Origin of the sequence: Burkholderia sp. MSMB1588, from assembly GCF_001546925.1 — a bacterium.
In the GTDB taxonomy this organism is placed as follows: domain Bacteria; phylum Pseudomonadota; class Gammaproteobacteria; order Burkholderiales; family Burkholderiaceae; genus Burkholderia; species Burkholderia humptydooensis.
The window spans coordinates 1133880-1191426 of record NZ_LNJS01000001.1 but is presented as its reverse complement, the minus strand read 5'-3'; the positions used below and the strand labels follow the sequence as shown (position 1 = coordinate 1191426).

Annotated in this window: 50 protein-coding genes and 1 riboswitch (2 of these 51 only partly in view); of the genes, 28 read left to right on the top strand and 22 right to left on the bottom strand. The window is 68.8% G+C overall.

The genetic code is table 11. From position 1 onward, the window contains the following. The 5 genes from WS92_RS17150 to WS92_RS17130 form a co-directional block, all read left to right on the top strand. Positions 1-414, top strand: the 3' portion of a protein-coding gene (locus WS92_RS17150; protein WP_059929582.1) for a DUF2239 family protein. It extends 255 nt beyond the left edge of the window; only the last 414 of its 669 coding nucleotides appear in the window; its start codon lies off the left edge, out of view; the stop codon is at positions 412-414. 24 nt (positions 415-438) lie between these two features. Next, positions 439-1767 (top strand): carotenoid oxygenase family protein, encoded by a 1329-nt coding sequence (locus WS92_RS17145; protein ID WP_059929584.1) that lies wholly within the window; start codon positions 439-441, stop codon positions 1765-1767. 84 nt (positions 1768-1851) lie between these two features. Then, the gene (locus tag WS92_RS17140) at positions 1852-2505 is read left to right on the top strand and encodes an ArsR/SmtB family transcription factor (protein ID WP_059929586.1); all 654 of its coding nucleotides are present in this window, start codon (positions 1852-1854) and stop codon (positions 2503-2505) included. A 10-nt stretch (positions 2506-2515) separates the two neighbouring features. Further along, positions 2516-2863 carry a DsrE/DsrF/TusD sulfur relay family protein gene (locus WS92_RS17135; RefSeq protein ID WP_006026301.1) on the top strand — a complete coding sequence of 116 codons (348 nt, stop codon included), beginning with the start codon at positions 2516-2518 and terminating at the stop codon, positions 2861-2863. A 65-nt stretch (positions 2864-2928) separates the two neighbouring features. Continuing rightward, positions 2929-3543, top strand: a complete 615-nt coding sequence (locus tag WS92_RS17130) for a class I SAM-dependent methyltransferase (protein WP_059929588.1) — start codon at positions 2929-2931, stop codon at positions 3541-3543. A 23-nt stretch (positions 3544-3566) separates the two neighbouring features. Here WS92_RS17130 and glmS read toward each other — a convergent pair whose 3' ends face one another. Continuing rightward, positions 3567-5426: a glutamine--fructose-6-phosphate transaminase (isomerizing) gene (gene glmS, locus WS92_RS17125; protein WP_059929590.1), complete on the bottom strand. Its 1860-nt coding sequence runs from the start codon at positions 5424-5426 to the stop codon at positions 3567-3569. 119 nt (positions 5427-5545) lie between these two features. Between glmS and WS92_RS17120 the strand changes: the two genes are divergently transcribed. Continuing rightward, positions 5546-6082 (top strand): Lrp/AsnC family transcriptional regulator, encoded by a 537-nt coding sequence (locus tag WS92_RS17120; protein WP_061083869.1) that lies wholly within the window; start codon positions 5546-5548, stop codon positions 6080-6082. A gap of 146 nt (positions 6083-6228) precedes the next feature. Here the strand turns inward: WS92_RS17120 and WS92_RS17115 are convergent, their stop codons facing one another. Next, positions 6229-7770: a MocR-like pyridoxine biosynthesis transcription factor PdxR gene (locus WS92_RS17115; protein ID WP_059929594.1), complete on the bottom strand. Its 1542-nt coding sequence runs from the start codon at positions 7768-7770 to the stop codon at positions 6229-6231. A gap of 146 nt (positions 7771-7916) precedes the next feature. Here WS92_RS17115 and WS92_RS17110 point away from each other — a divergent pair, with 146 nt between their 5' ends. Both WS92_RS17110 and WS92_RS17105 read left to right on the top strand, forming a co-directional pair. Then, entirely contained in the window at positions 7917-8555 is a 639-nt protein-coding gene (locus tag WS92_RS17110; RefSeq protein WP_006026296.1) for an FMN-binding negative transcriptional regulator, read from the top strand. 65 nt (positions 8556-8620) lie between these two features. After that, the gene (locus WS92_RS17105; protein WP_059929596.1) at positions 8621-8872 is read left to right on the top strand and encodes a hypothetical protein; all 252 of its coding nucleotides are present in this window, start codon (positions 8621-8623) and stop codon (positions 8870-8872) included. A gap of 414 nt (positions 8873-9286) precedes the next feature. On the opposite strand, the gene WS92_RS32480 is transcribed toward WS92_RS17105, so the two are convergent. The 6 genes from WS92_RS32480 to WS92_RS17070 form a co-directional block, all read right to left on the bottom strand. Further along, positions 9287-10879, bottom strand: a complete 1593-nt coding sequence (locus tag WS92_RS32480) for a T6SS phospholipase effector Tle1-like catalytic domain-containing protein (RefSeq protein WP_082743527.1) — start codon at positions 10877-10879, stop codon at positions 9287-9289. Between the two features lie 22 nt (positions 10880-10901). Continuing rightward, a complete protein-coding gene (locus WS92_RS32475; RefSeq protein WP_082743528.1) occupies positions 10902-11387 on the bottom strand; it encodes a DUF3304 domain-containing protein in 486 nt (161 codons plus the stop codon). Positions 11388-11417: 30 nt separating this feature from the next. Continuing rightward, on the bottom strand, positions 11418-12272 hold the full coding sequence (locus WS92_RS17085; RefSeq protein WP_059929603.1) for a DUF4123 domain-containing protein: 855 nt from the start codon (positions 12270-12272) through the stop codon (positions 11418-11420). Continuing rightward, a complete protein-coding gene (locus WS92_RS17080) occupies positions 12272-14905 on the bottom strand; it encodes a type VI secretion system Vgr family protein (RefSeq protein WP_061083868.1) in 2634 nt (877 codons plus the stop codon). Before WS92_RS17080 ends, WS92_RS17085 begins: the two co-directional genes overlap by 1 nt. A 322-nt stretch (positions 14906-15227) precedes the next feature. Continuing rightward, a complete protein-coding gene (locus WS92_RS17075) occupies positions 15228-16022 on the bottom strand; it encodes a DUF2182 domain-containing protein (RefSeq protein WP_059932786.1) in 795 nt (264 codons plus the stop codon). A gap of 49 nt (positions 16023-16071) precedes the next feature. Further along, complete coding sequence (locus tag WS92_RS17070; protein WP_015601794.1) at positions 16072-16674, bottom strand: DUF1326 domain-containing protein; 603 nt, start codon at positions 16672-16674, stop codon at positions 16072-16074. Between the two features lie 463 nt (positions 16675-17137). Between WS92_RS17070 and WS92_RS17065 the strand changes: the two genes are divergently transcribed. After that, positions 17138-18538 (top strand): sensor domain-containing diguanylate cyclase, encoded by a 1401-nt coding sequence (locus WS92_RS17065; protein WP_006026287.1) that lies wholly within the window; start codon positions 17138-17140, stop codon positions 18536-18538. 863 nt (positions 18539-19401) lie between these two features. Here WS92_RS17065 and WS92_RS17060 read toward each other — a convergent pair. Further along, positions 19402-19587, bottom strand: a complete 186-nt coding sequence (locus WS92_RS17060) for a hypothetical protein (RefSeq protein WP_009911877.1) — start codon at positions 19585-19587, stop codon at positions 19402-19404. Positions 19588-19601: 14 nt separating this feature from the next. On the opposite strand from WS92_RS17060, the gene WS92_RS17055 reads away from it, so the two are divergent. From WS92_RS17055 to WS92_RS17045, 3 genes are all read left to right on the top strand, one after another. Continuing rightward, on the top strand, positions 19602-20636 hold the full coding sequence (locus WS92_RS17055; RefSeq protein WP_059932720.1) for a LacI family DNA-binding transcriptional regulator: 1035 nt from the start codon (positions 19602-19604) through the stop codon (positions 20634-20636). A gap of 65 nt (positions 20637-20701) precedes the next feature. After that, positions 20702-21763 (top strand): ABC transporter substrate-binding protein, encoded by a 1062-nt coding sequence (locus tag WS92_RS17050; RefSeq protein WP_059932722.1) that lies wholly within the window; start codon positions 20702-20704, stop codon positions 21761-21763. A 71-nt stretch (positions 21764-21834) separates the two neighbouring features. Beyond that, positions 21835-22659 carry an ABC transporter permease gene (locus WS92_RS17045; RefSeq protein WP_006026284.1) on the top strand — a complete coding sequence of 275 codons (825 nt, stop codon included), beginning with the start codon at positions 21835-21837 and terminating at the stop codon, positions 22657-22659. A 108-nt stretch (positions 22660-22767) separates the two neighbouring features. On the opposite strand, the gene WS92_RS35865 is transcribed toward WS92_RS17045, so the two are convergent. Next, positions 22768-22971, bottom strand: coding sequence for a hypothetical protein (locus tag WS92_RS35865; protein ID WP_043282537.1), 204 nt, complete (start codon positions 22969-22971; stop codon positions 22768-22770). A 269-nt stretch (positions 22972-23240) separates the two neighbouring features. Here WS92_RS35865 and WS92_RS35860 point away from each other — a divergent pair, with 269 nt between their 5' ends. The 4 genes from WS92_RS35860 (at position 23241) to WS92_RS17025 (ending at position 26348) form a co-directional block, all read left to right on the top strand. Beyond that, the gene (locus WS92_RS35860) at positions 23241-23396 is read left to right on the top strand and encodes a hypothetical protein (protein ID WP_156443006.1); all 156 of its coding nucleotides are present in this window, start codon (positions 23241-23243) and stop codon (positions 23394-23396) included. Next, on the top strand, positions 23393-24295 hold the full coding sequence (locus WS92_RS17035; RefSeq protein ID WP_059932724.1) for an ABC transporter permease: 903 nt from the start codon (positions 23393-23395) through the stop codon (positions 24293-24295). The genes WS92_RS35860 and WS92_RS17035 overlap by 4 nt, the downstream gene beginning before the upstream one ends. Before the next feature lie 100 nt (positions 24296-24395). Then, positions 24396-25424 (top strand): ABC transporter ATP-binding protein, encoded by a 1029-nt coding sequence (locus WS92_RS17030; RefSeq protein ID WP_059932726.1) that lies wholly within the window; start codon positions 24396-24398, stop codon positions 25422-25424. A 99-nt stretch (positions 25425-25523) separates the two neighbouring features. Continuing rightward, positions 25524-26348 carry a phosphodiesterase gene (locus WS92_RS17025; RefSeq protein ID WP_006026281.1) on the top strand — a complete coding sequence of 275 codons (825 nt, stop codon included), beginning with the start codon at positions 25524-25526 and terminating at the stop codon, positions 26346-26348. A 140-nt stretch (positions 26349-26488) separates the two neighbouring features. Here the strand turns inward: WS92_RS17025 and WS92_RS17020 are convergent, their stop codons facing one another. Beyond that, the gene (locus tag WS92_RS17020) at positions 26489-26899 is read right to left on the bottom strand and encodes a hypothetical protein (RefSeq protein WP_059932728.1); all 411 of its coding nucleotides are present in this window, start codon (positions 26897-26899) and stop codon (positions 26489-26491) included. Positions 26900-26980: 81 nt separating this feature from the next. After that, positions 26981-27739, bottom strand: a complete 759-nt coding sequence (locus tag WS92_RS17015; RefSeq protein ID WP_015600212.1) for a COG4705 family protein — start codon at positions 27737-27739, stop codon at positions 26981-26983. Positions 27740-28083: 344 nt separating this feature from the next. Between WS92_RS17015 and WS92_RS17010 the strand changes: the two genes are divergently transcribed. Continuing rightward, complete coding sequence (locus WS92_RS17010) at positions 28084-29280, top strand: MFS transporter (protein WP_059932730.1); 1197 nt, start codon at positions 28084-28086, stop codon at positions 29278-29280. 12 nt (positions 29281-29292) lie between these two features. Here the strand turns inward: WS92_RS17010 and WS92_RS17005 are convergent, their stop codons facing one another. From WS92_RS17005 to WS92_RS16980, 5 genes are all read right to left on the bottom strand, one after another. After that, a complete protein-coding gene (locus WS92_RS17005; RefSeq protein WP_059932731.1) occupies positions 29293-30228 on the bottom strand; it encodes an EamA family transporter in 936 nt (311 codons plus the stop codon). A gap of 350 nt (positions 30229-30578) precedes the next feature. Next, positions 30579-31370: a molybdopterin-dependent oxidoreductase gene (locus tag WS92_RS16995; RefSeq protein ID WP_059932736.1), complete on the bottom strand. Its 792-nt coding sequence runs from the start codon at positions 31368-31370 to the stop codon at positions 30579-30581. A 15-nt stretch (positions 31371-31385) separates the two neighbouring features. Further along, a complete protein-coding gene (locus WS92_RS16990) occupies positions 31386-32138 on the bottom strand; it encodes a cytochrome b/b6 domain-containing protein (protein WP_082743777.1) in 753 nt (250 codons plus the stop codon). Positions 32139-32179: 41 nt separating this feature from the next. Then, a complete protein-coding gene (locus tag WS92_RS16985) occupies positions 32180-33004 on the bottom strand; it encodes a DUF1223 domain-containing protein (RefSeq protein WP_059932740.1) in 825 nt (274 codons plus the stop codon). Positions 33005-33164: 160 nt separating this feature from the next. After that, on the bottom strand, positions 33165-33410 hold the full coding sequence (locus WS92_RS16980) for a pentapeptide MXKDX repeat protein (RefSeq protein WP_015601838.1): 246 nt from the start codon (positions 33408-33410) through the stop codon (positions 33165-33167). 263 nt (positions 33411-33673) lie between these two features. Next, a riboswitch (TPP riboswitch) is annotated at positions 33674-33791 on the top strand. 122 nt (positions 33792-33913) lie between these two features. On the opposite strand from WS92_RS16980, the gene thiC reads away from it, so the two are divergent. The 5 genes from thiC (at position 33914) to WS92_RS16955 (ending at position 39628) form a co-directional block, all read left to right on the top strand. Then, a complete protein-coding gene (thiC, locus tag WS92_RS16975) occupies positions 33914-35860 on the top strand; it encodes a phosphomethylpyrimidine synthase ThiC (RefSeq protein ID WP_006026269.1) in 1947 nt (648 codons plus the stop codon). Positions 35861-36083: 223 nt separating this feature from the next. Continuing rightward, a complete protein-coding gene (locus tag WS92_RS16970) occupies positions 36084-36296 on the top strand; it encodes a glycine zipper 2TM domain-containing protein (RefSeq protein WP_006026268.1) in 213 nt (70 codons plus the stop codon). A gap of 252 nt (positions 36297-36548) precedes the next feature. After that, entirely contained in the window at positions 36549-36773 is a 225-nt protein-coding gene (locus WS92_RS16965; protein ID WP_006026267.1) for a hypothetical protein, read from the top strand. Between the two features lie 144 nt (positions 36774-36917). After that, positions 36918-37850 carry a DMT family transporter gene (locus tag WS92_RS16960; RefSeq protein ID WP_006026266.1) on the top strand — a complete coding sequence of 311 codons (933 nt, stop codon included), beginning with the start codon at positions 36918-36920 and terminating at the stop codon, positions 37848-37850. A gap of 485 nt (positions 37851-38335) precedes the next feature. After that, positions 38336-39628: a sensor domain-containing phosphodiesterase gene (locus WS92_RS16955; protein WP_059932742.1), complete on the top strand. Its 1293-nt coding sequence runs from the start codon at positions 38336-38338 to the stop codon at positions 39626-39628. 277 nt (positions 39629-39905) lie between these two features. Here the strand turns inward: WS92_RS16955 and arfB are convergent, their stop codons facing one another. The 4 genes from arfB to recC are packed head-to-tail and all read right to left on the bottom strand — an operon-like array spanning position 39906 to position 50054. After that, positions 39906-40310 carry an alternative ribosome rescue aminoacyl-tRNA hydrolase ArfB gene (arfB, locus tag WS92_RS16950; RefSeq protein WP_006026263.1) on the bottom strand — a complete coding sequence of 135 codons (405 nt, stop codon included), beginning with the start codon at positions 40308-40310 and terminating at the stop codon, positions 39906-39908. Beyond that, complete coding sequence (locus WS92_RS16945) at positions 40307-42904, bottom strand: AAA family ATPase (RefSeq protein ID WP_059932744.1); 2598 nt, start codon at positions 42902-42904, stop codon at positions 40307-40309. The genes arfB and WS92_RS16945 overlap by 4 nt, the downstream gene beginning before the upstream one ends. After that, positions 42901-46713, bottom strand: coding sequence for an exodeoxyribonuclease V subunit beta (gene recB / locus WS92_RS16940; protein ID WP_059932746.1), 3813 nt, complete (start codon positions 46711-46713; stop codon positions 42901-42903). Before recB ends, WS92_RS16945 begins: the two co-directional genes overlap by 4 nt. Then, a complete protein-coding gene (recC, locus tag WS92_RS16935) occupies positions 46710-50054 on the bottom strand; it encodes an exodeoxyribonuclease V subunit gamma (RefSeq protein WP_059932748.1) in 3345 nt (1114 codons plus the stop codon). Before recC ends, recB begins: the two co-directional genes overlap by 4 nt. A 262-nt stretch (positions 50055-50316) precedes the next feature. On the opposite strand from recC, the gene WS92_RS16930 reads away from it, so the two are divergent. From WS92_RS16930 to WS92_RS16925, 3 genes are read left to right on the top strand one after another with little or no spacing between them, the layout of a single operon-like run. Next, a complete protein-coding gene (locus WS92_RS16930; RefSeq protein WP_015601584.1) occupies positions 50317-52593 on the top strand; it encodes an FUSC family protein in 2277 nt (758 codons plus the stop codon). After that, positions 52590-52781, top strand: a complete 192-nt coding sequence (locus WS92_RS32435) for a rod shape-determining protein MreB (protein ID WP_075644861.1) — start codon at positions 52590-52592, stop codon at positions 52779-52781. The genes WS92_RS16930 and WS92_RS32435 overlap by 4 nt, the downstream gene beginning before the upstream one ends. Then, positions 52778-54142, top strand: coding sequence for an amino acid permease (locus WS92_RS16925; RefSeq protein ID WP_059932750.1), 1365 nt, complete (start codon positions 52778-52780; stop codon positions 54140-54142). Before WS92_RS32435 ends, WS92_RS16925 begins: the two co-directional genes overlap by 4 nt. A 94-nt stretch (positions 54143-54236) precedes the next feature. Here WS92_RS16925 and WS92_RS16920 read toward each other — a convergent pair whose 3' ends face one another. After that, positions 54237-54413 (bottom strand): hypothetical protein, encoded by a 177-nt coding sequence (locus WS92_RS16920; RefSeq protein ID WP_006026257.1) that lies wholly within the window; start codon positions 54411-54413, stop codon positions 54237-54239. 273 nt (positions 54414-54686) lie between these two features. On the opposite strand from WS92_RS16920, the gene WS92_RS16915 reads away from it, so the two are divergent. The 3 genes in view from WS92_RS16915 to WS92_RS16905 are tightly spaced (at most 10 nt apart) and all read left to right on the top strand, a layout consistent with a single transcriptional unit that may run on beyond the window. Beyond that, positions 54687-55724, top strand: coding sequence for a Fe(3+) ABC transporter substrate-binding protein (locus WS92_RS16915; RefSeq protein WP_059932752.1), 1038 nt, complete (start codon positions 54687-54689; stop codon positions 55722-55724). Next, positions 55714-57390 (top strand): ABC transporter permease, encoded by a 1677-nt coding sequence (locus tag WS92_RS16910; protein WP_059932754.1) that lies wholly within the window; start codon positions 55714-55716, stop codon positions 57388-57390. The genes WS92_RS16915 and WS92_RS16910 overlap by 11 nt, the downstream gene beginning before the upstream one ends. Positions 57391-57400: 10 nt before the next feature. Continuing rightward, a protein-coding gene (locus WS92_RS16905) for an ABC transporter ATP-binding protein (RefSeq protein WP_059932788.1) crosses the window boundary here: on the top strand, positions 57401-57547 show its 5' portion. Its footprint extends 624 nt past the window's final position; only the first 147 of its 771 coding nucleotides appear in the window; it begins with the start codon at positions 57401-57403; its stop codon lies beyond the right edge, outside the window.

Here is a 57547-nt window from a genome sequence, read left to right as displayed (position 1 = left end):
GCATCCGACGCCGCCAGCACCGCCGGCGTCGACCCGCTCGCGAACGGACCGCGCGGCCGCGGCCGCCCGAAGCTCGGCGTCGTCGCGCGCGAAGTCACGCTGCTGCCGCGCCACTGGGAATGGCTCGCGACGCAGCGGGGCGGCGCATCGGTCGCGCTGCGCCGCCTCGTCGACGAAGCACGCCGCTCGCACGCGCACAAGGACCGAAGCTGCCGCGCGCAGGAGCGCGCGTACCACTTCATGTCGGCGATCGCGGGCGACATGCCCGGCTTCGAGGAAGCGTCGCGCGCGCTCTTCGCGAACGACGGCGCGCGGCTGCGCGAGCTGATCGCCGGATGGCCCGCCGACGTGCGCGATCACGCGCTCGCGCTCGCGTCGCCGGGCGATGACGCGCCATCGCCCGGCGCGCGCTGACCCACCCTGACACACCAGACGACGATGACCATCGATTTGAATGCGGGCGCCTTGGCGCCCGTGACCGACGAGGTCGACGCCGTCGACCTGCGCATGACCGGCGCGATTCCGCGCGACCTGAACGGCGTGCTCGTGCGCAACGGGCCCAATCCGCTGCGCGGCCGCTTCGACGGCGGCGGCGTGCTGTCGTGGTGGCCGGAAGACGCGATGCTGCATGCGATAACGTTCGGCGACGGCCGCGCGACGCGCTACCGCAACCGCTGGGCGCGCACGCAGCGCTGGGCGCGCGTGTACGATCCGGCGCGCGCGCCGTTGCTCGTCGACACGAATCCGAACGTCAGCGTGCTCGCCCACGCGGGCGAGATCCTCGCGCTCGCCGAAGGCGGCGCGCCGCTCGCGATCACGGCCGGGCTCGACAGCATCGGCGCGGCGCGGCGCCATCCGGGCCTCGCGCGCGGGATGGCCGCGCATCCGAAAGTCGATCCGCAAACGGGCGAGCTGATCGCCTTTCGCGCCGACTGGAACCAGCCGTGGCTGCGCTACGGCGTCGCGAACGCGGCCGGCGTGCAGACCGTCGACGCGGAGATCGCGTTGCCCGCGCCGTCGATGATGCACGACATCGCGATCACCGCGACGCACAGCATCGTGTTCGACCTGAACGTCGCGTATGACTTCTCGATGCTGTCGCGCGGCCACCGGATGCCGCTGCGCTGGCACGACGAGCGTCGCGCGCGCATCGGCGTCGTGCCGCGCCGCGGCGGCGACGTGCGCTGGTTCGACGTCGCGCCGTGCTTCATCCAGCACGTCGTCAACGCGTACGACATCGATTGCCCGGCGATCGTGCTCGACGTCGTCCGCTACCCGTGGTTCCTGCGCGTCGCGCGCGACGGCCGCGGGTTCGACGCCAATCCGGTCGGCGTGCTGTGGCGCTATACGATCGATCTCGTCGCGGGAACCGTCGCCGAGCAACCGCTCGACGACGCCGGCATCGAGCTGCCCCGGATCAACGAGAGCCGCACCGGCCGCCGCCACCGGTTCCTGTATGCGGCAGAACAGCCGACCCACGTCGAATTGCGCGGCGTCGTCCGCTATGACGTCGACGGCGGCTCGACGCAGCGCTACCGGGTGCCGCCCGGCGACCAGAACAGCGAGCCGGTGTTCGTCCCGCGCCCGGGCGCGATCGATGAGGACGACGGGTGGCTCCTCGCCTGCGTGTATCGCCATGCAACGGATACGAGCGACGTGGTGATCCTCGACGGCCGGTCGATCGACGACGGGCCGATCGCGACCGTGCACCTGCCGCGACGCATCCCGGCGGGTTTTCACGGCGCTTGGCTGCCGGGCAACGGCTGAGCGGGATCGATGCGGCGAACCCGCGCCGTTCGCCGCCAGCAATCTTCGCTTCACATTCATTCCAACAATTACTAGAATGTTGGCATGAGAGACGCCAAAGACCATCTGTACCTCCAGGTTTCGCGCATCGGCAAGGCGATGTCGAGCCCGAAGCGGCTCGAACTGATCGAGCTGCTGTGCCAGGGCGAAAAGACCGTCGAGATGCTCGCGTCGCAGGCCGACATCAGCGTGAAGCTCGCCAGCGCCCATTTGAAGGAGCTGCGTCAGGCGCGCATGGTGGACAGCCGCAAGGAAGGCAAATATGTGCTCTACCGCCTCGCCGGCGACAGCGTCGCGAACCTGTGGGTCGCGTTGCGCGCCGAGGCGGAAGAACGTCTCGTCGAGTTGCAAAGGGCGCTCGGCGCGATCGTCGAGCATCACGACGCACTGCACGGAATGAACCGGCGCGACATCCTGAAAAAGGCGGCGGCGGGCGAGATCGTCGTTCTCGACGTGCGCCCTTCGAGCGAGTACAGCGTGCGCCGCCTGCCTCACGCGCGCTCGCTTCCGCTCGCGGAGCTCAGGAAGCGGCTCGGCGAATTGCCGAAGGACGTGCCCGTCGTCGCGTACTGCCGGGGGCCGTTCTGCCTGATGGCCAAGGACGCGGTCGAACTGCTGCGCCGGCGCGGATACCAGGCGTTCCACTTGACCGACGGCGTCGCGGAATGGCGCGCCCGAGGCCTTCCCCTCGAAGAATGACGAGGATGCGATGAAGACCCTGCTGATTCTCAACGATGCCCCTTACGGCACCGAGCGCGCTTACAACGGCGTCCGGCTGGCGGGCGCGCTGTCGAGAGGCGGCCACGAAGTCAGGATCTTCCTCGTCGGCGACGCCGTCGCCGCCGCGCACAAAGGGCAAAAGGTGCCGGCGGGTTTCTACAACCTCGAAGTGATGCTGGGAGCCGTCATTCGAAGCGGCGGAGCCGTCGGCGTTTGCGGGACGTGCATGAATGCAAGGGGCCTGGCGGTCGACGACCTCGTCGCCGGAGCGCACCGAAGCTCGATGGACGAACTGGCCGAATGGTCCGTGTGGGCCGACAAGGCACTGGTGTTCTGAGCCTCGCGCGACGACGAAAACCGTCATCACCGAGCCCGGATCGCTCGGCCATCGTGATAACAGACATGGACAGCAAACAGCATTGGGAAGCGGTGTATCGCACGAAGGCGGCCGACGCGCTCAGTTGGTATCGCCCGCACCTGGACACCTCGCTCCGCTTGATCGACCGATTCGCCCCCGGCCTCGGCGCGAACATCATCGACGTGGGCGGCGGCGAGTCGACCCTGGTCGACGATCTGCTCGCGCGCGGCTACGAGCACGTGACGGTGGCCGACGTGTCGAGCGTCGCGCTCGACGTCACGCGACGCCGGCTCGGCGACGCCGCGTCGCGCGTCCAGTGGATGGACGCCGACATCACGCAGGCGGATCTGCCCGCGAACGAATACGACGTGTGGCACGACCGCGCCGTGTTCCACTTCCTCACCGAGCGCGCGCCGCGACGCGCATACGTCGAGCGGCTGTCGGCGTCGCTGAAATCCGGCGGCTGCGTCGTCATCGCCACGTTCGGGCCGGCGGGTCCCGCGCGCTGCAGCGGCCTCGACGTCGTCCGATACGGCCCGGACGAACTGTCGCGGGAATTGGGCGCCGGCTTCGCGTTGGTCGAAGCCTCGTACGAGACGCACCGCACGCCGGCCGACGCCGCCCAGCAGTTTCTCTATTGCGTGTTTCGCAAGGCCTGAAGACGGCCGCGCCGCCGGCATCGTCACTCGACCGTCACCGACTTCGCGAGATTGCGGGGCTTGTCGATGTCGGTCCCGCGCGCGAGCGCCGCATGAAACGCCAGCAGTTGCATCGGGATCGCATGCAGGATCGGCGACAGCGGACCGTAGTACTCGGTGAGGCGAATCACGTCGATGCCCGGCGCGCTCGCGAGCCCGCAGTCGACGTCGGCGAACACGAAGAGCCTGCCGTTGCGCGCGCTCACCTCGTGCATGTTCGAGCGCAGCTTCTCGAGCAGCCGGTCGTTCGGCGCAACCGCGATGACGGGCATCTCGTCGCTCACGAGCGCGAGCGGGCCGTGCTTCAACTCTCCCGCCGCGTACGCCTCCGCGTGGATGTACGAAATCTCCTTCATCTTCAGCGCGCCTTCGAGCGCGATCGGATAGTGCATCCCGCGGCCGAGGAACAGCATGTTCTCGCGCCGCGCGAGCCGCTCGGACCACGCGATGATCTGCGGCTCGAGCGCGAGCACCTTGCTCATCGCATCGGGCAGATGGCGCAGCGCATGCAGGTGCCGCTTCTCGTCCTCGTCGGGCAACCGTGCGCGCACCTGCGCGAGCGCGAGCGTCAGCAGGAACAGCGCGACCAACTGCGTCGTGAACGCCTTCGTCGACGCGACGCCGACCTCGATGCCCGCCCGCGTGATGAAGCTCGACGCGCATTCGCGCACGAGCGCGCTCGTCGGCACGTTGCAGATCGCGAGCGTGTTCAGCATGTCGAGCCGCTTCGCCGCGTGCACCGCGCCGAGCACGTCGGCCGTCTCGCCGCTTTGCGACACCGCGACGACGAGCGTCTGCGGATTCGGCACGCAGTCGCGATAGCGGAACTCGCTCGCGATCTCGACGTTCGCCGGCAAGCCGGCGATGCTCTCGATCCAGTATTTCGCGGTGAGCGCCGCGTGGTAGCTGCCGCCGCACGCGAGCAGCAGCACCGAATCCGCCGCGTTCAGCGCGCGCCACGCGCGGTCGCCGAACAGCTCGGGCATGATCGACGTGACGTCGAGCAGCGTGTCGGCAACCGCGCGCGGCTGCTCGAAAATCTCCTTTTGCATGTAGCAGCGATAGCCGCCGAGATCCGCCGCCCCGCCGTGCGCGGCGATCGTGTGCACCGCCCGCTCGACGCGCTGCCCGCTCGCGTCGACGATCCAGTGGCGATGCAACTGGATGTCGGCGACGTCGCCGTTCTCGAGATACGCGATCCGGTCGGTGACGTTCGACAGCGCGATCGCGTCGGACGCGAGAAAGTGCTCGCCGTCGCCGATGCCGACGACAAGCGGCATCCCGTCGCGCGCGCCGACGATCCGGTGCGGCTCGTCGCGGCACATCACCGCGATCGCATAGCTGCCGCGCAGCCGCGCAACCGCGCGCCGCACAGCGTCGAACAGGTCGCCGTCGTACAGATGATCGACGAGATGCGCGATCGCCTCGCTGTCGGTCTGGCTCGCGAACGCGTAGCCGTGTTGCTCGAGATCCGCGCGCAGCGCTTCGTAGTTCTCGATGATGCCGTTGTGCGACAGCGCGATCCGCGCACGGGTTTCGTCCGGCGCAGCGACGCCCGGCGCAGCGACGCCCGGCGAAAAATGCGGATGCGCGTTGGCGGTCACGGGCGCGCCGTGCGTCGCCCAGCGCGTGTGCGCGATGCCCGCATAGCCCGACAGCGCGCGGGCCGAGATCTCGCGCTGCAGCATCGCGACGCGATCGACGCTGCGCGCCCGGACGAGCCGCCGGTCCTGATAGACGACCACGCCGCACGAATCGTAGCCGCGATATTCGAGCCGCTTCAAACCGTCCACCAGGTTGGGCACGACGTCGCGCCGCGCCACCGCGCCGACAATTCCACACATATCGCTCTCCGTAAAACGATCCGCTCGGGGATCGATGAACGCGATGGTAGAATCGCCTGAATGGAATTTAATTTCAAAAATTTTAGTGTTTTGAAATTTATATGACATTTAACATCGATATGAAATTAAATTTCAAATCGACATCGCAGGAGAACCGCTTGGCCGACGCCCATCTCGACGAACTGGACCTTCGCATCCTCGCCGCGCTGCAGGCCGACGCCTCGATCTCGAACGTGGAGCTCGCCGAACGCGCGTTGTCGTCGCCGCCCACCTGCATGCGGCGCGTGCGCAAGCTGACGGAGGCCGGAATCATCGAGCGCCGGATCGCCGTCCTCGATCGCGGCAAGACCGGCGCGACCGTCACCGCGATCATCGAGGTCGGCCTCGATCGGCAGACGGCCGAGGACTACGACGCGTTCGAGACGTACGTCTGCGCGCAGCCCGAAGTGACGCAGTGCTATCGCGTGTCGCCCGGGCCCGACTTCGTCGTCGTCGCGGACCTCGCCGACATGCCCGCGTACGACGAATTCGCGCGCCGGCTGTTCACGCACGCGTCGAACGTCCGCAATGTGAGAACGTTCTTCTCGACGCATCGCGCGAAATTCGAGGCGAACGCGCCGGTGAGCGTCACGCTCGGCAAGCGGGCGGGCGGCTGACGGCGTCGATCGGACGGGGTCGCTCGCGCCGGCGGGCCGTCGCTCATCGACGATGCGGTTCTGCCGCGCGTCATCCCCGCCTTCGCCTTCAATCACGATCGCATCACAAACGGCCAGCCCCACGCGCCGAACGCATCGACGTCACGCTAACGGCGCCGCCCCGCCCGCGCGCGCGACGCCTCGCCGCCCGCCGCGGCGATCACCTCGGCAAGCCGCCGCGCCGCCGCATCCATCTGCTCGCGGCTGAATCCGCCGAAGCCGAGGACGAGGCCGGGGCGCGCCGTGCCCGGCGCGAACATCGGCGACACCGCGCGAACCGCGACGCCCGCCTGCGCGGCCATCGCCGCGACGCGCAGGTCGTCGACGCCCGCCGCGAGCCAGAGCACCGCATGCATGCCCTGATCGCCCGGCTGCAGCCACGCGAGATCGTCGGGCAGCAGCCTGCCGACCGTATCGATCAGTTGCGCGCGATGCTCCGCATACACGCCTCGCACGCGGCGGATGTGGCGATCGAAATGCCCGTCGGCGATGAAGGCCGCGAGCACGTGCTGGTCCGCGGTCGGCGCGTGGCGATCCATCAGCACGCGCGCGCCGCGAAACGCGTCGACCAGTTCGTCCGGCGCGACCAGATAACCGAGCCGCAACGACGGAAACAGGATCTTGCTGAACGTGCCGAGATAGACGACGCGGTCCGGATCGAGCCCCTGGAGCGACGGAAACGGATAGCCCCCGAAGCGCAGTTCGCTGTCGTAATCGTCCTCGATCAGCCATGCGCCGTCCGTGCGCGCCCACGCGAGCAGCGCGCTGCGCCGCGCCATGCTCATCGGCATGCCGAGCGGATACTGATGCGACGGCGTGACGAACGCGGCGCGCGCATCGCGCGCGAGCCGGATGCCCGCGTCGACGTCGATGCCCTCCGCGTCGACCGGCACGCGCACCATCGCATCGCGCCGCCCCGCGCATTCGAGAATCGCGGTGATGCCGCGATACGCGGGATTTTCGACCCACGCGCGATCGTGCGCGCCCAGCAGCACCTGGCACGCGAGAAAGAGCCCCTGCTGCGTGCCGCTCGTGACGATGATCTGATCGGGCTCGCAATGCACGGAGCGCGACTTGCGCACATAGTCGGCGATCGCTTCGCGCAGCGGCAGCACGCCCTGCGGCTCCGCATAGCCCATCGGCGCGGCGGCTCCCTTCGCCCGCAGGCGGTTGCCGAGGCGGCGCCACACGTCGTCGGGCGCCGTCGCGCCGACCGGCACCGAAATCGCGAACGGCACCGGCGGCAAGGGCTCGAACTCCCGCGCGACGCGCGCATACGCGGCAGCCGGCTGCGGCAGGGCCGAACGCGCCGCCGACGTCTCGCGGCGGCGCGCGGCGCGCGGCGCTTCGCGAGCGATTCGCGAATGCGGCGGCTCGGCGAGCGCATGCGCGACGCGGGTCCCGACGCCGCCTTGCGACTCCAGAAACCCTTCCGCGATCAACTGCTCGTAGGCGTCGACCACCGTGCCGCGCGCGATCCGCAGCGACGCGGCGAGAAACCGCGTGGACGGCAGCGCGTCGCCCGGCTCGACTTCGCCGTCGCGAACGGCGTCCCGCAGCGCTTGCGCCAACTGCCTGCTCAGGTTGCCGGCCGCTCGGTCGAGCGTGCCGAGCGACGGAATCTCGATGATGCGGGCGCGTCTCGCCATAATTCCGGTTCACCAGAAACTGTTCAAACTGGCTCTACAGAATAAACCAGTTCGAGACGACAATGGCCGCATCGTTCAACCCCGACTTCAACCCCCGACTTCAACCCCGATACGCTGCGCGAACGCAGCCCGACCGTGGAGCCGCCATGTACGTCCCCGCCCATTTCGACGAACGCCGCACCGACGTCCTGCACGCGCTGATCGCGCGACACCCGCTCGGCATCCTGATCACGCACGGCGCCGGCGGACTCGACGCGAATCACATTCCGTTCGAGCTCGCGCCGGGCGACGGACCGCTCGGCGCGCTGCGCGCGCACGTCGCGCGCGCGAACCCCGTCTGGCAACACGTGTCGAGCGGCGACGAGGTTCTCGTCGTGTTCCGCGCGGGCGACGCCTACATCTCGCCGAACTGGTATCCGAGCAAGCACGAATTCCACCGGCAGGTGCCGACGTGGAACTACGTTGTCGTCCATGCGCACGGACGGATCGCCGTTCGCGACGACGAGCCGTTCGTGCGCGGCGTGGTCGCGCGCCTCACGCGCACCCATGAGGCGACGCAGCCCGTGCCGTGGCAAATCGGCGACGCGCCGAAGGACTACATCGACACGATGCTGCAGTCGATTGTCGGCCTGCAGATCGACATCACGCGGCTCGTCGGCAAATGGAAGATCGGGCAGAACAAGGAGGCGCGCGACATCCGCGGCGCGGGCGAAGCGCTGAAGGCGTGCGGCAACGATACGATCGGCGACCTGATGCTCGCGAAGGCCGACGAGAATCCGGAATAGGCGCGACGACAGCGGCGACACCGGATTCGTTTCGTTCGGAATCCGGAACTCTGGCGTCGCGCGCGATGCCGGGATCGTCGTTTCCGGCAGACGAACCGCGCGCCGGCGATCCGGCGGCGCGCCGCGTCGATCGTCGGCAGCGGCTTCCCGAAATCGCAACAACGAGGGAACAGGTTCGAACGGGCATCGTAATCGACGCCCTCATGCTCGATCGGCGCCCACTCATCACCCACATCGCGATGCAAGTCGCTAATGACTGGTTCCATAACCTCGTATGGAACAATACTCCCGGTGCGATCCTGTATTTCATCGTTTGAATCGTAGGGACCACCCCAGACAAATACATATTCCTTGTCTTTGCCATCCCAAGGAGCTTGATTCGCAGTATCTTCGTAGCGATCGAAAAACCAACGCAGCATCGCCGCCTACTGCAGTTCCGGGGACGCGGAGGCAAACCACTCATCGCCTGGCTCGAAGTGACTTAGCTCAACGTTTTCGGCTTCCGGCGGGAGATCGAGATTTCGGTAGTCCATGTCCGTCTCATTCGTCCAGTCGGCCAGACTTACATTTCGTTGGAAATTAGTGTCCTCGATGGTAAGCATCGTGGTCTGTCCCATCGTGCTTCAAAAGGCTGGATATGCTTGTGATCGCGTGACCAAGTAACGGTCGCTCAACCTGATATCCACTCGATTGCACGACGAGGATCGGATAGAGGCGTGTACGCATCGCGTTCACGCGACGGCCACATCGCTTGGTCCAATGGGATCGTTCTCTGCCAGATACCGCGTCTGGTCGCAGTAAATCCCGCGCTGCTCGTAGAGCGCGCACGGCCACGACGTGAAAGCCGCGACCGAATCATGCACATATTCGGCCAACAGTTGATCGACAGCCGCCACCGGCGCGCCCGGCGCATCCCATGCCGAGAGGGTCATTTGCTCGTAGGGCGTCAAGGAGCGCGGCATCGGCGGATAGCTCTGGGGACCAGCGCGACGTTCAACCGGATGACGCAGGAATTCGATGTGCCGTATGAGTCGCTTCTGCTCGCGTAAAAGCTGCTTTGCTTGCTCTTCCGGGTCTTTCGGCACGTCGTAGACCCACTCGTTCGACTGGCAGGCGGGATGATCCGCGTCGGTTCCCGCTGGCACTGCCTTACAAAATGAATCGCTGAATTTCGCGTACCTATTCCCCAGCACGCGAGCATCCGCATTGTTATGAGCCAAGACGCCACGCCACCAAAAATTAAGGTAACGATGCGGCTGGATCAGCGCTTCGAGCGTGTCGCCGGATGCGGACGGCAGGGCGACCATATAGTCACTGTACAGCTTTACGACTCGCGCGTCGTCACGCAAATCGAAGTCCGCCCTGAAATCTACCTTCATCTGATCAAGAGGCGTCAAAGGCACTCCCGCGCGCAAGGCTTCGGCGAACATATGGCGCAGTGGAATCAACGACAGATCTTGGTGCCGCCCCTGCTCATCTGGTCCATATCCGCCTCCGACATCGGAATGCACGCCGGGGTACACGACCTCCTCGCAATTATCGGGGTAAGTCTTGTCGACGCGCACCGAATCGAGCGGAAACGCCTGCCGCACCTCGTGCGCGGCAACATAATGCACACAACGCTCGACCTCTACCGGAATCGCCAACTCCGACGCCCAGTCGAGATGCAAGGCCGGACCACCCACCGAAGCGACTGTATCGAATAGCCCGATAAAGTTGATGCGCAACGGCACACGCACGCCGCTCGGGGAGGTCCAATACAGCTTACCCCCGTCTTTCGTGCATTTTTCCTTGACGAATCGTCGAGCAAATGCACGCGCTTCTGTTGCTCCCCGAGAAAACCCAAAGACCGCCAAAGTGATTTCGCGCATGTGCGCCCATGATCCCGGTCCCCATATAACGTGCAATTGCCGAGAGAATTCCGCAAGCGCAAACTTGATGCGTAAATCACCGCCCACACCCAACCCTAGCCCAAGCGTTCCCCCGTCGTCATCTTTTAACTGGTCGGTATAGCCCACAACCTTGGGGAACCGGAACGGCGTTCCGACGCCCGGAATATAGACAGCAGCGGAATCTTGAGCCAAGGAGTTCTTTGTGACTTGAAAAAGCTTAACCACGTTCGTGTGCTTCTTGAGTGGAAGATCACGCTCCATGTTGTTGTTGGTGCCATCGAAGAAAAACGACAGCGCTGGATAAAGCCGGCATGCGATCGCGTCGTCACGATCGGCCGGACATTGCCGAACGGCGAGCCTCATGCCACCATCGATCGCCACACGTTTAAGCTCTTCGTTTGTAATAGGTGTAGCAGCTTGTCGAACCGACATGATTACTCCCCCTCAATTGACGTTACTTGGCAGCGCATGCTGGTGGGCTCGATGCAAATGCCAATATAACGGTATTGAGATCCCGCAGAATGACGCAGAGGTACGCATCGGTTTTGTACGGATCAGGATCTTGATGAGGCCCTCCAGATGGAAAGTGAATCTGAACACTATGTTTCTCCCGTTGCTGCGTGACGACCTTAGTCTTCGGGTCTTCTTCGGTTCCCCATTCCCAAGTCACAGTAACAGGTTTGCTCCAGTCTCCCCCACCCGGGAAACAGCAAACAGAATTCATCCCTCCCGAACGACTATCAACCACACCCGCCCAATATTTGTCAACAAATATATTTAATGCGTAGCGATCGGAATGATTGATCGGCACCATTGAAAGCGGCTGTCCTCGACCTGCAAACGGATCATCAGGCAAGAGGTTGGAACCAGCGCAGGCCGTTAGCGTAAAGACGGCGAAACCCGCAGCCAAAGCTGTGTGCCGAAACTTAGCAAAGGTCATCTTGTACGTCCCTGTCTACAAATGCCGTGATTATGCTTGCAGCCTATCGTTCGCGGCCGGCAACAACAACGTCAACAACGCAGCACCTTCAGACGTTGCGTCAAACGCTTCTCCATGCCGTGCGGCCAGTGCGCAGTATTCCATCCATGCGCCCGTTCCCTCAATGCCGCGCTGTCGAGCGCGATTGATCTGCCGACAGATAAACCCATATCGTTCACGCTCCGGCATGTCGGCAAGTACACTCGGCGCACGTTCTGCAAAATGCAGCAACACGCCGTCCGGCACACTCGCATCGATCAATGCATCCACCTGCCCCTGATCGAGCTTGAACGGCGGCCTGAGCGTCGCGGCGGAGGCCGGCATCCGATCCTGACGCCAGTCGATCTGACGCAGCGTGCCTTCGCGATCCCAATACGTCCACCTCAGGATCGGCGTGAGCCATGCCTGACGCTGCGCGTCGGACAGCACCGGCCCTTTCACGAACAGCGTCTCGTCGTCTTGCGAACCGACCAGCGTCGCGAGAATCGCCGGGTCCCAATACGCGAGCACGATCGGTTCGCCATCCGGCAAGCGCACGCGCAGAAACAACTTCAGATGCTCCGCGAGCGCCGCAAGCGGCAATGGCGATGCGAGCATCGTCGCGCACGGCGATGACGGTCCATGTCGTTCCAGCCATGCGCGCGCCGATTCAAAGTGACTTGGAGGGATATAGACGAGGTGCGGCGAAACGGCCTGCACGTCCGCTCCGCCGTCCATCAGGCACGCGACATGATCCGACCGGACCGACAATGCACCGGGCAGACTGCCGTTCTGCAACGGGTCGACGAGCACATATAGGTGCGCCCCTAACGAATCGGCCTCGCCGAACACGGTTTGCGTATCCATCAGCCCCCCGTCGACACGAACGCCGATCGCCCCGCCGCGCGCTTCATCATGCACGGCACGCACACCGCATCCGGCTGCGTCGGCATCGGATACGGCATGCTGGCCGGGCCCGAGAAGTTGTGCATGCTGCCCTTGATGTCGATCCTGCCCGGCGCATGGATCTGGATGTCCCCGTCCTTCAGCCGGATATACGCCTGCCCCGACGTGATCAGTATCTCCTTGTCCGCCGCGATCTCGATACGCTCCGTCGCCGACACGATTCGCACCGTCTTCTGGCCGATCAGATCGATCGTCTCGTGATGCGACTCGATCTGAACCGCGTCCTTCGCGAACAGCTTGATCCCGTCCTGCGCGAACACGCTCACCTTCTCGCCCGCGCTTGCCACGAACGACTTCCCCGTCGCGACGAACGCGCTTTGACCCGCGACGACGTTCACGTGCCGATCCGCCGACGCGTGCAGCGACTGAAACGTCGTCAGGCCCATGCCGCCCGCGCTGCCGAGCAGCATCGCCGGCACCTTGAAGCCGTTCGCGCTGCCCGTGCCGCCGCCCGACGTGCGCCCGCCGCTCAAGCCCGGCTCGACCGGCTGCCGCGTCGCGTCGGTCAGTTCCGTGAGCGCGTCGTGACCCGCTTTCAGACTCTCCGCGCGATGCTGCTCGCTCAGCGACGATTGCTGCGCGAGCACCTCGGCCGCGTCCTTCAGTTGATCGCGCGCCGCGTCCACCTCCAGTTGCTCGGCGTCATGGCGGGTCGAGTGCGTGCCGATGTACAGGCCGCGATTCGCGCGGACCGCGCCGTATTGGTCGGCATGCAGCGTGAAGCCCGAGCCGAGATAGCGGCCGCGCGTGTTGCCCTGCTGAACGATCCCGTAGCCGAGCGTCAGATGGCTGTAGTCGCCCCGCGTCTTGCTCAGCAGACGCGCACGCACCTGTCCGGTCGCATCGTCGAGCTGCATCTCGCTGTAACCGCCGCCGCCCCCGTATTCGCGCGACTGGAAGCCCGACAGCAGCCCGTCCGAATGCCACATCGGCGGCGTTGCCCCGCCCGGCGCGCGCGATACGATATACGGGCGGTCGCAGTCGCCGCCGACGAAATCGACATAGACGGTCTCGCCGCGACGCGGCACGTGTACGCCGCCATACTGCTGCCCGGTGTCCGACTGCGCGACCAGCAACGGCGGCGACGTCTCGAACGCGTCGGGCGGACTCTGCCTGTCCCAATGGAATCGCGCGCGCACGCGGTTCAGCGGATCGGTCCAGACCTCCTCGCCGTTCGGCGTGACCACCGTCGCCATCTCGACCGACATGGCCGGCTTGCGATGCTCGAACGGGCTGCGGTATTCGATGTCGGTTCGCTGCGCGTCCACTTCGATGACGTAGAGGCCCATCGCGCCGTCCTGCGGATGCGGCGCAACCGCGAACGCGGAGCCCTCACCCGAACGCGCCCGCTCGATGTCCGATTGCAGGCTGTACGGGAAATGCAGGCCCGAGCGGGCGATCGGCACGTTGTTCTCGATCGTCCAGCGGGCCGCGACGGCGACGAATTCCCGCTCCTTCGGATCGGCTTCGGCGTGCGCCGGATGATCGTTCAGCACGAACCGGCCGCCGACATCGACCCAGCGCGAGCCGCCGACACCGGCGTATCGCCTCGACCGCGACTCGTATTCCTCCGCTCGAATGCGCGCCCACGCAATGCCTCGATCCGAGTCCGGATACCGGTACGCGCCCGCGCTGTAGTCTTCGAGCGGCGGATACGGAATCGCCTTCTGCTCCTGCGTGCGCCAGTTCGTCCGCTCGACGTAGCGGGTCGTTTGCACCGACTGCCGGACCTCGAACGGCATCGCCGGCCGCTGGTAGTCGCCGGAACGCGAGGCGACGTGCACGCTGTTCAACTGGCGCAGCGTTGCCCATTGCGTGAACCCGTCGAACTCGTCGCCGGCATGGCCTCGATAGAAGTCGAGCGGCTTGGCGTCCGGCAGCGCCTCGACGCGATCGACGATCCGGAGCATCGTCTTCTGCTCGCGACCGTCGTGGGTCCAGTAGCCATAGAGCCCTTCGTCTTCCATGATCCGGTTGACGAAGTGCCAGTCGGTTTCGCTCTGCCGGCAATACGAACGCTTCGCGAGCGCCCCGCTCAGCGCGAACCGGAATGCGCCCTGAAGCGGCGGATAGCGATTGAATACGTCGGACAGGATGTCCTGCGCATCGCGGTCGAGCCAGAAATGCTCGTCGCGGCGATGCCGGAGAAAGTGCAGCGCCGACGAAAAGCCGATTTGCCACGACGTCAGGCCGCCGTCGGCCCCGAGCCGGCGCACGGTATGCACGTAGCCGTGGATCGGCCGGTAGTCGGCATTCAGGTCGAGCACGCCGCGCGGCTGCTGGAGCCACAGCGTCACGGGCTGCGCGATCAGCGCGTCGGGATTCAGGTCGTCGCGCGTGGTCGCGGCGTCGATTGTCCACGTGTAATCGCGGCCGAGCCTGGCGTCGCCGACCGCGCGCAACGGAATCAGCGTGTTCGCGCCGAGCGGCGTATCGAGCTTCAGCAGCCGCTCGCGCTGCAACAGCCCACGATGAATCGCCTCGAAGATCGGCGCATACGCCGCCTCCTGCGGCCCGCGTGGCCCCAACGTCATGGTTCAAGTCCTTTTTTTTTCTCAGGTTCGCCGGAATGGGGCGCGTCGCGCCCCTTGTTGTCAGGCGTTCGAGCGCGGTATCGGTACCGGCGAACCGCCATCTTTGGCGAATAAGGATACCAAATCCGCTGGGGAAAACTTGAAAGCAGCCAGCCTCCGGCGCGCCGGCCAAGTCTGGCTAACCAAAATGGACAGATATTTTGCGAATATTCCTCTACTTTTCACGCTGGAAAGATTGATACGTCAGGTCTTTCCGATTTCATTGTCCGCCGCGTCACCCGGCTGCCGGCTTTCTTGACCGGACGAGCCGGGGCGCCGTGTCTCACATTGCGCCCAATCCCGCCGCGGCGATCGACGCCGCCCACCCGAGCAGCGCGACGCCGAGCGGCGCGCTCAGCCGCCGGCCGTGCGGCAGGTTCTTCTCGGCCGACATCGCCGCGCCGATCACGAGCATCCAGCCGACGCTGCCCGCGCCCACCACAAACATCAGACACATCAGCATCCAGCAGCACCCGACGCAAAAGAGCCCGTGGCGCATGCCGAGCGCGAAGCTGTCCCGCCCCGGATGCCTGCCCCGCCACTGCTCGCTCACGAACATCAGCGGCGAGCGGCACTTGTCGAGGCAGCGATACTTGAGCGGGCTGAACTGATAGCCGCCCGCGAGCGTCAGCACGATCGCGCCGACGAGCCATCCATGCCACGCGAGCCACGGCGTGCGCCGCGCGAGCGCGTGCAGGCCGGCGTCGCCGGCATGGACGACGAGCCCGAACGCACTCCATGCCGCGAGATAGCCGAGCACGACGAGCAGCATCAGCCGGCTGCGGTCCGCCCGCGCGGCCGTCAGGCGCTCGAACGTTCGCAGCAGCGGCAGCACGGTCGGCAGCATCATCGCGACGATCATCAGCAGCCACGCGGCGACGTGCAGCACTGCCGGCACGATCGCACCCCCTGCCGGAATCAGCCGGCACAACCCGGCGAGATTCGTCGCGGACCAGTCGACAGGATGAAGAAAACGCGCATACGGGCTGCTGCCCCACATCCACAACGCGCCCCATGCCGCGACGATCGACGCGATCGCGAGCGGCACGAACACGCGGCGCGACGAAGTCGCGTTCATGACGATGCGCGCTTCGTGGATGCGCAACGGCGCTTCGCGCCGATACGCATTACGAATTGAACGTGAAGAAACCCTGGATCGCGTTCTGTCCGCTCAGGTCGAGATCGATGCCGAGCTTCTGTTCCTGCATGCGGAACGTGCCGGCCTTGCCGACGAACGCGGGCGATCCGGGGATCGTCGAGAAGATGCTCTCGACGAGCTTCGTCGGTTCGCCGGTCGGCCCCAGGTACGGTTCGAGCTCGGCGTAGGTGGTGTTGCCCACCTTCAGCGTGCCCCGACCGTCGCGCACGTCGAAATCGATCTGCGCGCGCTCGATCGCGACGATGTCGCCGAAGAGCTTCGAGAAATCGGCGAGCGGCCCGCCGCGTTCGCCGCGATAGACGCTGGCGAGCGCATCGAATTGCGCATCGGTCGCGCGTTCGTCGATGAAGATGATCACCCGCCAGTTGCCCTGCAGGATGTTGCCCGGCACGAACGCGGCAAACGCGACCGTCAGCCCCGACACGTCGACGTCGTCGATCCTGCCCTTGTCGTAGTGGTAGGCGACCGTCGCCCGGCACGTGCCGTTGTCGGGGTCCTCGCCGATCCAGCACGGGCAAAGCACCTTGCAATCGCACACTTCGAGTATGCGCCCCTCCAGGCTGTAGCTCATGATGACCTCCACCGCGACGAACATACCGGATTCGAGCCGGTCCATCGGTTAACTATATTCACGCCGCCCCGGCGTGGCGGCCCCTTCGCGACCCATGAAAACCCTAGGGTCTTTTACATACGAAACGCGGTTCGCCGCGTTTCCGTCGACGTGCGTCGAATGGTTGCGCGATCGAATGGCGCGCCGAAACGATGCGGCCGGCTGCTCGCGAATGTTTCATCACCAATTTCGCGGCCCGCCTGTGCTGCTCGCCGCTGCACAATCGGCCACGTCGGCTACCCGTCCGAGTGCATGAAACCGATCCGACCGTATTGTCAAACGAAAGGCGACGCCTATACTCACGTCAGACAACACACGACGCATAGCGAAACGAGGCGGCGCGAGACCCAACGCGCCAGACGGTTCACCGCCCGGCGCGCCGCCGATTTCCCACTTCGATCCAGACAGCGTTGCGGAGGCCACCGTGAGCACCGTCTATACAGCCCATGAATCGCCGCGTGCGATCGGCATAATCGCCCGGATCTACACCGCGTGCCTGCTGATCGGCTTCGCGCTCGTGCCCGCGTTCCTGATCGCCTACGTGCGATTCTTCGTCGATCCGCGGTTGATCTTCGAAAATCATCAGTTCCACGAACTGGCGATCGCCGCCGCGACGCTCGAGGGCCTGTTCGTCACCTACGTGACGTGGCGCTGCTATCTGTCGTCGGGCGAGCCGCTGCTGCGCTGGCTCACGCTCGGCTTCCTCGGCTTCGCGTTGATCTACTCGCTGCACGGCGCGTTCACCGGCATGGCGCACCGGAACATCTGGCTGTTCCTGCTGTACGGGCCCGCGTCGCGCCTCGTGATGTCGCTCCTGCTGCTCGTCGGGCAACTGTCGTACTTCCGGGACGCCGATCCGCCCGAGCAGCGCACGCGGTTCTCGACGTGGCTGCCGTGGATCGTCGGCTTCGTGCTCGTCTGCTTCGCGGTCGCCGCCATCTCGTATTCGCCGATCGCCGGCCATCCGTGGACGCGCACCTCGATGGAAGGCGGCGCGATGATCGTGTCGCTCATCAACGTCGCGCTGCTGCTCGCGCGGCGCATCCGCTCGCCGCTGATGCTCGTCTACGCCATCTCGGTGACGTCGTTCGCGCTGTCGTCGATCGCATTCATTCTCGGCAAGCCGTGGAATCATATGTGGTGGCTCGCGCATGCGATCTTCGCGGGCGGCTTCTTCATGCTGAGTTTCGGCGTCGTCCAGGCGCTGATGACGACTCGCTCGTTCGCGACCGTCTACAGCCAGCAGGATCTGATGGCGCGGCTCGCCGAATCGATGGCGCGCACCGAAGGCGCGCTGCAGGAGCTCAAGCGCACCAATCAGAAACTCGAGCACCTCGCGACCACCGATCCGCTGACGGGCGCGTCGAACCGGCGCAAGTTCATCGAGCAAATGCAGGCGGAAATCGCGCGCGCGAAGCGCGACGGCACCGCGTTCTCGCTGCTCGCGCTCGATCTCGACAACTTCAAGACGATCAACGACAACTACGGCCATCAGGTCGGCGACGTCGTGCTGCGCAATTTCGTGCGCCAATGCCTCGCGGCGATCCGCCCCTACGACCACATCGCGCGCGTCGGCGGCGAGGAGTTCATGGTGCTGCTGCCGCGCATGCTCGCCGACACGGCGAGCGGCATCGCGGAGCGCGTGCGGACCACGATCGCGAACGCGCCGTTCGGCATCGACGGCAAGCACACGCCCGTGACCGTGAGCATCGGCGTGTCGCAATACGGGCGCGACGGCGACACCGTCGACGAAATCCTGAGCGCCGCCGACAAGCTGCTCTATCGCGCGAAAAACGAGGGTCGCAATCGCGTGGTCTCGTCGTAGGCGGCAGGACGGACGCGAAGTACGCATCGTCGACGATTCGATCGGCAGCGTGCATGCCGACGCATCGCTCGCGCGCACCCGGCAACGCCGCGTGCGCACGTTCGAGTTCGTTTGAGCGGCGCGACAGCCGATTCCGGCCCAACTTCCGGGCGGCATCGCGCGCCGCCCACGTTGCGCACGCCACGCGGTTTGCGCGATTTTTTCATCGAACGAAGCACTCTATACGCCGAATCGTCGCGCCGCATTCCTGGAATGCCCGTCATGTTACAAACGAAGTCGCGCTCTGCGGCCTGCTCGACGCGAGCATCGCATACACGAACAACCAGTCGGGCAAGAACGCATGAGCAGCACGCGCTCTATCGCTGCGCAGCCGTCATCGGAAATCTCCCAAACCCCGCTTGCTTTTCCACTGGCGGCGCTTTCGTGTAATGCGGCTTCAGCGATGCGACCTTGATTTATCAAGGTTTTTGCGACCGGTCGGGAATTTCGAGGAATAGTTGATGGTACCGGGGACCGGACTCGAACCGGCAAGCCAGTTAAGGCGGCGGATTTTCGTCACACTGCTTCTTTCGAAGCCGGCGCCGCGCGGCGCCGTTCGTGCGCTGGACTATGCCTTCGCCATTGCGCGCGAGCCTTGCTGCCGCTCATGCGCGTTAGGCGCCCCCCGTCTAGTCTCTACACCTTCCCCGCCGCCGCGCTCTCGGCCGCTTCGGGGCTTGGCTCGGCGTTGCCTCGGCGCATCGCGCGCCAGGGGTTTCGCCGAATTTGAAGGGTTCTGCACCGGCCGTTTCCGGCCGGGCACTCAATCGTTTAAGTCCGCTATGTTTACCAATTTCATCACCCCGGCAAGGGCGGACGCGATTCTACCACTGCTCGCGCGCGCCCTTCCGATTTGCCCCTGAAAATGCAGCCCGAGCACGCTCGATCCGGCGTCGCCCGAAGCCGCCGCTCATTCTCCAGACATCGCCGCCGTCGACCGCCATCGCCGCCGTCATCAGTTCTTCATCGACGCCCCCGATAATCCCGTCGACGAAAACGTTTACACGCATCCGCCTCCCGCCTCATGACGCCGACCATCAAAGACGTCGCCGCGCTCGCCGGCTTTTCGATCGCAACCGTGTCGCGTGCGATCAACGCGCCGCACACGGTCCATCCCGCGACGCTCGAAAAGATTCACGCGGCAATCGGCGCGCTGCGCTTCCGCCCGAATCCGCTCGGCCGGCAACTGCGCAGCGACCGCACGCAATTGATCGGCGTCGTGCTGCCGACGCTCGCGAATCCAGTGTTCGCCGAATGCCTGCAAGGCGTCGACGAACTCGCGACGCAAGCCGGCTTCAAGCTGATCGTGATGTCGACCGAATACGACGCGATGCGAGAGCGTCATGCGATCGAGACGCTGCGCGCGCAGCGCGTCGAAGGGCTGATGCTGACCGTCGCCGACGCCGACGCGCACCCGCTCCTCGACGAGCTCGACCGCGACGGCCCGCTCTACGTGTTGATGCACAACGACACGCCGCATCGTCCGTCGGTCGCGGTCGACAACCGCCGCGCCGCGTACGACGGCGTGCGGATGCTGATCGAGCGCGGCCATCGGCGCGTGCTGATGCTCGCGGGCTCGCTCGACGCGTCGGACCGCGCGCGCCTGCGCGTGCGCGGCTATGCGCAGGCGCTCGGCGAGCACGGGCTCGAACCGCTGCCCGCGCTCGAGCTCGATTTCAACGCGCCGGCGCTGCCGCACGCGATGCTCGCGCATCTGACCACGCGCGCATCGCGGCCGACCGCGCTCTTCTGCAGCAACGACTGGCTCGCGATGGTCGTGATCCGCGGGCTGCGCGACGCGCGCCTCGCGGTACCCGACGACATGTCGGTGCTCGGCTTCGACGGCCTCGCGGTCGGCGAGCTGCTCGCGCCGCCGCTCGCGAGCGTCGCGACGCCGAATCGCGAGATCGGCCGCGCCGCATGGCGGCGTCTTGCCGAGCGCATCGCCGGCAAGCGCCATGCGCAACCCGCGCTGACCTTGCCGCACGCGGTGCGCGATGGCGCGACCGTCGCGCCGCCGCGCGATGCGCACAGTGCGCGCGCGTCGTGCATCGCGTGAAACCCGCTTTCGCCCGCTTTTGCCCTCTTCGCCCCTTTCGCTTCGCCCATCCAAGGAGACCTGTCGTGACCGTCCGCCGTTCACCTCTCCCGCGCTCGCCGTTCGCCGCCGCGCGCCGCGCGTGCGCCGCCGTGCTGCTCCCCGTCGCGTCGCTCGCGCTGTCGCTCGGCGCATCCGCCGCGCACGCGGAAGACACCGCGATCTGCTACAACTGCCCGCCCGAATGGGCCGACTGGGCCGCGCAGATCGCGGCGATCAAGCAGAAGACCGGCATTCGCGTGCCGTTCGACAACAAGAACTCCGGCCAGGCAATCGCGCAGTTGATCGCCGAGCAGAAGAGCCCCGTCGCGGACGTCGTCTATCTCGGCGTGTCGTCGGCGTTCCAGGCGAAGGACAAGGGCGTCGTCGCGCCGTACAAGCCCGCGCACTGGAACGACATCCCGGCGAACCTGAAGGATGCGCAGGGCTACTGGTTCGCGATCCACTCTGGCACGCTCGGCTTCTTCGTCAACAAGGACGCGCTCGACGGCAAGCCTGTGCCGCGCTCGTGGGCCGATCTGCTGAAACCCGAGTACAAGGGGATGGTCGGCTATCTCGATCCGTCCAGCGCGTTCGTCGGCTACGCGGGCGCCATCGCGGTGAACCAGGCGCTCGGCGGAAGCTTCGACAATTTCCAGCCGGCGCTCGACTGGTTCCGCAAGCTGAAGGCGAACCAGCCGATCGTGCCGAAGCAGACCGCGTACGCGCGCGTGCTGTCCGGCGAAATTCCGATCCTGCTCGACTACGACTTCGACGCGTATCGCGCGAAGTACAAGGACCATGCGAACGTCGAATTCGTGATTCCGAAGGAAGGCACGATCGCGGTGCCGTACGTGATGAGCCTCGTGAAGGGCGCGCCGCACGACGCGAACGGCAAGAAGGTGCTCGACTTCGTGCTGTCCGACGAAGGCCAGAAGCTGTGGGCGAACGCGTATCTGCGGCCGGTGCGCGCGCAGGCGCTTAGCGCCGACGTCGCCGCGAAGTTCCTGCCGGCGGGCGAATACGCGCGGGCGAAGAGCGTCGACTTCGGCAAGCTCGCGGCCGGCCAGCAGGCGTTCGGCAAGCAGTATCTGCAAGTGATGCAATAAGCCATGCGCCAGGCGGCGCGCGCTTCGCCGTTCGCCGCCCGTCATCCTCATCCGCACGAGTCGATCCCACGATGTCCGATCTCACGTTCCCGTCGCGCTGGCGCATCGCGCTCGTCGCGCCCGCGCTCGCCGTGTTCGTCGCATTCTGGCTGCTGCCGATGGTCTCGCTCGTGCGGGTGTCGGCGAACGGCGCGTTCGTCGACACCTATCTCGCGCTGCTGTCGAACCCGCGCTACATGAAGAGCCTCGCGTCGACGGTCGCACTGTCCGCGGCCGTCACGCTCGCGACGCTCGCGCTGTCGACGATCGCGGGCCTCTTGCTCGCGCGCCGCACGTTCGCGGGCAAGCGCACGCTGATCGCGCTGCTCACGTTTCCGCTCGCGTTTCCGGGCGTCGTCGTCGGCTTCATGGTGATCATGCTCGCCGGGCGGCAGGGCTTGATCGGCATGCTGTCGCAAAAGCTCGCCGGCGATCGCTGGGTGTTCGCGTATTCGGTCGCGGGCCTGTTCGTCGGCTATCTGTATTTCTCGATTCCGCGCGTAATCGTCACCGTCATCGCGGCGGCGTCGAAGCTCGATCCGTCGCTCGAGGAGGCGGCGCGCTCGCTCGGCGCGTCGCGCTGGCACGTGCTGCGCGACATCGTGCTGCCCGCGCTCGCGCCGGGCCTCGTCGCCGCGGGCGCGATCTGCTTCGCGACCGCGATGGGCGCGTTCGGCACCGCGTTTACGCTCGCGACCGATCTCGACGTGCTGCCGATGACGATCTACACCGAGTTCACGCTGAACGCGAACATCGCGACGGCGGCCGGCTTGTCGATCGTGCTCGGGATCGTCACGTGGGCGGTGCTGGCGCTCGCCCGGAACCTGACGGGCCAGGCGACGGCCGCATCCGCGTGAGCAGGACGCAACGACGGACGAATCGCCGCCGTTGCAAAGAAAAGGTCATCCGGCGCCCGGGCGAGACGCCGGAACCGCGCGCCTCGACCGCCCTCGCCGGCGCGGCGATTACTTCTTCGTCGACGACAACTGCCCCTTCGGGTTGGTCAGCCAGTTGTTCGCGTTGACGACGAGCGTATTGGCGTTGGTGAGCAGCGTGCCGAGCGCGCTGCTGTTGATCGTGAACGTGCCGCCCAACAGGTTGAACGTGCCGTCGATCAGGTTGTCGCCGCCGTGAATGCGCTTGCACTGCTCCATCGTTATCGTTTGCATCGATCACTCCCTCCTCGTAGACAACAAAAAAGAACGGGGCTGCCACTCTCGTTCCGTATGCAACCAGACCCTGGCCATCGACAATCGCCCCCGCAACTTGCCGCATGACGCGCCGTGTTCGAGCGTGCCGTCGTACGACGCGCGTGGCGTTCAGCCCGTTTGCCCGGACTCCTGAACACCATTCGGCGACTCAATATAGCGTAACGGCATGCACGGCGACATCGGGAGAACCGGCGATTAGACGGATTGCTCGGCGCTCGGCGAGCGCGATGCGAACGACGGGACGCGCGCCCGCCGGAACGATTCCGCGCATCGCCATGCTTCGCGCCCCCGCCTGCGTGCCGCTGCGCCGTCATCAGTTCTTCATCGACACCGCCGATAATCCCGTCGACGAAAACGTTTACATCGCTTGCGCACGCCCATGACGCCCCCCCTGAAGGACGCAGCCCCGCTCGCCCGCCCCGCCGTCTCGGGCGGCTCCGACGAGCCGCCCGCGGTCCGCCGCCCGCGCCGCGCGCCGTTCGACTGGCTCGCCGCCGCGCAATGGGCGGTCACGCTCGCGCTGTGCGCGTTCCTGATCGTGCCCGTCGCGATGTCGGTGCTCGCCGGGCTCACGGTCAACTATTTCCGCGGGCCGTCGAGCGGGCTCACGCTGCGCTGGCTCGGCGAAGTGTGGGCGCAATATCACGGCTCGGTGTTCCTGTCGCTCGAAGTCGCGCTCGCGACGCTCGCCGTCACGCTCGTCGCGGGCGTGCCCGCCGGCTACGCGCTCGCGCGCAGCCGCAGCCGCGCCTCGCGCGTCATCGAAGAGGCGCTCGTGCTGCCCGTCGCGCTGCCGGGCCTCGCATCCGCGCTCGCGCTGCTCTCCGTCTACGGCGGCTTCGCCGCGTTGCGCACGAGCATGTGGTTCATCGTCGTCGGCCACGTGGTGTTCACGCTGCCGTTCATGGTCCGCGCGGTCGCGGCCGTCGCCGCGCGCGCCGATCTGCGCACGCTCGAAGAAGGCGCGGCGAGCCTCGGCGCATCGTTCGCCACGCGCTTTTCGACGATCGTGCTGCCGAACCTGCGCCCCGGCATCGTCGCGGGCGCGCTTGCGGTGCTCACGCTGTCGATCGGCGAATTCAACCTCACGTGGATGCTGCACACGCCCGACACGAAGACGCTGCCCGTCGGCCTCGCCGACACGTACGCGTCGCTGCGCCTCGAAATCGGCAGCGCGTACACGATCCTGTTCCTGCTGATGACGCTGCCGCTGCTCGTCGCGATGCAGCGGCTCGGCGTCGAGCCGGCCGGCGCGCGCGGCAACGCGCGCAAGCGCCGCTGATTTTCCGGCGACGTCGCGCTTTCACCGTCTTTCGCCGCGCATTCGTTCCATCGCCGCCATTGTCGTTACCTTTATCGTTACCTTTTCCGCCGCCTCGCCGATGAAACTCGACTCCGTACCGATCACCCTGACCCGTTGCGCGAAGACCTTCCACGGCGCGCGAGTGCTGGAGCCGCTCGATCTCGCGATCCGCGCGGGCGAGACGCTCGTGCTGCTCGGCCCGTCCGGCTGCGGCAAGACGACGACGCTGCGCCTGATCGCCGGGCTCGACGTGCCCGATGCGGGCGGCGCGATCGCGTTCGGCGCCGACGACGTGACCGCGCTGCCGATCGAAAAGCGCGGCGTCGGCATGGTGTTCCAGAACTACGCGCTGTTTCCGAACCTGTCGGTGCGCGGCAATGTCGGCTATGGGCTGCGGATCCGCCGCACCGAGCCGCGCGTGCTGCGCGAGCGCGTCGACGAGTTGCTCGCGATGATGCGGCTCGCCGCGCACGCGGACAAGCCGGTCGACGCACTGTCGGGCGGCCAGCGCCAACGCGTGGCGCTTGCGCGCGCGCTCGCGGCGCGCCCGCGCGTGCTGCTGCTCGACGAGCCGCTGACCGCGCTCGACGCGCAGTTGCGCGACGCGCTGCGCCGCGAGATGAACGCGCTCTTGCGCGCGCTCGGCGTGACGACGGTCTACGTGACGCACGACCAGGCCGAGGCGATGGAGCTCGGCGACCGGATCGTCGTGATGAGCGCAGGGAAGATCGAGCAGATCGGCGCGCCGCGCGACGTCTACTATCGGCCGGCGTCCCGCACGGTCGCGCGCTTCATCGGCACGCTGAACCGGCTCGAAGGCGTGTGGCGCGACGGCGCGCTCGTGACGACGGGCGGCGCGCTCGCCGTCGCGTCGCCGGCAAACGAGCTATTCTTTCGACCGGAGGACGCGCGCCTCGTCGATCCGTCTGATGCGCCGCTGCGCGGGGCGGTCGCGAACTGCGCGTTCCTCGGCGAGCGCACGCGCGTGACGATCGAGCACGCGGCGCCCGACGCGCTCGTCATCGACGTGCCGGGCCGCGTCGATCTCGCGCGCGGCACCGCGGTCGGCGTCGCGATCGCGGCCGAGGGGCTCCTCGCGCTCGCGTGATGCGTCGCGCGCGATGCGCACCGCGCGACGTGCGACGTGCGACGTGCGACGACGCGAATACACGACACGAACCCCATACGATCACAACGAGGAACGACGATGCTGCTTGCCCACATCAGCGATCTGCACATCAAGCGGCCGGGCGCGCTCGCGTATCGGCGCGTCGACACGGCCGCGCATCTCGCGCGCTGCGTCGCGCGGCTGAACGCGCTCGAGCCGCGCCCGGACGCGGTGCTCGTCACGGGCGACCTGACCGACTTCGGCGACGACGACGAATACGCGCATCTGAAATCGCTGCTCGCGCCGCTCGCGATGCCGTACTACCTCATCGTCGGCAACCACGACGATCGCGCGGCGCTGCGGCGCGCGTTCCCCTGGCGCGCGGAGCTGCAGTCGGGCGCGTTCGTCCAGTACGCGCTCGATCTCGGGCCGCTGCGCGTGATCGCGCTCGATTCGCAGATTCCGGGCGCGAGCGGCGGCACGCTGTGCGACGCGCGGCTCGCGTGGCTCGCCGGCCAGCTCGACGCCGCGCGCGATCGCCCCGTGATCGTCGCGCTCCATCATCCTCCGTTCGCGTGCGGCATCGGCCACATGGATGCGATGCGGCTCGCCCCGGACGCGTCGAGCCGGCTCGATGCGCTGCTGCGCCGCTTTCCGAACGTCGAGCGCGTGCTGTGCGGGCACGTGCATCGAACGATGTTCGCGCGCTTCGGCGGCACGATCGCATCGGCCGTGCCCGCGCCCGCGCATCAGGTCACGTTCGATCTGCGCGACGGCGGGCCATCGTCGTTCTCGATGGAGCCGCCCGCGTTCGCCGTGCATCGCTATGCGCCGGGCGCCGGGCTCGCATCGCATCACGTGTACGTCGATGCGAGCGACGGGCCGCATCCGTTCTTCGAGCCGACGGGGGCGCTGATCGATTGATCGATCGGGAGGCTGCACGACCGCGCGACGCCGCGCAGCGCCCCGGTCGCGCGACACATGCTCGCGCGCCCCTCGCCCCCGTTCATCATCCAGGCGAACCGGTGCGGCGCGAGCCGTCCGCTTCACGCCGCATGTCGCGTTCAGCGCGCGCCGCTCGTCCGGTCGATGACCGCGAGCAAACCGGCGAGCGCCTGCTTGCACGCGCCGGCCTGCGGCCTGTCGGCGCGCAGCGCGGCGAGCGCGCGATCGATCGCGTCATCGACCGCATGCCAGTCGGCCGCCGCGCGCGGCTTGAGCGACGGCTCCGCATCGTCCCACGACGTTTCCAGATCCTTGATGCGCGCCTTCGCGCCGGCGAGATCGCCCTTGTCGACGAGCTTCGCGACGTCGGCGGCGATCGCGCGGAACGACGACAGATCGCCGAGCTTCGAGACGGTCGCGGCTTCGGCCACGCTCGGCGCGACACCCGCCGGCGACACGGCGCCGATGCCGAATGCGGCGGCCGCCAGCGCGGGCGCGACGGCGAATGCAATGAGCTTGCGCTTGATCATGTCAAATCTCCTGGTGGTGAATGCGAACAAAACGGTTGAATGCGACGTCGGCTACGACTTGCGTCCACGTCCGCGTCCGTCTCAGCGTCCGCGCGCCGGCGCGCCCGGCCGGCCCGCGCGCGCGGCGGCGACGCTCAGCCCCGCGACGAGCCCGACGATCACCGCGAGAAACACGGCGCTCGTCCTGATCGTGCCGAGCCCGAGGCCGCCGTACGCTTGCGCCTGCGACAGGAAATCGCCAAGCGACGCGCCGAGCGGACGCGTGAGGATGTACGCGAGCCAGAACGCGAGCACGCGGTTCATCCCGCCGAGCGCGGCCGCCGCGACGAGCGCGATCGCGCCGCCGAACGCGACGATCCCGAGCCGGAATCCGAGGCCGAGCGCCTCGGTCGCGAGATCGCCCGCCGCCGTGCCGAGCGCGAACGTCAACAGGATCGCGGCCCAGTAGAACGCCTCGCGGCGCGGCGTGACGATCGTGTGGATCGACAGCGTCCGCTCGCTGCGATACCAGAGCGCGAACGTCGCCGCGAGCGCGGCGGCAAAGAGCGGCGTGCTGACGTAGAGGCTGACGCCGAGGCCGTCGGTCAGCGCATCGGTGATCTGCGTGCCGACGATGCTGACGAGGACGATGTTCAGCCAGTAGATCCAGGGCACATACGCACGCGCGCGCAATTGCAGCGCGAGCGCGCACACCAGCAGGCCGGCCATCAGCGCGCCCGTGACGGCCGCGCCGAGCCCGACGTGGACGGCGAGATAGTCGGCGCCGGTCTCCCCGACCGTCGTCGACATGATCTTGACGACCCAGAACGCGAGCGTGACTTCCGGGACTTTGTTGAGCATGCCTGCGGCGGCAGGCGAACGGGCTGGCTGGTTCAATCGGGCTCTCCTTGTCGCACCGGTTGCGAGGAGCGAGCCGGATTCCGGCAACGGCGGTGCGGCGCATGACGAACGCTCCCACGACTCGCTCGGACGCCACTATGCAAGCGCGCGGCTTAAGGCGAAATTAACGGGGCGCAACGGGGGGCGTAAGGGGGCGACGCACGACGAGCGGCGAACGAGCCGCCCGCGAGCAGAATTTCGAGGGGTCCGGTATGATCGGCGCTCGCGGCATTTCTCCTCCCCTGTTTCGATCGACGACCGGACGGCGCGCGCACCGCGCGCGCCGCACTTCGCCCACACGCACCATGTCCTCGCAGCCTCGCCACTCCGCCGGCGCGACCGGCCACTACTCGCGCAGCCTGTTGCTGCTGCTCGCGACGATCGCCGGCGTATCGGTCGCGAACATCTATTACAACCAGCCGCTCCTCGACAGCTTCCGCGCGTCGTTTCCAGGCAGCGCGTCGTGGATCGGCGTCGTGCCCACCGCGACGCAGCTCGGCTACGCGACGGGCATGTTCGTGCTCGCGCCGCTCGGCGATCGCTTCGACCGGCGCACGCTGATCCTGTTGCAGATCGCCGGGCTGTCCGCCGCGCTGATCGCGGCCGCGGCCGCGCCGACGCTCGCCGTGCTCGCGGCCGCGAGCCTCGCGATCGGCATCCTCGCGACGATCGCGCAGCAGGCGGTGCCGTTCGCCGCCGAGATCGCGCCGCCCGCGGAGCGAGGGCAGGCGGTCGGCACCGTGATGAGCGGCCTGTTGCTCGGCATCCTGCTCGCGCGCACGGCGGCGGGCTTCGTCGCCGAATACTTCGGCTGGCGCGCGGTGTTCGGCGCGTCGGTCGCGGCGCTCGCCGCGCTCGCGGCCGTGATCGTCGCGCGCCTGCCGCGCAGCTCGCCGACGTCGACGCTGCCCTACGGCAAGCTGCTCGCGTCGATGTGGCACCTTGCACGGGAGTTGCGCGGGCTGCGCGAGGCGTCGATGACGGGCGCCGCGATCTTCGCCGCGTTCAGCGCGTTCTGGCCGGTGCTCACGCTGCTGCTCGCGGGCGCGCCGTTCCATCTCGGCCCGCAGGCGGCCGGCCTCTTCGGGATCGTCGGCGCGGCGGGCGCGCTCGCCGCGCCGTACGCGGGCCGCTTCGCCGACAAGCGCGGGCCGCGCGCGATCATCTCGCTCGCGATCGCGCTGATCGCCGTCTCGTTCGTGATCTTCGCGCTGTCGGGCACGAGCATCGTCGGGCTCGTGATCGGCGTGATCGTGCTCGACGTCGGCGTGCAGGCCGCGCAGATCTCGAACCAGTCGCGCATCTATGCGCTGAAGCCCGATGCGCGCAGCCGCGTGAACACCGTGTTCATGGTCTGCTACTTCATCGGCGGCGCGATCGGCTCGTCCGCGGGCGTCGCCGCGTGGCGCGCGACGGGCTGGCTCGGCATGTGCGCGGTCGCGCTGCTGTTCACGTGCGTCGCGGCATTCGTTCACTATCGCGGCGGCGCGCGATCGCGGTGAGCGCGGCCGCCGCTATTGCACCCGCTGGCGCGCCGGATCGAACACGAACGACAAGCCGACGCTGCCGAGAATCGCGACGGTCGCGATCACGGTCGCGAGCGTGACGGGCTCGCCAAGCAACAGCGCGCCGAGCGCGACCGCGACGACCGGATTCACGTACATGCAACTGCTCGCGATGATCGGGCTCGTATGGCGGATCAGGTAGCCGTACGCGACATACGCGGCCATCGTGCCCGCGAGCATCAGATAGACGAACGCGACGCCGGGCACGAACGCGACGCGCTCGATGCGCTCGCCGAGCAGCCACGCGATGCAGGTCGACGCCGCGCCGCCCAGGCCGATCTGCAGCGCGGTCGACAGGAACAGGTCGTGCGGCAGCGCGAGCCGCGCGGCGAGATGCGCGCCGCCCGCCCAGAAGAGCGCGCCCGCGAGCACGGTGATGCTGCCGAGCGTCGAGCCCGGCGACGACGGCCCGCCCGAGTTCAGCACGACGATCCCGATCATCCCGAGCGCGACGGCCGCCCATTCGCCGCCCGTGACGCGCCGCCCGGCGACCGACGCGATCACCGTCGCGAAGAGCGGCACCGTCGCGACCATCACCGCGGCCGAGCCGCTGCTGACGGTGCGCATCCCGAGCGCGATGAGGCCGGAGGACATCGTGACGAGCATCGTGCCGACGAGCGCCGCGTTGCCGATTTCCACGAGCGTCGGCCGCACCGGCCGGCGCCGCATCGCGAAGATGAACAGCCCGATGCCGGCGAGCAGGTTGCGCAGCCCGGACAGCAGCAGCGGCGGAAACGATTCGAGCGCGACGTGCAGCGCGAGGTATGTCGAGCCCCATGCGAAATAGATGAACGCGAGCGCGAGCACGACGCGGCTGCTGCGGCTTTGCGGCAGGCGGGGCGGATGGCGCGCGACGAAGGCGAGGAAACGGTCGAACGGCGTCATCGGTCAGCCCGCCCGCGCGAAGCGCCGCGCGGTCGAACGCCGCGCGATGCGGCTGCTGGCGAGCTGCGCCGAGGAAACCGGGATGACGGGAGACGATGGCGGGCGAAACGACAGGTCGGAGCGTGCGGCGGCGAACATGACCGAAGGGGACGAACGGGCTCGAAAACGGGACTCGAAAACGGGACTCGGAAGCGGGACTCGAATGATGACGCGTGCGGCCGAGCGGCTGCTTGTCGTCAGCATTATGCATTAAGGAATGGAAAACGAATGCCTGCTCGAATCGAACGCGCGGCCAGTGACGTTTCGGCGCGACATTTCGCGCGCGGCCCACGCCACCCCGCACGCCCGCTTCACGAACCGCCGAACCAGTTGTACCCCTGGTCGACCCAATATCCGCCCGGATACGTGTTGGTCACGAATATCTCCATGATGTGCTTCGGATTCTTGTAGCCGAGCTTGGTCGGCATCCGCAGCTTCATCGGAAATCCGTATTCGGGCGGCAGCCGCCGGCCGTCGTATTCGAATGCGAGCAGCGTTTGCGGATGCAGCGCGGTCGGCATGTCGATGCTCTCGTAATAGTCGTCCGCGCATTTGAAGCCGACGTATTTCGCGGTCGTGTCCGCGCCGGCGCGGCGCAGGAATTCGCGAAACGGCGTGCCGCCCCAGCGGCCGATCGCGCTCCAGCCCTCGACACAGATGTGCCGCGTGATCTGCTCCGCATGCGGCAGCGCGTACAGCTCCGGCAGCGTCCAGCTTCGCTTGCCGGTGACGAGGCCTGACACGGCGAGCCGAAAGTCGCCGGCGTCGACGCGCGGCACCTCGTCGATTCCGTAGAACGCGTTGAACGGGAACGGGCGCGTGATGTCGCTTTCCGTGTACGTCGGCGCGAGCCGCGTCGGGCCGAACAGCCACGCCTGCACGCGATCGTTCGCGCACGACACCTTCTCGAGGAAGTCGTCGACCGACGCGTCGTCGCGCAGCGTGCAGCCCGTGAGCATCGCGAGGCCGCCGAGCGTCAGCACGCGCTTGCCGAACAGGCGCCGCGACGGCAGCGCGAGTTCCTTGCGCACGTCGATCAGGAGCGATGCGCGGTCGATCCGCGCGATGTCGTCCTTGGGCTTTTTTCTGTCGTTTTCGGACATGATGAGTGACTCATTTTAGTGTCCGCGCAGCATCGCGAGCAGCGAGCGCGGCACGAGCGCCGCCATCGCGACATGCACGACGAAGAACGCGACGAGAAACGCCATCGCCCAGAAGTGCACGACGCGCGCGCTGTCGTAGCCGCCGAGCAGCGCGCGCAGCAGCGGGAACTGCACCGATTTCCAGATCACGAGCCCGGACAGCACGAGCAGCACGAGATCGGCGATCGCCGCGACGTACGCGACGCGCTGGACCGCGTTGTAGACGGACAGATCGTCGTGCGACAGCCGGCCGCGCAGCGCGTCGCGCAAGTCGCGCGCGATGCCCTTCACGCTCAGCGGCAGGAACTTGCGCGCAAAGCGCCCGGTCGCGATCGACATCGTCAGATAGAACACGCCGTTGAAGAACAGCAGCCACATCGCGGCGAAGTGCCATTGCAGCGCGCCGCCGAGCCAGCCGCCGAGCGTCGCGCCGCGCGGGAACGTGAAGCCCGCGTAGATCGGCGACGCGTCGTAGATCCGCCAGCCCGACAACGCCATCGTCACCGCGGCGACCGCGTTGAGCCAGTGGCTCGCGCGCACCCATCGCGGGTGGATCGGCTTGCGCGGGCGGATGGCGGACGTGGTTGCGTGCGTCCCGGCGCGGCTCGCTGCTTCGGTGGTCGCCTGGGTCATTGCGGGGGGTGCTCCGTTGGTCGTCGCGTGGGGGGTGGCGCGGGGCAGCGCGTCGGTTGTTGCGTCGGTGGTTGCGTTCGTCGTCGTCGCGTTCATCGGCGGTGCCCTCCTTCGTTGATCGATGGCGCACGCACCGCTCAGCCGCACAGCGGCAAATCGAGCGCCTGCAGCACGTCGCCCGTCGCGGGGTCCTCGACGAACGCCGCGACGCCGTACCGTGCGGCGTCCGCCGCGCGCAGGTTCGCGGGCAGCGGCAGCGCGCGCCGCACGTCGAGCGGCGCGCCCGCATCGCCCGTCGCGGCGAGCGGCCCGATCCATTGACGCACGACGCGCTCGTGACGCAGCGTCGCGCCGCGGTTCTCGCCCGCGCGCACCGACGATTCGATGCCGTTCTCGTACAGCGCGAGATATGCGTCGAGCACGCGCGGCGCGCCGGCGCGCGGCGTCACGGACAGCGCGACGTCGAGCGCGTCCGCGCGCCGTGCGGCGGACAGCGCGATGCCCACGCGCGCGGGCTCGGCGGCCGTCGCGACGACGCGCCGCGCGAACGCGTCCGCATCGCGCCAATCGCGCAGCTCGCGGCCGCCGACCGCGATCTCCGGCGTATAGACGAAGCGGCCGCCGCCGCGCGCGGCGAGCGCGTGCTGCCGCTCGGTGAAGCGATGCTGCGCGAAGCGGTCGGTCCAGCCCAGGCCGTCCCAGTAATCGACGTGCAGCGCGAGCGGCACGACGCGCAGCGCGGCATGGTGCGCGGCCAGCCGCGCGAGCCAGTCGTCGGCGGGCGGGCAACTGCTGCAGCCCTCGCTCGTGTAGAGCTCGACGAGCGCCTGCCGGCCGTCGGGACTGCGGGCGACGCAGGCGCCGCCCGCCGCCGCTTGCGCGATGCTCGCCGCGGCAAGCACGAGCGTCGCCGCGACGGCGCGCATCGAAACGGAAAATGAAATCGACATATCGAAGCTCATCGGTCGAAGCCGGCGCGCGGGCGCGATGCTCGCCGCACGCCGGCGGGCACGACGCGCCCCGGCTTCCCGCGGCGCCACGCGCCGCGGGACGAAGGCCGCCCGAACAGCGCGCGGGCGACCGAGCCGTTCGCGTCATGAAAGACGCCGGGAACGGCGCCGCTCAGTTCGACATCGGGCTCATCTTGCCGGACGACATCGGCTTTTTCATCGCGTCCTTCGACATGTGATCCGCCTTCATGCCGCCCTTCGTCATGTGATCCTGCTTCTTGCCCATCCGGTCCTTCGACATCGCATCCTTCGACATCGCCATGCCGTCCTTCGACATCGCATCGTTCTGCGCATGGGCGAACGGCGCGGCAAACGCGAGACCGGCGACACAGGCGAAAGCAATCAGATTCCTTTTCATGGGATAGCTCCATCATTATTGGTTGAGGAGCCGAATAGTCGGGAGGCGGCGGCGGATATGACACCGACGCGCAAAAATTTTTCGGGACCGGCGATTGCGCCGGCAAGCGACGAAACGCGCTGTCCGCGCGGCGCGAGCGCGTGCGCGCCCGGTGCGGCTCGCCCCGCGCCGCCGCGGCGCAACATGGGCGGCCGGCCGCGCATGCACGCGCAATCGATCTGTCCCCTGTTGAAACCGTCGCAGACCCGGTGTATCGTGTGCGCTTGCTAACGCGGGGGTCCTGCATTGCGCTCGGTCAAGCGATCGTGCGAAGCGGGTGAGAAATACCCTTTGAACCTGATCTGGATAATGCCAGCGCAGGGAAGCGTCAGGGTTTCGCCGTTGTTCCACGTCAGAATCCCGTCGCGTCGCGAATCTCGTCTCCTGCTTAGCGCCCCACACCCGCTTTGCATGGGACCCGGGCCAGCGCCAGAGCGCCAGCTTGGGTCGACACAGGAGATCGCATGAACGCCAATCCCAAGTTCCTGTCGGCCGACGCCCGCGTCGACGCCGCCGCCGTCGCCCCGCTGCCGAATTCACGCAAGGTCTACGTGACGGGCTCGCAACCCGACATTCGCGTGCCGATGCGTGAAATCACGCAAGCCGATACGCCGACGAGCTTCGGCGGCGAACAGAATCCGCCGATCTACGTCTACGACACGTCGGGCCCGTACACGGACCCGGACGCGAAGATCGACATCCGCGCGGGCCTGCCCGCGCTGCGCCGGCGCTGGATCGACGCGCGCGGCGACACCGAGGCGCTCACGGGCCTCACGAGCGAGTACGGCCGCGAGCGCGCGGCGGACCCGGCGACGGCCGAGCTGCGCTTCCCCGATCTGCACCGTCATCCCCGCCGCGCGAAGGCCGGCAAGAACGTCACGCAGATGCACTACGCGCGTCAGGGCATCATCACGCCCGAGATGGAATTCATCGCGATTCGCGAGAACCAGCGCCGCGCCGAGTATCTGGAAAGCCTGAAGGCGAGCGGCCCGAACGGCGCGAAGCTCGCCGCGATGATGGGCCGCCAGCACGCGGGCCAGGCGTTCGGCGCCGCCGCGTTCGGCGCGAACGCGCCCGGCACGGACATGCTGGCCGGAATCACGCCGGAGTTCGTGCGCGACGAAGTCGCGCGCGGCCGCGCGATCATCCCCGCGAACATCAACCACCCGGAAACCGAGCCGATGATCATCGGCCGCAACTTCCTCGTGAAGATCAACGCGAACATCGGCAACTCGGCCGTCACGTCGTCGATCGGCGAGGAGGTCGACAAGATGACGTGGGCGATCCGCTGGGGCGGCGACACGGTGATGGACCTGTCGACCGGCAAGCACATCCACGAAACGCGCGAGTGGATCATCCGCAACAGCCCGGTGCCGATCGGCACGGTGCCGATCTACCAGGCGCTGGAAAAGGTCAACGGCCGCGCCGAGGACCTGACCTGGGAAATCTTCCGCGACACGCTGATCGAGCAGGCCGAGCAAGGCGTCGACTACTTCACGATCCACGCGGGCGTGCGCCTGCAGTACGTGCCGCTCACCGCGAACCGGATGACGGGCATCGTGTCGCGCGGCGGCTCGATCATGGCGAAGTGGTGCCTCGCGCACCACAAGGAAAGCTTCCTGTACGAGCACTTCGAAGAGATCTGCGAAATCATGAAGGCGTACGACGTGAGCTTCTCGCTCGGCGATGGCCTGCGCCCCGGCTCGATCTACGACGCGAACGACGAAGCGCAGTTGGGCGAGCTGAAGACGCTCGGCGAGCTCACGCAGATCGCGTGGAAGCATGACGTGCAGGTGATGATCGAGGGGCCCGGCCACGTGCCGATGCAGTTGATCAAGGAAAACATGGATCTGCAGCTCGACTGGTGCAAGGAAGCGCCGTTCTACACGCTCGGGCCGCTCACCACCGACATCGCGCCGGGCTACGACCACATCACGTCGGGCATCGGCGCCGCGATGATCGGCTGGTTCGGCACCGCGATGCTGTGCTACGTGACGCCGAAGGAGCACCTCGGCCTGCCGAACAAGGACGACGTGAAGGAAGGCATCATCACGTACAAGCTCGCCGCGCACGCGGCCGACCTCGCGAAGGGCCATCCGGGCGCGCAGGTGCGCGACAACGCGCTGTCGAAGGCGCGCTTCGAGTTCCGCTGGGAAGACCAGTTCAACTTGGGCCTCGACCCGGACAAGGCGCGCGAATTCCACGACGAAACGCTGCCGAAGGATTCGGCGAAGGTCGCGCACTTCTGCTCGATGTGCGGCCCGCACTTCTGCTCGATGAAGATCACGCAGGACGTGCGCGAGTTCGCCGCGCAGCAGGGCATGTCGGAAAACGACGCGCTGAGGAAAGGGATGGAAGTGAAGGCGGTCGAGTTCGTGAAGAGCGGCTCGGAGATCTATCATCGCCAGTGATCGGCGCACGCATCTCGCCCCGGAGAAGCCCGCCTCGCGCGGGCTTTTTTGCGCGCGCGCAACGGCGCGGCGACGCCCGCCGGGAGGGCGAAACAATTGATTACGAAAGCGATGGGGCTCTAACAAGTCCTTACAGCGCAAAACGGACCGCCCGCGTAGATTTTGAGCATGGGCGTCGCGTCCGGCGCGCGCCCATGCGTCTCTTTCACCTGAGGATTGAACAATGAAATCGATTCGGCGTATTGGGGTGTGCGCAATGCTCATCGCGACGGTCGCGAGCCTGTCGGCTTGCGACACGATGACGACCCGACAACGTAACGCAGCAATCGGCGCGGGCATCGGCGGCGTCGCCGGCGCGGCGATCGGCGGCAACGCCCTGTCGACGATCGGCGGCGCGGCCGCGGGCGGCCTCGTAGGCAGCCAGGTCGGCAAGTAAGCCCGCGACTCGGGCGCGCCGCGCCATGCTGCGCCGCGCCGCCCTTGGATGCGGACGATGTGCGGCGCGTTCGCCGCGGCGCGCATCGTCCGGCCGTCTTGCGCAACCGCGCGCGGCATGATTGATGCAACGATTGCGCCGCGATCGTGCGGCGGAAATGATCCGTTACCGTTTCACACAGCGTTTCACACGGGAGCGGTCTAAGCTCGCAAGCATCGAATCCTGCCCCGCACGCACGACTGCGGAATCATCATGAACAAGACCCTTGTCGCCGCCGCGCTCGCGAGCGTCGCGCTCGCCGGCTGCTATTACCCGTACGGCTATTACCCGGCGACCGGCTACTACCCGGCGCCCGTCGAAACCGCCCCCGTGTACGTCGCGCCCGCCTACCCCGCGTATTACTATCCGGCGCCGTCCCTGTCGCTCAATTTCGGCTACTGGAGCGGCGGCGGCCGCGGCTACTGGCGCCATCACTGATTCGTCGCCGCTCGCGCTCGCGCGGCCCGGCCGGCGCGCGCATTCCCGAATCTTGCTGTTTCATCGCGGGCTGAAACGTCGCGCGATAACGCGGTGTAAGATGCTTGGCCGATCTTCCTTCGACCACCCAGTGTCCGATCCTCGATGAACATCAAGAACGCTTTCCTGCTGATCGTCCTCGCCGCGCTGTGGGGCGCATCGTTTCTCTTCATTCGCGTCGGCGTCACCGAGTTCGGCGTCGCGCCGCTGATGGCGCTGCGCGTCGGCATCGGCGCCGTCTTCCTCGTCGCGCTGATGCTCACGCGCTACTCGCCGCGCGAGCTTGTCGCGCTGCTGCGCAAGCACGCATGGCCGCTCTTCGTCGTCGGCCTGCTCAATTCCGCCGCGCCGTTCTGCCTGTTCGCGTTCGCCGAGCTCACGCTGTCGGCGGGCGTCACGTCGGTCATCAACGCGACGACGCCGCTCTGGGGCGCGCTCGTCGCCTATCTGTGGCTCAAGGATTCGCTGTCGCTGCCGCGCGCGCTCGGCCTCGTGATCGGCTTCGCGGGCGTGCTCACGCTCGTCTGGGACCAGGTGTTCTCGCCGCACGGCGCGAATCCGGCGTCGCCCGCGACGGCCGCGCTCGCCGCCGCCGCCGCGCTCGGCGCGACGCTGCTGTACGGCATCGCCGCGAACTTCACGAAGCGCAAGCTCACGGGCGTCGATCCGCTCGTGAACGCGACGGGCAGCATGGTAGGCGCGACGATCCTGCTGCTGCCGTTCGCGCTCGCGACCTGGCCCGCCGCGCCCGTCTCGACGCACGCATGGGGCTCGGTGCTCGCGCTCGGCATCGCCTGCACGGGCGTCGCCTATTTCATCTTCTTTTACCTGATCGCGCACATCGGGCCGGCGCGCGCGATCACCGTCACGTTCGTGATCCCGGTGTTCGGCATCCTGTGGGGCGCGCTCTTTCTCGGCGAGCATGTGTCGTTCGCGATGCTCGAAGGCTGCGCGATCGTGCTGCTCGGCACCGCGCTCGCAACCGGCGTGATCAGACGGATTCCCGGCGTCCGGCCCCAGCGGAACGAGGCGGCCTGACGGCGGGCGGCGGGCGGCGCGGCGACGGGTTCGGCGCATCGTCGGCAAGCCTCGCGCACAGTCACTTTTTTCGCCGGCCATTTGCACATCGATCGCGCCGCCCGGTGAGGCAGGCGGCGCACAATGCCGACGACTGCGCAATCCGTCGCATACGCGGCGGGCTCGCCCGCGAATCTGAACCGACTGGTGAGTCGGAATTGCTTCGATCGACGCGCGCACTGCGCTGCGTCGCGGCTCGGATGCCGCGCCGCACCGATCGTTGCGGCGCGGCATCCGCTTCATCCGCCACGCGACATTGCGACACCGGATTTAAGCGTATCCCCGATGCGCAAGACGCATCGACATTCGTTACACTCGATTAAATTCCCCACCGGAGGCAGAAATGACGCGTTTCGTCTTTCGCCGTGTGGTCCTCATCAGCGCTCGCGCGCCCGTCCGCCGCGCGAGGCGCGCCCTTTGCCGCTCGTCGCAGCGACGCTGACACCATGCCGAAAACGCAGGGGCTCTCCCCCGAAAGCCTGATTTCGCAGTTCGCACGCTGCGACGAAGGCTGGCGTGTGCAATATCACGACGTCACGCTGGCGAGCGCCTTTCAGCCGATCATCTCGATCACGCACAAGCGCGTCGTCGGCTACGAGGCGCTCGTGCGCGCGACCGACGCGAACGGCGCGCCGATTTCGCCGGACACGCTGTTCGCGCGCGCGCAGGCGCGCGGCGAGACGCTCCGGCTCGACCGGCTGGCCCGCTGCCTGCACGCCGCGAACTTCGCCGCGCAGGACACGGGCTCGTGCTGGCTGTTCCTGAACGTGCTGCCGCAGATGTTCGACGCCGACATCGCGCCGCGCGCGTTCATCGAGGCGCTCTGCGCGCACTTCGCGCTGCCGCCGACGCGCGTCGTGCTCGAGGTGATCGAGCAGCCGTCGCGCAACGAGGTCGCGCTCGCCCGCACGCTCGACATGATCCAGCACGGCGACTTCCTGATCGCGGTCGACGATTTCGGCACCGGCTTCTCGAACTTCGACCGCATCTGGCAGATCAAGCCCGACATCGTGAAGCTCGACCGCTCGATCCTCGAGCGCTCGCTCGCGGCGAGCGACGCGCACCGGATCGTCCATCATCTCGTCACGATGCTGCATCACGCGGGCACGATGGTGCTCGCGGAAGGCGTCGAAAGCGAAGACGCGCTGCAGATCCTGATGGATGCCGACGTCGACTTCGTGCAGGGTTTCTGCTTCGGCCAGCCCGATCCGTCGCTCGAGCGCGCGGGCCGCGCCGCGCCGGCGCGCATCGAGGCCGCGTGGCAGCGCTTCGCCGAGCGCGTGAAGGCGCGGCACGGCGACGTCGTGCCCCCCGGCTTCGACACGATCGAGCGCATCGTGCTCGCGGGCGCCGCCGACTATGCGCAGACCCGGGATTTGCGCGGCGCCGCGCAGCGGCTGCTGACGAACCCGATCGTGCGGCGCGTGTTCGTTGCGGAAGCGAACGGCGAGCAAGTGGAGCCGTCGGTCACGACCGAGACGCCGGACGCGCCGGACGCGCCGAGCGCGACGACACGGCGGCTCGCGCCGCTGCTGCCGGAGCTGCATTGCAACTGGTCGCGGCGCGCGTACTTCCAGCGCGCGGTCGCGGCGCCCGGACGCGTCGCGCTGATGGGGCCGCACTTCTCGCTGACGGACGGCCGCGACTGCTACACGGCCGCCGTCGCGATCCCTCTCGGGACGACGCTGAAGGTGTTCTGCGTCGACTTCGATTTTTCGTCGTACGGGAACGAGCGGTAGGGGCGGGGGAAGCGCGACGGGAAGCGGCGGCGCGTTGGCCGACGCCTCGGCCCGGGGGCTGCTCGTCAGGCGAGCGGCTCCCGCACGCGGAGCGGACGGGCGAGCAGGCGCGCGGCATCGACGTGCGCGTTTCTGTGTTTCTGCGCTTCCGTGTTTCTCCGCTTCCGCGCCGCCGTCACGCCAGGCGCAGTTGTTATCGTCCGAGCGGCGCCAACCGCACGCCTCCCCCGCGCCGCATGCGCCGCACACGCCCGAGCAAACGCGGCGGGCCGGCCATTCATTCGACGATCCTGCCGCGCCCGGATTTCACCTCGCTGCGCCGGCTCTTCTCGGCAAGCCGGCGCTCCTTCGACGCGCGCGTAGGCCGCGTCGAGATCCGCTTGCGCGGCGCGACGCCTGCGCTGCGAATCAGCGTGTCGAGCCGCGCGAGCGCGGCCGCGCGGTTCTTTTCCTGCGTGCGGTACTCCTGCGCCTTGATGACGACGACGCCTTCGCGCGTGATCCGCTGATCGGCGCGCGCGAGGAGCCGCGCCTTCACGTCGTCGGGCAGCGACGACGTGCGAATGTCGAAGCGCAGATGAATCGCGCTCGACACCTTGTTGACGTTCTGCCCGCCCGCGCCTTGCGCGCGAACCGCCGTCAGCTCGACCTCGTCCGGCGAGAATGCGTAGCGCAGCGTCATCGCGCGCCCTCCTGCCGGACGCGCAGCGCATCGGCGATCCGCGCGGCGAGGCCGGAGTCGCGCGCCGTGCGCGTCGCGATCGCAAGCGCGAGCACCGAGCGCGAGCCGATCACCTGCACGCGCGAGCGAGCGCGCGTGATCGCGGTATAGACGAGTTCGCGCGACAGCACGCGGTTGAACGACGCGGGCAGGATCAGCGCCGCGTCGTCGAACTCCGAGCCCTGCGATTTGTGGACGGTCAGCGCGAACGCCGTGTCGTGCGGCGGCAGCGCGGCGGGCGCCACCGCGCGCGCGCGGCCGTCCGCGCCGCGGAACCAGACGCGCAGCGCCCCGCGCGCGTCGGGCAGCGCAATGCCGATGTCGCCGTTGAAGAGTCCGAGCGCGTAATCGTTGCGCGTCACCATCACGGGCCGCCCGGCGAACCAGTGCGCGCCGAGCGCGAGCGGCACGCGCACCGCGCGGCGCACCTCGGCCGCGACGAGCGCATTGACCTCGTCCGCGCCGCGCGCGCCCGTGCGCGTCGCGCAGAGCACGCGAAAGCGGTTGAGCACGTCGAAGAGCGGCAGCGGATCGGGATCGGGCGCCGCGAGCGCGTCGCGCAACGCGGCCGCGTAGCCGGCGAAGCCTTGCGCGAGTTGCTCGACCGTCGCGGCCGACAGCGTCGCGCCGCCGTCGTCGCGGAAGCGCGCGGCCGCGTCGTCGGCCGTCGACAACGCATCGAGCGCGTCCTGCACGGCGCCGCGGCGGATCGCGAGCGACAGTCTGCCGATCGGCGAATCGAGGCCGAAGCGATAGTTGCGCTCGAGCCAGACGACGCAGTCGGTCAATGGCGCGGCGGAGGGAACGTCCGGTGACGCGGCCACGGCCGGGAGCGCCGACGTCGACGCTTGCGGTTCGATATCCGCCTCGGCGCGGGCAGCCGGCGCGCGGCCGGCAGGCGTGCGTGCGCCCGCGCCGGCTGCCGTTGCAGTCGCGGGGCGCTGCTCGCCAGATCCGGCATCCGTCGAAGCGCGTTCGGGCGACGAAAAGACCGCATTGTCGAGCCACTCGAGCTCGCCCGCTTCGATCCATGCGGCCGGCTCGGCGGAAGATGCGTCCCACGGCAAATCGGCGGGGATGGCTTCGCCGGCCTGCGCATGCATGTGCGTGGCAGTCTCGATGCCGGGCGCGTCCGGCGAATCCGGCCGGGCACGCGCGGGGAGCGCGTCACGCCGGCTGCGCGTGACGTCGGGCGATGCGCGGCCGTCCCGGTGATCGAGGTTCGGCCTCTCGACGCCCGGCATATCGACGCCCGATTCGTCCACGCCGAACGCGTCTTCATCGTCGAACGCGAACAGCGACCCCTGCGCATCGTCGACGCCCCGTTTCGAGTCTCGCCCGCCGCCGCGCCGGCCCGTGCGCGGCGCCGGCGCGCCGGCCGCCCCGCGCGCCGTCGCGCCGCTAGCGACCGAAGCCGCGCGTGCGTCCGGGCTCACGCCCGCGTTCGCCGCATCGGCCGCATCAAGAACAAATCCGTCCGGCAGCGCCGCCACGAACTCGGCCTCGCCGATGCCGAGCGCGCGCGCAATCGTCGCGCACGTCGCCGAGCTGAATCCGGGACGCGCGCTCAGCTCGGCAAACACCGCGCCCGCCTCGACGGCCGCGAGCTGATCCTTGTCGCCGAGCAGCACGAGGCGCGCGTTCCGCGCGAGCGCGTCGAGCAGGTGCGCGGCGAGCGCGACGTCGATCATCGACGCCTCGTCGACGACGACGAGATCGTACGGCAGCGGGTTGTCGCGGTGATGCGCGAAGCGCCCGCCCGGGCCGCCGCCCAGCAGCCGGTGCAGCGTATAGGACGTGCGCGGCAGACGCGTCGCGAGCGCGGCCGGCAGGCTGCCGGCGCGCGCGTGCAGCGCCTCCTGCATCCGCTGCGCCGCCTTGCCGGTCGGCGCGGCGAGCGCGATCCGCAAGTCCGGGTGCGCGTCGAGCAGGCACGCAATCACGCCGACGACCGTCGTCGTCTTGCCGGTGCCCGGCCCGCCGCTCACGATCGTCACGCGGCCCGTAAGCGCGACGAGCGCCGCGACGCGCTGCCAGTCGACGCCCCGCTCCTTCTGCGGCCCGAAATAGCGGACGAGCCGCTCGCCGAGCGCATCGGGCGCGAGTTCGCCGGCGCCGCCCGCCGCCGCGCCGCCGGACCGGGCGCGCGCGACGAGCGCGTTCGCGAGCCGCGTCTCGTAGTCGAAGTAGCGCGCGAGATACAGCCGGCCGTCGCGATCGACGACGAGCGGACACTCGGCGCCGCGCGCGATGCCGTCGAACGCGGTCACGCCGCTCGCGGCGAGCGCGTCGCGCACGTCGGCGAACGGCTCGTCGTAGCGTTGCGCGAGCGCGCGCAGCGACACGCAGACGTGCCCCGCCGCCGTTGCGCGGCTCGCGGCGAACGCAGCGCGCGCCGCCCAGCGCGCGGCCGCGGCGCTCGCGCCGACGCGGCGCGACAACATCCCGATCCGGCGCGCGAAGCCTTCGGCGAGCGCGAGCCCGAAATCGGCCGGCTCGGGCAGACGGTCCGCCAGGCCGCCCGTCCATGCGAAACGTTCGTCGACCACGCTCATGCGTCCCCCCCGCGCATCAGCGCGTCGAGCGCCTCGATCAGCGCGCGCGCGGGCCGCCGCGCATGCACGCCCGCGCTCGCGCCGCCGCTTCGCCAATCGGGGCGCACGCCGCGCACGAACAGGTACAGGTAGCCCGCGATGTGCGCGTCGTAGTCGTAGCCGCGCATCCGCACGCGCAAATAGCGGTGCAGCGCGACCGTATAGAGCAGCGCCTGCAGGTGATACGCGTGGTGCGCCATCGCGGCGTCGAGCGCTTGCTCGCCGTATGCTTCGGGCGTCGTGCCGAGATGATTCGATTTCCAGTCGACGATCCAGAAGCGGCCGTCGTGCTCGACGATCATGTCGATGAATCCTTTGACGAATCCGGCAAGCGTGCCCGCTTCGAGCGCGACGTCCGGATAGCCGTGCGCGGCGAGCAAGCGCCGCAATGCGTTGAAATCGAGCGCGGGCGCGGGGAACAGGAACGCCATTTCCGTCAGCCGCCGCGCCGGGTCGAGTGCCGCGAGGCGCATGCCCGGCACGAGCTCCGTTGCCGCGAGATCGGCGACGAGCCGCGTCATCATCGCGGGAAGCCGCTCGGCCAGCGCGAGCTGCGCCTCGACCGGGCGCTCGTGCAGCGCGCGCAGCGCGGCGGGCGGCCACGTCGACGCATCGGCGAAATTGCTCAGCTCGAGCAGCCGGTGCAGGCACTCGCCCGCCGCCGCGCCGCGCGGAAACGCGAGGATGTCGTCTTCGGCGGGCTCGCGCGGCGCGGCGGCGGGCGCTGGCGCGATCGCAGCGGCCGCGTCCGGCAGCTCGAGCGCGTCCGCGCCGAGCGCGGCGGCAAGCGCGTCGTGATCGGGGCGCATCTCGTCGTCGGCCGCGCGCGCGACGCCGCTCTCGTCGCGCGCGATCGCCGACGCGAGCGAGCTGAAGCTCGCGATCCGCCACGCGTCGCGCAGCCCGCGCGTCGCGCGCCGCGCGGCTCGCGTCGCACCCGCGTCGTGCCCGGCCGCGAGCGGCTCGCGATGCGCGGGCACCGGCAGCGCGCCGAGCGTCACCGGGCCGCCCGCGAGCGCCTGCCAGCGCTCGGCGAGCTCCGCGTCTTCGGGCGGCTCCTTCAGCCACGCATCGAAATCGCGGCCCGCGCCCGCGACGAGCCAGTTCAGCACGCTGCGCCGCGCCTCCTTCGTCGAGCGCGACGACTGATAGGTGCCCGCGACCAGATAGCACCGATAGACGGCGCGCGTGAGCGCGACGTAGACGAGCCGCGCGCGCTCCGCCGCCTGCTCGCGCACCGCCTCGCGCGACGCGCGCTCGGCCGCTTCCTCATCGCAACCGTAATGCAGCACCGCGCCGCCCGATTCGTCGTGGTACTCGCGCGCGTCGGGCAAGCCGGAGCCGGCCGGCTCGCGCAGCCCGCCATCGTTCAGGAACGGGCAGAACACAATCGCGTATTCGAGCCCCTTCGACTTGTGAACGGTGACGATCTGCACGAGGTTGCGGTCGGATTCGAGCCGCAACTGCGCGTCGTCCCCACCGCCTTCGAGGCGCTGCGCGGCAAGCCAGCGCAGCGTCGGCGCAATGCCCGGCTGCGCGGACGCGCGCGCCTGCGTCAGCTCGGCGAGATGATTGACGTCGGTCACGCGCCGCTCGCCGTCCGGCCCCGCCATCAGCCGCTCGGCGATGCGCAGTTCGTTCACGAGCGTGCGCCACATCACCGCGAAGCCGCGCTCGCGCCATAACAGCCGGTAGCGCGAGAAGCGCTCGACCCAGCCCATCGCGTCGGCGTCCGCCCCAGGGAGCGCCATCGCGCTCGCCGATGCGGCGCGCGCGCGGCCGTCATTTCCGCCTGCATCGCCCGAGGCGTCTTCGATGCCAGCCGGATCCGCGTCGCCCTGCTCGAGCCGCCAGAGCGCCGCCGCATCGAGCCCGAACCAGTCGGACGCGAGCGCCGAGCGCAGGCGCCGCAGGTCGCCCGGCGCGTCGATGGCCGCCAGCACGCGCTCGAGCTGCTCGGCATCGAGCGTCGCGAACACCGACGCCTGCGCGAGCTCGACGCTGCCGATCCCCCACGCGGCCAGCACGCGCTTCACGAGGCTGCCCTGCCGGTGCGTCTGCACGAGCACCGCGATGTCGGACGCGGCGAGCGGCGCGCCGCCGAGCGTCGCCGCATGCTCGCGCGCGCCGCGCATCAGCCGCGCGATCTCCGCCGCGCACGCATGCGCCGCGTGCCGCTGCGCGTCGCGCTTCGTCAGCGCGTCATCGCCGGCGGGCAGCGTCCAGACGCGGAAGTCGCCCGCGCCGGCGAGCGGATCGGCTGCGTCGACGAGCGGCGCGCGCACGCGCGAGCCGGCGCGCACCGGCTCGTAATCGAGCCCGTCGAGCACGAACGCGCGCGGGTTCGCGCTGAACACGCGGTTGCACGCATCGACGATCGCGGGCGTCGAGCGCTGGTTCACCGCGAGCGTGTAGCGCGCGGACGCCCGCGCGCGCGCGGCGAGATACGTGTGCAGATCCGCCGCGCGGAAGCTGTAGATCGCCTGCTTCGGATCGCCGACGAGAAAGAGCGGGCCGGCGGGCGCGAAGATCGTGTCGAAGATCGCGAACTGCAGCGGGTCCGTATCCTGGAATTCGTCGATGAGCGCGGCCGGATAGCGCGCGCGCAGCGTCTCGCGCAACCACGGATGCGCGTCGAGCGCGCGATACAGGTTCGCGAGCAGATCGTCGAACGACACGACGCGGCGCGTGCGCTTGCGCAGCGCGAGCTCGGCGGGCGCGGTGTCGAGCCATTGCTCGACGAGCGACAGCCAGCGCGCGCGCTGCGCGGCCTCGACCGCGGCGACGGCCGCCTCGAGCGCCTGCGCGACGTCGAAGAACGCGTGGCGCGGCGTCGCGCCGCCCTTTTTCGTCGCTTTCTCGAGCGCGGACTGCGTGAGCTTGAGCGCCGCGCGCGGCAGCGCGGCCACCGCGCTCGCCTGCTCGAAGTGGCGCGCCCACGCGTCGAGCGCCTCGCTCACCGCGTCCGGCTTGTGCGAGCGCTGATTCAATGACGATTGCGCATCGGCAAGCAGCGTGTCGAGCACGCCGCGCTCGTCGCGCCAGATCGCGGCCGCCGTATCGAAGTGCGCGCGCGCGGTGCTTTCCGCGCCGTCGTCTGCCGCGTGCAGTCCGTCCCAGCGCAATCGCGCAAGCGGCTTCTTCAGCCGCCGCGCGAGCTGCGCGTCGAGCGCCGCGGGCCCCGCGCCATATTCGACGAGCCACTCGGCGAACGCGGGATAGGCCGCCGCGACCGGTTCGACGCGCGTTCGCCAGAAGTCGGCGGCCAGCTCGAAGCGCAGCGCGCCGTCGTCCGCCTCCATCTCGAACGCGAACGGCATCGCCGCCGCGAACGGCGCTTCCTGCAGCGCCCGCTGACAGAACGCGTGGATCGTATGGATCGCCGCCTGATCGAATGCGCGCAGCGCGCGGCGCACGCGCTTCGCAGCCGTTTCCGGATCGAGGCCGCGCTCGGGCGCAAGCGTCGTCTCGAACAGGCGCGCGACGAACGGATCGCCGCCGTCGTCGCCCGTGTCGAGTGCATGCGCGAGTTGCGCGAGGCGAGCGCGAATCCGTTCGTGCAGCTCGGCCGTCGCCGCCTTCGTGAACGTGACGACGAGAATCTCGTCCGCGCCGAGATCCTTTTCGAGCAACAGGCGCACGTACAGCGCGCAGATGTTCCACGTCTTGCCGGTGCCCGCGGACGCCTCGATCTGGTTCACGCCGTCGAGCGGGCATGCGAAGACGTCGAGCTCGCTCGACGGCGGGCCGGAATGCGCGGCATGGCTCATGACGCCCTCCGCAGATGCTCGACGAGCGGATCGAACACGAGATGCGCGAGCGCGCCGAACGGTTCGTCGAGCGACGGATTCGCGCCGCGCCACGCGAGCGCGAGCGCCGCGTCGTCGGCCTCACTCGCGACGCGATCGTTGATCCACACGCCCGCCGCCTTCGATTCGCTCTCCGATACGAGCGCCCACGCGCTCCTCGGGAAAAACGCGAGCGGCATCCGGCGCCCCGCGCGGAACAGCGCGGCAAGCGGCGCGAGCTGCTCGAGCGGCGCGGCGACGGGCGCGAATTCGAACGTGTCGCCGGAGCCGAGCCACAGCGTGCGGCGCGGCCCGTCGGGATCGATCGTGCAATAGACGAGATGCGCGAGCCACGCGGACAGATAATCGCGCGCGCCCGGCCGCGCGTAGCGGTAGATCACCTGCCCCGCAGCCGTCAGCCGCGCGAGCGCGCCGTGCAGGCGCAATGGCTCGCGCGCCGCCGCCGCGGCGAGCGCGGCGTCGTGTTCGCCGAACCACGGTGCATCGCCCGCCACGGGCCACGCGGGCGCGACGTCGAACGCGAACGGCACGCGCGCCGCGCCATCGGCGAGCGCGCGCCGCACGTTGCCCGCGAGCTGCGCGAGCGCGTCGAGCTCACGGTCGCGCCGCACCGCGCCCGTCGCGCCGCCCGGCACTTCGGGGCTCGCGTCGGCGACGCGCAGCGCATGCTCGAACGCGGCCGCATCGGCCGTCTCGATCAAGAGCGGCAGCACGCGCTCGGCAAGCGCGTCGCTGCCCGCGTAATCGAGCTCGAACGGCTCGGTATCGACGAGCTCCGCCTGCGCGTCCGAGAGCGCGATGCCGAGCCGCGCGCGCAGCAGCGAGCGCGCCGGGTGGCGCCAGAAGCGCTCGAAATCGGCGAAGGCGACGGGCTCCGCGGGCTCGGCCGGTAGCGGTTCCGAAAAGAACGCGGACGCCTCCTCCCGCCCGCCTTCGGCGAGCAGGCGCGCGAGCGTCGCGCGCGACGCGTCGTACGTGAAGAGCGCGCCGCCCGGCGCGAAGTAGTCGGCCGAGAACGGCTGCAGCGGATGCTCGATCACGAACGCGCGGCGCGCGGCGTCGACCGCGGCGGGCGACGCGTCCGGCCCGGCCGCCGCCGTCGCCAGATGGTCGAGCAGTTCGTCGACGAGCGCGGCGGGCGGCAACGGCGCGTTGTCGCGGATGCTGCGGCCCGTGTACGCGATCAGCAGGCGCTCGCGCGCGGCGAGCAGCAGGTCGAGGAACAAATTGCGCTCGTCGTCGCGCCGCTGGCGGTCGCCGAGCTTCGCGAACACGGCCATCAGATCGAACTCGTCCGCGCGCGCAAGGCTCGGCAGCACGCCGTCGTCCATCCCGATCAGGCACACGATGCGATACGGCAGCCCGCGCAGGCTCGTCAGCGACGAGAACGTGACGCCGCCCCACGGCACGCCGCCGCGCGCCGGATCGTCGAGCGCGGCCGCGAGGCCCGCGCGCACGACGGCGGCCGGCAACTCGGCCCCGCCCGCGCCTTCCGCCATCGCGGCGAGCATCGCGTCGAGCGCGTCGCGCACGGCGGACAGCGCGTCGGCGAACGCCGGCCCCGAATCGAAGAAGCGCGCGAGCGCGTCGGCGAACACGTCGCCCCAGCCTTGCGGCGTCAAGTCGCGGGCGATGCGTTGCGCGAAACCGTCGAGGTCGTCGGTGAAGCGCGCGAGCCGGCCGAGCAGCTCGGCCTCGCCGCCTTCCGCGCCCGCGATCGGCAGCCACGCCGAAACAGGCGCCGCGCCGTCGGGCATCGCGTAGCCGAGGAAGAGCCGCGTGAGCGCATCGGCGAACGTGTGGCGCGGCGCGGGCACGGCGGCGTTCGGCGGCTCCTGCGCGTCGGGCGCGAGCCCGCGCCGCGCGCCCGACGCCGCGAGCCACGTCTGCACGGTTTCGAGCGCCGTCGCGTCGATTCCGTAGCGCGCGGCGATCGCGTCGGCGCGCAGCCACTCGACGAGCTCCGGCGCGCCGACGTTGCGCTCGGGCAGCGCGAGCCAGTCGAGCAGCACGCGCGCGACGGGATTCGCCTGCGATGGCGGCAGGCCGGTGATCCGGTACGGAATGCGCGCGGCGTCGGCGCCCGAAGACGTGCCGAACACCGCGTCGATGAGCGGCCCCGCCGCCGCGAGATCCGGCATCGCGACGAGCACGTCCGACGGCGCGAGGCTCGGGTCCGCGTCGAACCACGCGAGAAGGCGGTCATGCAGCACCTCGAGCTGACGCGCGAGGCTATGGCACACGTGCACTTCGACGCCGCGCTCGGCGGGCGGCGCGCCGAGCGCATCCTCGGGCTGCAGATCGAGGATCGCGTTCTGCACGCGCGCGAGCCACGTCGGCGCGGCGTTCTCCGCGTAGCGCGACGCATCGCTCGCCGCCGCGCTCTCGGTCAGCTCGTGCAGCATGTGCAGTTGCGCCTGCGTCTGCCTGCCCCATTCGGCGAGGAGCGGATGGCCAACCTGCTGATAGTCGAGCTGGTCCGCCGCGTCGAGCGACTCGGCGCGCGCGGCCGTGACGATGTCGAACCAGAATTCGCGGCACGGATTGAGCGCATAGATGCGCACGTCGATCCAGCGCGACAGCTCGCGCAACAGCGCGATGTGCAGCGGCGGCATCGTCGGCAGCGCGAACACGCTGACCGCATCCGGCCACTTCGCTTGCGCGCGCGCGATCACGTCGGGATCGAAGGCGCCGGCCTCGCGCAGGAACCGGTGCGCGGGCGGCATCCCGCTGTCGGACAGCTCCGCGAGCAGCGCGCGCCAGAGCGCGGCCTGCCACGCCTCGTCGTCGCGCGCGGCCTCGCCGCCGTGACGCGGCGCGCCTTCGAGCGCGAAGATCGATTCGCCGTCCCGCCACTGCGCGAGCCACTCCGGACGATACGTCAGGTAGTGGTCGAACACCGTCGCGATCCGGTGCGCGAGCTCGTGGCGCATCGGCGCATCGGCCGCGGCCAGATAGGCGGCGAGCCGCGGCGAGCCGCGCCACGGCGCCGCGCCTGCGTCCGACAGCAGCCGATAGCAGCGCCACACGAGACGATCGGGCGCGAACGGCGAATGCGCGGGCACCGTCAGCACTTCGCCGATCTGCGCCCACAGCCATTGCGCGAGATAGCTGAAGCGCACGTTCGCGCATACGCCGTGCCGCTTCGCGACGTCGAGCTCGAGCCGCCGGCTCAGCGCCGCGCTCGGCACGATCACTTGCTGCGCGGCCCAGGGGCCCGCGCCGTCCGACGCGAACGCAAGATCGTCGAGCAGCGCGTCGGCCAGCGTTTCGTGGCGGTTCGAGTAGAAGAGATGGAGCATGAAACCAGGTGAAGGACGCCGGGCGGACGCCCGGCCAGTCGAGGAGCCAAGGATAGCAAAGGGCGGCGGGCGCGAGAACCTGGCCGATCGGCCGATCCGGCGCGCGCCGCGATCGCGCGGCCCGTCTTGCGCCCGCGCGGCGGTCGGAGTCCGAACGCCGCACGCCCTGCCCCGAAACGCGGCTTTCGCGACGCGGAAATACGATAGACTCGTCGCCAACCAGAACACCCCGACGCCCCGTCGCCAGCTCACTCGCCCATCGATGCGCTATTCGGTCGAAATCAGGAAGTTTTTCTACAGCCAGTATTTCTTCGGCGGCCTACGGATCGCGCTCGGCGTGTCGCTGCCCGCCGTGCTGAGCCTCATCGTGCTGCACGACCGCGAGCTCGGCTTCACGATCGCCACGGGCGCGCTCGGCGCATGCGTCGTCGACATGCCGGGCCCGCTCAAGTACAAGCACAACGAAATGCTCGCGTGCAGCGTGATCGGCTTTTTCTCCGCGCTCGCCACCGGGCTCGCGACGCCGCACATCTTCGCGCTGTGGCTCACGATCGTGCCGCTCACGTTCGCGCTGTCGCTCATCGTCGTCTACGGCAACCGCTGGCCGCAGATCAGCTTCGCGACGCTGTTCATGATGGTGATGACGCTCGAGGAGAAATTCACGCCGCTGCAGGCGCTCGTCAACGCATCGTGGATTCTCGCGGGCGGGCTCTGGTACACGTACTGGGCGACGATCGTGTCGCGCTGGCAGGCGCGCCGCATCGAGCAGCAGGCGCTCGCCGAAAGCCTCTTCGCGTGCGCGTCGTACCTGCTCGCGCGCGCGGACTTCTACGATCTCGACGCGGACCTCGACGAGTGCTACCGCAATCTCGTCGCGAGGCAGATCACCGCGGTGGAGACGCAGGAAACCGCGCGCGACATCGTGCTGCGCAACCTGCCGAAGCTGCGCCGCGGCAAGCTCGACCCGGGCCGCACGATGATGTTCAACCTGTTCATCAACAGCGTCGACCTGCACGAGATGTTCGTCGGCGCGCACACCGATTACCCGCTCGTGCGCAGCACGTTCGGCGGCTCGGACCTGATGATCTTCTACCGCGACCTGATCCGCAAGGCGGCCGCCGATCTGGAGGAGATCGGCTTCGCCGTGCTCGAGAACCGGCTGCCGCATTCGCGGATCAGCGTGAAGGCCGAATTGCGCGCGATCGAATACGAGATCGAGCTGATGCGCAAGAAGCAGTTCGCGGCGACGAACCCGGAAGCGTACGCGGCCGTGCTCGCGACGTTCCGCCGGATCTGGAGCGCGACGCGCCTCATCGACAAGATGCGCCGCAACCTGTCGGGCAGCGCCGACGCGCAGCAGACCGAACTGAAGATCGACAAGGCGCTCACGCGCTTCCTGCAGAAGCGCCGGATGTCGCCGCTGCTCATCTTCTCGAACCTGAACATGGGGTCGCCGAGCTTCCGGCACGCGCTGCGCGTGACGATCGCGGTCGCGGTCGGCTTCTGGCTCGGGCGCCTGCTGCCGCTCACGAACGCGTACTGGATCGTGATGACGAGCATCATCATCCTGAAGCCCGGCTATTCGCTGACGAAGCAGCGCAACGTGCAGCGTATCGTCGGCACGCTGATCGGCTGCGCGGCGAGTCTCGCGCTGATCTACACGGTGCGCGAGCCGCACGTGCTGATCGCGTTCATGTTCGCGTCGATGGTGATGAGCTACAGCCTGCTGCTTTTCAACTACGCGGCGAGCGTCGTGTTCACGTCGTCGTACGTGCTGCTGCTCTTCCATCTGCTCGCGCCCGGCAACATGCGGATCATCGGCGAGCGCGCGATCGACACCGTCGTCGGCTGCATGATCGCGATCGCCGCGAGCCGGCTCTTCCCGTACTGGGAATACCGCGCGATCGGCAAGCTCGTCGCCGACGTGCTCGCGACGACGCGCAAGTACTTCGAGGCGACGTGGCGCGCGGGCCGCGGCAAGACGGCGGCCGCCGTGCCCGTGGCCGACGGCGCGGCGGCCGTGCCGGCGGTCGCGGCCGTCGTCGACGCGGCGGCCCCCGGCCTCGACGGCGACTATCAATACCGGCTCGCGCGCAAGAACGTGCACATCGCGTTCGCGAACCTCGGCCAGGCGTTCCAGCGGATGATGCTCGAGCCGAAGGCGCACCAGAAGTTCGTGCCGGAGTTGAACGACCTGCTCGTGCAGACCCACGTGCTCGGCGCGCAGATCACCGCCGCCGCGCCGCTGTTGCGCCACGCGTGCGAGCAGGCCAATCCGCCCGCGCTCGAGCGCGGGATGGCCGCCGTGCGCGAGCATCTGGAGCGGGCCGAGGCCGGCGCGCCGCCGCCGCCGAACCAGGCCGACGCAACCCGGCAACTGACGCGCGAGCTCGATTCGATGGTCGTCGACGCCGAACGCTCGGACGCGAGCGCCGATCTCACGCACGACCTGAAGGTGCTCGCGCACCAGTGCAAGCAGATGCTCGCGTCGTCGCTGCTGATCCGCAAGGACGCGAGCGTGATCCGGCTGCCCGAGTGAGTCGCCCGCGTCACCCTTTCCTTTCCACCGTTTCGCGCCGCGCACGTACTCAGGGATTCCCTGACTACTGCCCGCGCGCGTCGATTGGTATGATCCATTCCGCGCCAAGTTGTCTATACAACTTTTCGGGCGCGAGCGCCGGGCCTGCTCGTCCGGCCGACGACACCAATCATTCGGAGACACGATGAAGAACTTGCAGCGCCATCTGAGCGCGCGGCACATCCGCTTTCTCGCGCTCGGCTCGGCGATCGGCACGGGCCTCTTCTACGGCTCGGCGTCCGCGATCCGGCTGGCGGGCCCCGCCGTCATCCTCGCGTACATCGTCGGCGGCGCGGCCGTCTACATGGTGATGCGCGCGCTCGGCGAAATGGCGGTGCACGAGCCCGTGCCCGGCTCGTTCGGCCACTACGCGACCGAGAACCTCGGCCCGTTCGCGGGCTTCGTCACCGGCTGGACCTACACGCTCGAGATGGTGATCGTCGCGATCGCCGACATCACCGCGTTCGGCATCTACATGGGCTTCTGGTTTCCGGACGTCCCGCAGTGGATCTGGGTGCTCGCGATCGTCGCGATCATCTGCGGGCTCAACCTGTGCCACGTGAAGGTGTTCGGCGAGCTGGAGTTCTGGCTGTCGATCGTCAAGGTGGGCGCGATCGTCGCGATGATCGGCGGCGGCGCCGCGATCCTCTTCACCGGGATGACGCTCGGCAGCGGCGGCGCGCCGTCGCTCGCGAACCTGTGGTCGCACGGCGGCTTCTTGCCGAACGGCGTGGGCGGCCTTGTCGCGTCGCTGTCGGTCGTGATCTTCGCGTACGGCGGGATCGAGGTGATCGGCATGAGCGCGGGCGAGGCGAAGGAGCCCGAGCGCGTCATTCCGCGCGCGATCAACGCGGTGCCGATGCGCATCCTGCTCTTCTACGTGCTGACGATGGTCGTGCTGATGTCGATCTTTCCGTGGACGGGCGTCGGCGCGAACGGCAGCCCGTTCGTGCAGATCTTCTCGGCGCTCGGCGTGCGCTCCGCGGCCGAGATCCTGAACCTCGTCGTGATCAGCGCGGCGGTCTCCGCGATCAACAGCGACATCTTCGGCGCGGGCCGGATGATGTACGGAATGGCGCTGCAGGGCCAGGCGCCGCGCGCGCTCGCGGCGATGTCCGCGCGCGGCGTGCCGTGGGTCACGGTGCTCGTGATGGCGGGCGCGCTGCTCGGCGGCGTCGTGCTCAACTACCTGATGCCGAAGGACGTGTTCCTGATGGTCGCCGCGATCGCGACGTTCGCGACCGTGTGGGTCTGGCTGATGATCCTGCTGTCGCAGGTCGCGATGCGCCGCCGGCTCTCGGCGGCCGAGACCGCCGCGCTGAAATTCAAGGTGCCGTTCTGGCCGATCGGGCCGGCGCTCACGATCGCGTTCATGGCGTTCGTGATCGCGATGCTCGGCTACTTCGACGACACGCGCGTCGCGCTCTTCGTCGGCGCCGCGTGGCTCGCGATGCTCGCGCTCGTGTTCTACACGCGGGTCCGGCCGCGGCTCGCCGCCGTCGCGCGCTGACGCGGCAGACGGGCGCGGCATGCGCACGCCCCGGGAGCGCTGGCGCGCCGCTTGGGGGCGCCGGCGCGGCCGCGCCGCCCGCGTTCGCGCGCGATCAGCCGTGCGCGGACGCGGCGCTCGCCGACGACGACGCGTGCGGATGCGCTTCGTCGTATTCGTGCTTCTGCGAAATCGCGTTGTACAGGATCGTGCCGATCACGAGCGCGATGACCACGACGATCAGAATCGCCACGCCGAATACCGGATTCTTCTTGCTGCGGGGATCGTTCATCGCCTGTTGCGCTCCGTCAAAAATTCGTCAAGCCGGCATTCTACGCGCAACCGCATCGCCATCGCGGCGCGCGGCGCGCCGCCTGCGCCCGGTGCCCGTCGCCCGATTCATCAGTCATTTTGCGAGCGATTCGCATTTGCGAATCATTCCCGAATCGTTCTCATTTCGCATTACAATTCAATTCTTTCGTTTTGTAATGTTCGCTCCGTGATGGCCGCGCGGCCTGCCTGACGGAGCGGCCCGCCCACCGCACGTCTTTCGCCGGAGCCCTCCATGTTCGTCAAGCAAGCCCGCCCGCTGCTGCGCGCGCTCGCGTTCGCGCTCGCCGTCGCCGCCCCCGCCGCGCACGCGGCGAACGAAGTCAACCTGTACACGACCCGCGAGCCCAAGCTGATCCAGCCGCTCGTCGACGCGTTCACGAAGCAAAGCGGCATCGCCGTCCACACGGTGTTCGTCAAGGACGGCCTGCTGGAGCGCGTGAAGGCGGAAGGCGCGCGCTCGCCCGCCGACGTGCTGATGACGGTCGACATCGGCAACCTGCTCGACCTCGTCGACGGCGGGCTCACGCAAGCCGTGCGCTCGGCGTCGCTCGACGGCGCGATCCCCGCGAACCTGCGCGGCGCGGCCGGCGACTGGTACGCACTGTCGCTGCGCGACCGCGTGCTGTACGTCGACAAGAACCTGAAGCTCGACGCGATCACGTACGAGTCGCTCGCCGATCCGGCATGGAAAGGCAAGGTCTGCATCCGCTCCGGCCAGCATCCGTACAACACCGCGCTCGTCGCCGCGATGATCGCGCACGACGGCGAAGCGGCGACCGAGCGGTGGCTGCGCGGCGTGAAGGCAAATCTCGCGCGCAAGGCGACGGGCGGCGACCGCGACGTCGCGCGCGACATCCTCGGCGGCATCTGCGACGTCGGGCTCGCGAACGCGTACTACGTCGGCCACATGAAGCACGCGGCGCCCGGCACCGATGCGCGCCAGTGGGGCGACGCGATCAAGGTCGTGCGCCCGACGTTCGCGAACGCGAAGAGCGGCGGCACGCACGTGAACGTGAGCGGCGCGGCCGTCGCGAAGCACGCGCCGAACAGGGACAACGCGGTGAAGCTGCTCGAATACCTCGCGTCGCCGCCCGCGCAGGCGCTGTACGCGCAGGCGAACTACGAATATCCGGTGCGCGCGGGCGTCACGCTCGATCCGGTGATCGCCGCCTTCGGGCCGCTCAAGGTCGATCCGCTGCCGCTCGCCGAGATCGCGAAGTACCGCAAGCGCGCAAGCCAGCTCATCGACAAGGTCGGCTTTGACAACTGACGTCGACGCGCCGCTCGCGCGCCGCCCGCGCCTTTTGCGCGTCGCCGCGCGCGGCTGGCTCGCGGGCGCGGTGGCGATCGCCGCCGTCGTCGGCACGCCGCTCGCCTCGCTCGCGTGCGCGGCGCTCGGCGCCGACCTGTCGCACTGGCGGCATCTGACCGCATTCGTGCTGCCGCAAGCGGCCGCGAACACGCTCGCGCTGCTCGCGGGCGTCGGCGCGATCGTCACGTGCGTCGGCACGGGCGCCGCCTGGCTCGTCACCGCCTACGACTTCCCCGGACGCCGCACGCTCGCGTGGGCGCTGCTGTTGCCGCTCGCGGTGCCGTCGTACATCGTCGCGTTCGCGTATCTCGACCTGCTGCACCCGATCGGGCCCGTGCAGTCCGCGCTGCGCTGGGCGCTCGGCTTCGACAGCCCGCGCGAATTCCGCCTGCCCGATCTGCGCTCGCTGCCGGGCGCGATCGTCGTGCTCGGCTTCGTGCTGTATCCGTATGTTTATCTGTGCACACGCGCGATGTTCGTCACGCAATCGGCGAGCCTCGTCGAAGCCGCGCGCACGCTCGGCGCGGGCCGCATCGAAACCTTCTTTCGCGTCGTATTGCCGCTCGCGCGGCCGGCGATCGCGGTCGGCGCGAGCCTCGCGCTCCTCGAAACGCTGAACGACGTCGGCGCGTCCGAATTCCTCGGCGTGCAGACGCTCACCGTGTCCGTCTACACGACATGGGTCACGCGCTCGGACCTCGCGAGCGCCGCGCAGATCGCGCTCGCGATGCTCGCGATCGTGCTCGGCGCGCTCGCGCTCGAACGCTACGGCCGCCGCCGCGAGCGCTATGCGCACGGCCGCCGGATGCGCGCGATCGAGCCGCGGCGGCTGCGCGGCGCGGCCGCCGCCGGCGCGGCGGCGCTCGGCTGGCTGCCCGTCGCCGTCGGCTTCGGCGCGCCCGCCGCGTATCTCGTCCACGAAACCGCGAAGCGCCTGCACCTCGTCGGCGGCGTATCGGCCCAGTTGCTCGCGAGCCTCGCGAACACGCTCGCCGTCGCGCTCGCCGCAACCGTCGTCACGCTCGGGGGCGGCATCGTCGTCGCGTGGGCAACGCGCCGCGCGCGCGACAGCGCGCGGTTCCAGCCGAGCCGCGTCTACGCGCGGCTCGCGAGCATCGGCTACGCGGTGCCGGGCACCGTGCTCGCGATCGGCCTGCTCGCACCGCTCGCGCTCGCCGATCGCGCGATCGCCGCCGCGCTCGAGCGCGACGCGCTCGTGCTGATGGGCTCGGCCGCCGCGCTCGTGATCGCGTATGCGATCCGCTTCCTCGCGATTCCCGCGGGCAGCGTCGAGGCCGGTCTCGCGCGCATTCCGGCGTCGCTCGAGCAGGCGTCGCGCACGCTCGGCGAATCGGCCGGCATGACGCTCTGGCGCGTGCACCTGCCGCTGCTGCGCCCGGCGCTCGGCGCGAGCGCGCTGCTCGTGTTCGTCGATGCGATGAAGGAGCTGCCCGCGACGCTGCTGCTGCGCCCGCTCAACTTCGACACGCTCGCGACCTGGCTCTACGCGGAAGCCGCGCGCGGCACCTACGAGGAAGGCGCGGTCGCGGCGCTCGCGATCGTCGTCGCGGGCCTCGTGCCCGTGATCGTGCTTGCGCGCACCCAACTGAAATCCGGATCCTGACATGCCCGCCATGCTGCTCGAACTGAACGCCGTCACGCTCGCCTACGACACGCCGCGCGGCCGGCGCACGATCGTCGATCGACTGAACCTCGCGCTCGAGCGCGGCGCGATCGGCTGCCTGCTCGGCGCGTCCGGCTGCGGCAAGACGACGGTGCTG

Bases quoted from the DNA above. Each gene is read 5' to 3' on its own strand.
- WS92_RS17145 (WP_059929584.1), top strand. From the start codon at position 439: ATGACCATCGATTTGAATGCGGGCGCCTTGGCGCCCGTGACCGACGAG.
- WS92_RS17140 (WP_059929586.1), top strand. From the start codon at position 1,852: ATGAGAGACGCCAAAGACCATCTGTACCTCCAGGTTTCGCGCATCGGC.
- WS92_RS17135 (WP_006026301.1), top strand. From the start codon at position 2,516: ATGAAGACCCTGCTGATTCTCAACGATGCCCCTTACGGCACCGAGCGC.
- WS92_RS17130 (WP_059929588.1), top strand. From the start codon at position 2,929: ATGGACAGCAAACAGCATTGGGAAGCGGTGTATCGCACGAAGGCGGCC.
- glmS (WP_059929590.1), bottom strand. From the start codon at position 5,426: ATGTGTGGAATTGTCGGCGCGGTGGCGCGGCGCGACGTCGTGCCCAAC.
- WS92_RS17120 (WP_061083869.1), top strand. From the start codon at position 5,546: ATGAAATTAAATTTCAAATCGACATCGCAGGAGAACCGCTTGGCCGAC.
- WS92_RS17115 (WP_059929594.1), bottom strand. From the start codon at position 7,770: ATGGCGAGACGCGCCCGCATCATCGAGATTCCGTCGCTCGGCACGCTC.
- WS92_RS17110 (WP_006026296.1), top strand. From the start codon at position 7,917: ATGTACGTCCCCGCCCATTTCGACGAACGCCGCACCGACGTCCTGCAC.
- WS92_RS17105 (WP_059929596.1), top strand. From the start codon at position 8,621: ATGCCGGGATCGTCGTTTCCGGCAGACGAACCGCGCGCCGGCGATCCG.
- WS92_RS32480 (WP_082743527.1), bottom strand. From the start codon at position 10,879: ATGTCGGTTCGACAAGCTGCTACACCTATTACAAACGAAGAGCTTAAA.
- WS92_RS32475 (WP_082743528.1), bottom strand. From the start codon at position 11,387: ATGACCTTTGCTAAGTTTCGGCACACAGCTTTGGCTGCGGGTTTCGCC.
- WS92_RS17085 (WP_059929603.1), bottom strand. From the start codon at position 12,272: ATGGATACGCAAACCGTGTTCGGCGAGGCCGATTCGTTAGGGGCGCAC.
- WS92_RS17080 (WP_061083868.1), bottom strand. From the start codon at position 14,905: ATGACGTTGGGGCCACGCGGGCCGCAGGAGGCGGCGTATGCGCCGATC.
- WS92_RS17075 (WP_059932786.1), bottom strand. From the start codon at position 16,022: ATGAACGCGACTTCGTCGCGCCGCGTGTTCGTGCCGCTCGCGATCGCG.
- WS92_RS17070 (WP_015601794.1), bottom strand. From the start codon at position 16,674: ATGAGCTACAGCCTGGAGGGGCGCATACTCGAAGTGTGCGATTGCAAG.
- WS92_RS17060 (WP_009911877.1), bottom strand. From the start codon at position 19,587: ATGCGTGTAAACGTTTTCGTCGACGGGATTATCGGGGGCGTCGATGAA.
- WS92_RS17055 (WP_059932720.1), top strand. From the start codon at position 19,602: ATGACGCCGACCATCAAAGACGTCGCCGCGCTCGCCGGCTTTTCGATC.
- WS92_RS17045 (WP_006026284.1), top strand. From the start codon at position 21,835: ATGTCCGATCTCACGTTCCCGTCGCGCTGGCGCATCGCGCTCGTCGCG.
- WS92_RS35865 (WP_043282537.1), bottom strand. From the start codon at position 22,971: ATGCAAACGATAACGATGGAGCAGTGCAAGCGCATTCACGGCGGCGAC.
- WS92_RS35860 (WP_156443006.1), top strand. From the start codon at position 23,241: ATGCGAACGACGGGACGCGCGCCCGCCGGAACGATTCCGCGCATCGCC.
- WS92_RS17035 (WP_059932724.1), top strand. From the start codon at position 23,393: ATGACGCCCCCCCTGAAGGACGCAGCCCCGCTCGCCCGCCCCGCCGTC.
- WS92_RS17030 (WP_059932726.1), top strand. From the start codon at position 24,396: ATGAAACTCGACTCCGTACCGATCACCCTGACCCGTTGCGCGAAGACC.
- WS92_RS17025 (WP_006026281.1), top strand. From the start codon at position 25,524: ATGCTGCTTGCCCACATCAGCGATCTGCACATCAAGCGGCCGGGCGCG.
- WS92_RS17020 (WP_059932728.1), bottom strand. From the start codon at position 26,899: ATGATCAAGCGCAAGCTCATTGCATTCGCCGTCGCGCCCGCGCTGGCG.
- WS92_RS17015 (WP_015600212.1), bottom strand. From the start codon at position 27,739: ATGCTCAACAAAGTCCCGGAAGTCACGCTCGCGTTCTGGGTCGTCAAG.
- WS92_RS17010 (WP_059932730.1), top strand. From the start codon at position 28,084: ATGTCCTCGCAGCCTCGCCACTCCGCCGGCGCGACCGGCCACTACTCG.
- WS92_RS17005 (WP_059932731.1), bottom strand. From the start codon at position 30,228: ATGACGCCGTTCGACCGTTTCCTCGCCTTCGTCGCGCGCCATCCGCCC.
- WS92_RS16995 (WP_059932736.1), bottom strand. From the start codon at position 31,370: ATGTCCGAAAACGACAGAAAAAAGCCCAAGGACGACATCGCGCGGATC.
- WS92_RS16990 (WP_082743777.1), bottom strand. From the start codon at position 32,138: ATGAACGCGACGACGACGAACGCAACCACCGACGCAACAACCGACGCG.
- WS92_RS16985 (WP_059932740.1), bottom strand. From the start codon at position 33,004: ATGAGCTTCGATATGTCGATTTCATTTTCCGTTTCGATGCGCGCCGTC.
- WS92_RS16980 (WP_015601838.1), bottom strand. From the start codon at position 33,410: ATGAAAAGGAATCTGATTGCTTTCGCCTGTGTCGCCGGTCTCGCGTTT.
- thiC (WP_006026269.1), top strand. From the start codon at position 33,914: ATGAACGCCAATCCCAAGTTCCTGTCGGCCGACGCCCGCGTCGACGCC.
- WS92_RS16970 (WP_006026268.1), top strand. From the start codon at position 36,084: ATGAAATCGATTCGGCGTATTGGGGTGTGCGCAATGCTCATCGCGACG.
- WS92_RS16965 (WP_006026267.1), top strand. From the start codon at position 36,549: ATGAACAAGACCCTTGTCGCCGCCGCGCTCGCGAGCGTCGCGCTCGCC.
- WS92_RS16960 (WP_006026266.1), top strand. From the start codon at position 36,918: ATGAACATCAAGAACGCTTTCCTGCTGATCGTCCTCGCCGCGCTGTGG.
- WS92_RS16955 (WP_059932742.1), top strand. From the start codon at position 38,336: ATGCCGAAAACGCAGGGGCTCTCCCCCGAAAGCCTGATTTCGCAGTTC.
- arfB (WP_006026263.1), bottom strand. From the start codon at position 40,310: ATGACGCTGCGCTACGCATTCTCGCCGGACGAGGTCGAGCTGACGGCG.
- WS92_RS16945 (WP_059932744.1), bottom strand. From the start codon at position 42,904: ATGAGCGTGGTCGACGAACGTTTCGCATGGACGGGCGGCCTGGCGGAC.
- recB (WP_059932746.1), bottom strand. From the start codon at position 46,713: ATGAGCCATGCCGCGCATTCCGGCCCGCCGTCGAGCGAGCTCGACGTC.
- recC (WP_059932748.1), bottom strand. From the start codon at position 50,054: ATGCTCCATCTCTTCTACTCGAACCGCCACGAAACGCTGGCCGACGCG.
- WS92_RS16930 (WP_015601584.1), top strand. From the start codon at position 50,317: ATGCGCTATTCGGTCGAAATCAGGAAGTTTTTCTACAGCCAGTATTTC.
- WS92_RS16925 (WP_059932750.1), top strand. From the start codon at position 52,778: ATGAAGAACTTGCAGCGCCATCTGAGCGCGCGGCACATCCGCTTTCTC.
- WS92_RS16920 (WP_006026257.1), bottom strand. From the start codon at position 54,413: ATGAACGATCCCCGCAGCAAGAAGAATCCGGTATTCGGCGTGGCGATT.
- WS92_RS16915 (WP_059932752.1), top strand. From the start codon at position 54,687: ATGTTCGTCAAGCAAGCCCGCCCGCTGCTGCGCGCGCTCGCGTTCGCG.